We start from the raw sequence: 56893 nt of genomic DNA, 5'->3' as shown, positions 1-56893 counted from the left end.
CGGCAGTCTGGGCAGGGAAGGGGTGCGGTTTGCGTATGAGGAAATGACCCAGCCGAAGGTGGTTTGTTTGAATACGTTGGGGTGAAAGGGACGGGTGTTTATTGGGGCGTGGGGATCCAGGTGCGGGTGACGTTGTCTTGCGTGCTTGCGTAGAGAAGTGTTGCTTACCTGTCATGTCGCTAAAAAGCCATTTTGGCGACACGTTCCATTCTCATGTCGTCGTCAGCGACATGAGAATGGAACGTGTCGAAAAAATTGAAAAACAGCGACACGTTATCCCCTCGTGTTTACACTGACGACATGAGAGGGTGCCTGACTGAACGCCCTTGCCCTTTAATCTAAAGGACCAGGATCGCCCCCATGACTGCAGCCCCTCACATCTGGCAGGCCGATAAGCCGTATAACCAATTACCGCCTCTGCCTCCCGCAGCCGAACTGGAAACCCGTGCAGTACTCAAGCGCTGTATCGAGGCACGCACGGCCTTGGCTGAGTTGAAGCAGGCAGCCGAACTGATCCCCAACCAAACGATGCTGATCAACACCATCCCCCTGCTGGAAGCCAAGGACAGTTCTGAAATCGAAAGCATCGTCACCACCACGGACTTGCTCTTTCAGCATGCCCAGGAGAGTGACGGTCATGCCGATCCGGCGACCAAGGAAGCCCTGCGCTATCGCAAAGCCCTGCACTACGGCTTCCTGTCGCTGACCGAGCGTCCATTGTCCACGGGCACGGCAGTCGAGATCTGCCGCACGCTCAAGGGCGTGAACATGGACATTCGACGCGTACCGGGCACCCAGTTGGCCAACGACCGTACCGGCGAGATCATCTACACCCCACCGGACGGCGAAGATCATCTGCGTAATTTGCTCGCCAATTGGGAGCGTTTCCTGCACAACGAGACGGACCTGGACCCGCTGGTGCGTATGGCCGTCGGGCATTACCAGTTCGAGGCGATTCACCCGTTCACCGATGGCAATGGCCGTACCGGGCGGGTGCTTAATACGCTGTACCTGATTCAGGAGGGGCTGCTGAATCTACCGATCCTCTACCTCAGCCGGTACATCATTGCTCACCGAGCCGACTACTACCGTCTCCTGCTCGACGTCACTCGTGAACAGGCATGGGAGCCTTGGCTGCTCTACATGCTCAGCGCCGTGGAAGAAACCGCCCGCTGGACCTGCGCCAAAATCGCCGCCATCCGCAGCCTGTCTGAACACACTACCCAATTCGTTCGTGAACGACTGCCGAAAATCTATTCCCGTGAATTGGTGGATGTGATCTTCGAACAACCGTACTGCCGCATCCATAACGTCGTCGAAAAACAAATTGCCGGGCGCCAGACTGCTTCTCGCTACCTCAAAGACCTCGTCGATATAGGGGTTCTGCAAGAGGCGCAGGTCGGCAAGGAAAAACTCTTTATCCATCCAAAGCTTATGCAGTTGCTGGCTCGCGATAACAATGAGTTCAAGCCTTACGGCTGACTTCTCAGCGGATATTGTTGAGGTGAGGTAATGAGGGCACGCACTTGCCCCAGGTATAAAAAAGGTCTTGCCCAGCAAGGCCTTTTTTTGTGCCCGAGCATTCGGAATCAGCCCCATCAAACCAACTGACCCACCGCCATAGCAGACACTTCACACCCCCACTGTGGGAGCGAGCTTGCTCGCGATAGCGATACACCCGTCACCCTCAGAACCGCTGACTCCCCGCCTTGTTGAGCTTTGCGCACGACGCCCAAGCTCAGTCGAGCAATCCCTCTATGCATTACTTCCACCTGTTGCCAGTTACGCAAGCTTTCCACTGAGTAGTGGCTAGAGCACCGAGCGTGCCGGCAACGTCGTCGATCTTCCCGTGAACGAACTTCTGCAAACGCTCAAGGCTGAAACGTATCAGCTTCAAGAAAAAACCAAATTATGCACAAATGCATTTTTTTGCTTGACCCGCATGCATGAGTCTCTATAAGGTGGCTTCACTGTATGCGCATCCAGTATTTCTAAAGCATCATTTATTTGAATCCATTCATGGACGAGGTATTACCTTATGAAAACCACCACTGAAAAATTCGGTGTAACCCCCCATCAACCCAGCCTCTGGACCCGCGCTGATGCGCTGAAAGTCCGGGCGGACGATCCCACCACCACGCAGCCGCTGGTCAGCGCGGATTTCCCGGTACTGAACAACGACGTGTTTATCTGGGACACCATGCCCCTGCGCGACTTGGACGGTAACGTGACGTCCGTCGATGGCTGGTCGGTGATCTTCACCCTGACGGCCGATCGTCATCCAAACGACCCGGCGTACCTCGATGAGGACGGCAACTACGACATCCTCCGCGATTGGAACGATCGTCACGGTCGAGCAAAGATGTACTACTGGTTTTCTCGTACCGGCAAGAACTGGGAATTCGGTGGCCGCGTGATGGCCGAAGGCGTTTCGCCGACCGCTCGCGAATGGGCCGGCACGCCGATTCTGTTGAACGACCGAGGTGAAGTGGACCTGTATTACACCGCCGTCACCCCAGGCGCGACCATCGTCAAGGTGCGCGGTCGGGTCGTGACCACTGAACACGGTGTCAGCATGGTCGGCTTCGAGAAGGTCAAGCCGCTGTTCGAGGCCGACGGCAAGATGTACCAGACCGAAGCCCAAAACGCCTTCTGGGGTTTCCGCGACCCATGGCCTTTCCGCGACCCGAACGATGGCAAGCTGTACATGCTGTTCGAGGGCAACGTGGCCGGTGAGCGCGGCTCGCACAAAGTGGGCGAGGCCGAAATCGGCGACGTGCCACCGGGTTATGAAGATGTCGGCAACTCCCGCTACCAGACCGCCTGTGTCGGCATCGCCGTGGCCCGCGACGCGGACGGCGACGACTGGGAAATGTTGCCGCCACTGCTGACCGCCGTGGGCGTCAACGACCAGACCGAACGTCCGCACTTCGTGTTCCAGGATGGCAAGTACTACCTGTTCACGATCAGCCACACCTTCACCTACGCCGATGGCGTGACCGGGCCGGATGGCGTGTACGGTTTCGTCGCGGACTCGCTGTTCGGCCCCTACGTGCCGCTCAACGGTTCCGGCCTGGTGCTGGGCAACCCGTCCTCCCAGCCATTCCAGACCTACTCGCACTACGTGATGCCAAACGGCCTGGTGACCTCCTTTATCGACAGCGTACCGACCGACGAAACCGGCACGCAGATTCGTGTGGGGGGCACCGAGGCGCCAACGGTGGGTATGAAAATAAAAGGGCAGCAGACGTTCGTGGTGGCTGAGTACGACTATGGGTACATTCCGCCGATGCTCGACGTTACGCTCAAGTAATAGCGACGCTGGGGTTTCAGGCAGCGGGTTTGAGGTCGATGACAAAACCGCTGTGGATATGATCGAGATATCCCGCCTGATTTATTGCGATGTTGGTCGCGAGTCCCGTTGAACAACGAGGAGTAACACTGCTTCGCGACTGGCTGCAAGGATGCAGCCAGTCGCGAATGCATTTCCCTGCGACGTATGTACACAAGCGCCTCTGTGGGAGCGAGCTTGCTCGCGATAGCGGTGCATCAGCAACATTCTGGCCAGTTGTTTATCGTGACTCCACGAGACTAGCCAAGACCGACATCGCCTTGCGCCATTGCCTACAACTACGCCAGAATCCGCCGGCTTGTGCGTCTTGGGTCACGTCGGTAGTTTGGGTCCTGTCACTGCCCATCAGTGATCGGGTTTAGTCGCCCAGGGTGAAACAGGTTGTGCAAGGCGTCATCCAGTCAGGATTCCCATCCTGCACTTGATGGTGGCTGTGCGCAGGGCGTCCTCGGACGCGCCGGTTTCTTGTTTCCCCGGTCGACTAACCTGCGTACAGCTGCCTCCCATCGTTTAGTCGCGAGCGGGTGATGGCTCCAACTACAGGAAGCAAGACAATGGCAAAAGATACTCCGAACCCCCCTGATACGAACGAGCACGTCTCCCGTGCTCAGTCTGCCCGCAACAAGAAAATCGACGACGCTGCCACGCGAGCGTTGGATTACTACCTGAAGCCTAAGCCTAAGAGCGAAACGTCTGACAAGTCGGACTCCATTTTACGGATTGACCCTGGGGTTGATTCTGAGTGTTTGCTTGCGAATCTCAGTGAAAACCTGGCTTCGGCCAATGCCATGATCAATGATTTGGCGTTTGGTCTTGAGGGATCACGAAGGCATTTTGCGTTGGGGATTTTGCAGGTGATTGAGGTGAGTGAGCTGTTGGCGAATCGGGCTTTGGATATTGTTGAGGTAAGGTAGAGCGGAGCGTTAACTGCCTTCTGGCGTAAAAAAGGTCTTGCTTGGCAAGACCTTTTTTACGGGGGGCTTGAAATAGCGGCGACATGTAAATGTATGCACTTTAAAGATTAGTCCATCCTATTCTCAGTTATAGGGATTCAATAGTGATCCCTTCCTTGTAATTCGTTTTTTCGCGGTAAGCGATGACGTAGCCCGGAAGAGCTGTGATTTGCCAGTTGGGGCCGAGCGCTGTCTTGACCCTCCGAAGAATGTTCAAAACAGTGTCCGAGTCGTTGGGTAGATGCACCTGTGCGGCGACTAGGTCAGGATGTGGGCTTTTTGATTTAGCAGTTTCGCCTTCAAATCTAATATTGTAAGCAAGCTGCTCCTTTAGCTGGCTTAGCACTTCTGCTGCTGAGGCCATTCCATTTTTTGTGCCCAGATCAACTACCAAATCGAGATCAATGGGGTAGCTCTTATCGAAATGACCAGCTTTAAGTACTGTATGGTCACGGTTTCGGCCCGGGTCATTAGAGCCGAAGCCGCTAAGATTCCAGATTGGTGGGGTAAGCCCATTCTTGTAGTGTTTGATCAGCAGCTCTTCGAGATCCATTGCTGTGAATACAAAGACCCGCACAGCCTTGAATCCGATGGTGTCATGAGAAAGGTTGCGTCGTGATTGAATCTTATTTGCGTGACGTAGCAATCGCGCACGAAGCCCTGCTTGAGCATCGGTTTTCCCGATGTATACCAGCGATCCATTAAAAAAAAGCTGATATACGCCTTGGGCGTCATCAATACTTTGGACAGTGGCTGCATCTAGGGGCCCTTCGGGCATGTCGTCGAATAGCTTCACTAGCTGGCTAAGTAGCGCAGATGGCAGGTCGAATTCCAATTCTTCGAAGCATTGACGAGTAGGCATAAGCTCTCCATGTTTCGAGAGATTATGCCTATTTCTTTTGTGTATCGAAAGGTTGCTAGCCTTGTCCTGCTAATGCCGCAGCTACAGATGAAGCTACGACCTCAGCTAACCGAACCGGTACGGCATTTCCTAGTTGCTTCATCGTGTCGGACCACGATCCGTGGAAAACATAGTCGTCCGGGAATGTCTGGATCCTTGCTGCCTCCCGAACGGTGAAGTAGCGTACGCTGCCATCGGTACGAACTAGCATGTTTTCGCCGCCAGGGACGCCATGATTACCCGCCTTTAGGGTTTTGGCTGGCTCATCTAAAGGGCTGCCAGTATGACCTGGATATGACCTGGCGCCAGGGTTGAATGTGTGGTTTGGCACCGGCAGCAGAGTTGGTTGCTCCGGGTCCGGAAGGCCTGCGATTGCGTCTCGCACCGTCGTCCATCGACGCAGCCTAGCCCGAGTTTCCAAAGACGCTGCTAGTAGAGATATGCGCTTGGCAAGTTTCTCTGGAGGGCGAGGCCTACCGCGTGACCGTATTCTGTGCTCTTCCCAATATGTACCTGTGACCCATTTTGAGATGAGCAGCTCATCTTCGGAGTGCGTAGGCTCAGGAAAGGACCATTGAATCCCTAAGTCAGCCCTGAACCCTACGAGGAATACCCGTTCTCGCTTTTGAGGAACACCGTAGTCGGCAGCGTTCAGAAGTCGAAACACCACGTGATAGGTGGGTTTCACTTTTCCTGATGTGTGCAGCCCTTCCAGGCGCGAAAGATGTTCGGTCCAAGTTTCGCCATGTCGTCTAGCAATTTCTGGGTAGCTGAGCTGAAGGTAAACGTATTCAAAGTAGCTAGCGAAGCTCTGACGTAAGAGTCCTTTTACATTTTCGAAAATGAAAGCGCGTGGCTTGGTCTCACGAACTGCCTGAACTGCTGTGGGGAACATGTCCCTTTCATCCAGGTTGCCTGCGTGTTTTCCACCAAGAGAGAAAGGCTGGCAAGGTGGGCCGCCGGAGATTACCTCTACGCCACCGGCGTATGGTGTGAAATCGAATGTCCGCGCATCCCCTTCATAAAGAAGGAAATCCTGACCCGCCTCGACGTAGTGAGCCTGGTTGTCGCGAATGGTTTGGCAGGCATCGTCATTCCATTCAATAACGGCCGAATGCTGGAAACCCGCCCGGGTCATGCCCATGGCAAGCCCGCCTGCGCCAGCAAATAATTCGATGCTACTCATTCGGGTCCTCGATGGTCTGGCTGAAGGCAAGAGGGGCCTGAGGGCTTCCGCCAAATTTGCCTTCTACCCCAGCGCCCCGTGGCTTCTTGGGCGCGATATCAATGCGCGAAAGCGCTTTTTTGAAGTCCAATTGGTATTCCGCCATCTCTGCCATCAAGGCTGCTATGACTGCTAGATGAGATGGGACTCCACCGCGTATAGAGCAGTTTGTGATCGAGTTAGGGTTCATTCCCAGTAACCCGGCAAACTCTTTTACGCTGATAGCGGCCTTCCCTAGCTGGCGTTGAAATTCTTCATAGGTCATGGCGGCGTAGGATACAGGTAATCAGCAGGAATCACACATTTATATTCTTGTAGCACATTAATATGTGTGTTGCGTGTTCTGTCAGTTTTCCGGCTGATCGGGTGCCTTACTTAAGCTCGGCGGCAGCGCTTGTGTCTGTAGGAAATGAGGCGCTGCCTTCGAAAACAAAATGCCCTTTGGCGTGGCCAGCGTCATAAGCAACCTCCGCCCCGGATAGGTAGATCACAAGTGGTCTGGTCTAGGCGGGGCGAAGGTGACAAGCGCTGCTATTGCTGAGACCCGAAATGCGTTCTTCCATGAAAGCGCTATCCTTTGCGAACAGCTTTGTTTTGATGGCAACATACCATTTAACTATGTCCCACCACGGAAAGAGGGTATGTATGAGTCTTTATCCACGTCTCAGGGATCGCAGGGGAGATGATGAGCTTTTACAGCAGTGCGTCGAGCGTTGTTGATCAGCTAGACACCGCTGATGATCCAAATCGACCAGGCATGCTTCTGGGGAAAATCCAATCCGGTAAAACACGTGCGTTCCTTGGCGTCATTGCAAGGGCTTTTGACCGTGGGTATGACGATTGCCATCGTCCTGACGAAGGGTACTAAAACTCTTGCAAAGCAAACGGTTAAACGGATTGGTCTGGATTTTAAAGAGTTCATAGAACAGGATGAAATTTTTCTGTTTGATATTATGTCCGCGCCAGATCGGCTGACTAACTCTGAGCTGCGCAGGAAGATCGTTATTGTCGCAAAGAAACAGTCGCAAAATCTCGCTAGAATTGAAGATTTATTTAATGCCTATCCCTCGTTGAAGCAGAGAAGGGTGTTGTTGGTTGATGATGAGGCGGATATGGCTAGCGTTAGGTTTTCCAAGAAAAAAGGAAGCCGTGAAGTCGCTCAAGGAACAATAGCTAGCCAAATGGATGCACTTCGTGCGGGCTTGTCTCGAATTTCTTTCCTTCAAGTTACAGCTACGCCGTATGCTCTTTATCTTCAGCCTGAAAGTTATGAGCAGGTTAATGAATCGCAAGAAGTCTTTTACCCTAAAAGGCCAATGTTTACTGAGGTTTTGCCTATTCATGGGGCATATATAGGAGGTGATGCCTATTTTGGCGGGCATGGGCCTGAAGATCCGAGGCACTATTTATTTATTGAGGTTGATGAGAAAGAGCATGATGCGCTAAGGTCAAGTGATGGGCGGGTGATCAGAAGTGACCGACTTTGGATAAGTGAAAATATTAAAACATTAAGGCTGAGTCTGATTACATTTATATTGGCGGTGGCCATACGTCGTGAGCAACAACAAGAATTGGACCTTCCGCTGTTGAAATATGCAATGATTATTCATAATGATACACAGCGGGCTGCGCATAGTTGGCAGTGGGATACAGTTCTAAAGTTAATAACGGTGTTTGAAGACGCTGCAGTGAGCGCTGACGAAAGGCTGAAAGCATTATTTGACGAGGCTTATGCGGACTTGAAAAGATCTGTGCATGCAAATCGAGGGCATTTACCTACTTCTCGAAAAGCCTTTAAAGCAGTATGCGAGCTTATTTCTGACGGGGAAGTGAACGTACAAAAAGTTAACTCCGATGTTGAACTTGAGTCTTTGCTAAATCAGGAGACTGCTGAGTTGCAGCTTCGGACAAAGGTTAATATCTTTATTGGGGGGAGTATCCTGGATCGTGGTATAACAGTGCCTAATCTCTTGGCATTTTATTACGGTAGAAATCCCAAGCGAATGCAAGCAGATACGGTGCTTCAGCACTCCCGTATGTATGGGGCTAGGCCAATCGCTGATTTGGCAGTAACTCGATTCTATACTTCACAAGGGGTCTACGCTCGCTTAGGTGTTATCCATGATTTGGAGACTGCTCTTCGGCAGGCCTTTGAGGGTGGCGCTCATGATAGGGGGGTTGTATTCATTCAGCGTAACGCGCAAGGCGGAGTTATTCCGTGTTCTCCAAGCAAAGTCTCATTAAGTGATCTAGTCGCGATTCGGCCGAACGTGATGCACCTTCCCATTAATTTTGACACAGTTGCTCAGTCAAAGCTGAATGTGGTCATGAAAAAAATTGAGGCATTAATACCTTTAGGTTGTGTAGGGACCAAAGTTTTTGTGAAGGTTCCTTTGGTGCAAGCACTTGAGCTAATTGATCTTATATCTAAAACTCTTGTGTCGGATGGCCGTAGCCCTTTTGATTGGGAGGCTATGAAGGGGTTGCTTGAATATTATGTAAGCAAGGCTGATGAAAAAGATCAGTATGTGCTGATAATGGCTGAAAAAGGTAGGCGTCTATCGAAGGATAAGTCGGGAGATCGCTCGGGCCTTTCTATTCTAGGTACTGATGAGTTTCGGAAAATAGCGCTGGCTCCGACTCGAAGGGCTCCAGCTATTATTCTTCTTAAACAGGAGGGTACTCCTGCGCTGGGTTGGAAGGCTGGGCCGTTTTGGTGGCCAATGCTTGCGAGTCCTCCGCAGGCTAAGGCTTGTGTTTTTGCAACAAAATACCCCGTTAGTCAGGCGTAAGTGAGGTGCGGAGTTTTTTGAGACTCCGCATTATTTAGTCTAGGGGGGGAAGTCACTCGGGCAGTATTCCAAGATTGGTTGTTTGGGTTGGAGCCTTATTGGTGATTGGCTATTGGTAGATGTTTATGATTGATACTGTGAGCTCGGCGAAGCGAAGCCACATAATGTCGCTCGTGAAAGGAAAAAATACGCGTCCAGAGATGACTGTGCGTCGTGTTTTGCATGCGGCAGGGTTTCGTTATCGGTTGCACGACAATAGTTTGCCGGGAAAGCCAGACATAGTTTTCGCCAAGAAGCGAAAGGTGATTTTTGTGCATGGCTGTTTTTGGCATAGGCATGTCGGATGTCATCTATGCAGGATGCCAAAAACAAATCAGCTGTTTTGGAGTGAAAAATTTGAAGCGAACGTTATTAGAGATAGTTTAAATAATGATCTCTTGATAGCGAGTGGATGGAGCGTACTTACAGTTTGGGAGTGCGAAATATCCGATTTAGAGCATCTCGAAAAACGTCTTCGTGATTTTTTGAGTTGATTTGGTTTTTGTAGGCGCCAAGTCATGTTTGCGAAATGTTTGCGACAGTTTGCCTGTATTTTTCCGCCCTCTGGGTTCCAGACTTGATTCTCCGCTGGACTCTAGAAATGGCGGATGGAAAAAGAAGGCTAAACCCTGATCTAGTGAGGCTCTAACGGATTTCAGTAGATGAGAGTTTGTTTCAAAAAGACATTAAAAAGCCGGCTTATGGCCGGCTTCTCGTTGACTAACTCAGTTCGTTTTTGACAAACCTCACCAGCCTTCAAAACGTACATCCGGCTCTTGCGGCCGGCTGTGGGACTTGGTCAGAAAGTGATCTGCCTTGTCGGTGCGAGGCGTGGGCTCGCAAATGTGGGGCGGAGGATACGCGGGTTTTTGGCAGAAGCCCAGTGGTAAGTGGTGTGGAATCATTGGGTTATCGCTGATCCAGGGGGAAAAGCGGGGGCTGCTTCAGCCCAGCGGGGATAAATCCCCTCGCCACAGATGTGCTCACCATTGAGGCTTCTAACCACTGAAGCCCAACCACTGGGGCTTCAGTGGTTGTCTGTCCGTTCGGGTGGGTTAGTCGCACACCGGCGGTCTCTGTTTGTTGAGGGTGGACCACCAGAACACCCAGCCGATCACCCGTATGTTCTGCGCGTCGATCTGTTCGGCGCTGAAGACTTCGTCTGGGTAAGCCGCGCTGTTGTGGCTGCGCAGGCGCAGGCGGTTTCCGGGGATGCGGTGCAGGTATTTGATGCGGAGCATGCCGTCGTGTTCGAGGGCGTAGATTTGGCCGTCGACGATTTGGGTCAGGCCGCGGTCGATGGCGAGGGTGGAGCCGTCGGCGATGCGTTCGGCCATGCTGTCGCCGACCATGGTGGTGCAGATGGCGTCACTGGGGTTTATTTCCAGGGATTCGAGGTGGCTGCGGGGTAGGCGGATGGATTGGTCGGGGATTTCGGTGATGTGGGTTTTGGTTTCGCCGGGGGCGATGGGGACTTCCTTGTAGAAGGGCAGTTCAATGTCCGTGGGTTCCACCACGCTGTAGACGCCTTGGACTTCGGCGGCGTCGTAGGTGGTGCCGGGGCCCAGGCCCAAAGGGGTTTGCGGGCCTTCGCCGTGGGCGAGCCATTCTGGGCTGACGGTCAGCAGGCTGGCGATGCTGTGGATGCGCCGGGGTGGGATGCCACGGTTGAACCAGTTGTTTACGTGCTGGGATTTCACGCCGTATAACTTCGCGAAGTCGGCGGAACGGATATGGGCTTCTTTTAGAAGGGCTCTGAAGCGGTCGCCACTGGAGATCTTTTTCATAAACGGAAAGTTTAGGGGCGACGATGTTTTCGGCAATAAACAAGTCGTGCAAATATATAAGACGATCTTTCCGTTTGCAGGATTTGAAAGGCGCGGGCTAAACGCAGTTAAACAGTGTTAATACGATTTTGTATTAAGAACCATTAAGACATAAAAAAACCCCGGGGCAAACCGGGGTTCTTTATCAAGTTTGTTTCAGCCTTTGTAGGCGGCAACCGACTTGGTGATCGCTTCGCGGGCGGCGTCTGCACCGGCCCAGCCTTCGATCTTGACCCACTTGCCTTTTTCGAGATCTTTGTAGTTCGCGAAGAAGTGCTCGATCTGCTGGATCAGCAGCGGTGGCAGGTCGGTGTATTCCTTCACGTCGACGTACAGTTGCGACAGTTTGTCGTGTGGCACTGCGATGACTTTGGCATCGCCGCCGCCGTCGTCGGTCATGTTCAGGATGCCGACTGGACGGGCGCGGATGACCGAGCCTGGGGCCACTGGGTATGGGGTCACGACCAGCACGTCGAGGGGGTCGCCGTCGTCGGCCAGGGTGTTGGGGATGTAACCGTAGTTGGCCGGGTAGAACATGGGGGTGGCCATGAAACGGTCAACGAACAGGCAGTCGCTGTCTTTGTCGATTTCGTATTTGATCGGGGCGTGGTTGGCCGGGATTTCGATCGCGACGTAGATGTCGTTCGGCAGGTCTTTGCCAGCCGGAATCTTGCTGTAGCTCATTGGGCGGTGCCCCCGTTAGTTGACCAAATGACTGGTCGGATTGACCAAAAAGTGGCGGCGATTATAGGCATATTCGGCCGCTGATGCCACGTTACCAGGGTCGTAGAGACCTTAGTATGACGCCTGATAGACCGGATCTTCGGCCTGAAGTTGCCGCAGCCTGGCCAAAGGATCCTGGCGGTAGAAGGCCTTGAGCTGTTCATAGACCTTTGGATAGGCCTGGTGCAGCAGGTCTGGGGCGCTGAAGAAGTATTCGCTGGTGACGGCGAAGAACTCCGCCGGGTTTTCCGCGGCGTAGGGGTCGATGAGGGTTTCTGCGTCCGGATGCTGGTCCAGTTGGCGGTCGAGGTCGTCGAAGGCCTGTTGCATGGCGTCGGCCCAGTCGCTGACGCGCATGTCGGGGTGCAGGGGCGGCAGGCCGTTGGCGTCGCCGTTGAGCATGTCGAGTTTGTGCGCCAGTTCGTGGATTACCAGGTTGTAGCCGTCCCAGCCGCCGCTGACCATCACGCCGTCCCAGGCCAGGATGATCGGGCCCTGGGGCCAGGCTTCGCCGCTGTGTTCGCCGTCCCATTCGTGCTCGATGCCGCTGGCGTCGCGGTAGCGCTGGGGGCTGAGGAAATCGTCGGGGTAGAGGACGATTTCGTGGAAGCCCTGGTACCAGTTCAAGTCGCCGAGGTGCATCAGCGGCAATTGGGCCTGGGCGGCGAGCAGCAGGCGTTGTTCCTGGTGCAGTTCGACGCCGGGCAGGGCGGTGAGGTGTTTATCGTGCAGGAACAGTACGCAGGCCTCGCGCAGCCATTGGTCCTCGGCGGCGCTGATGCCGTCGAGGAAGCTCAATTGTTGGCGCACCCGTTGCCAGGTTTCCTCGGGGACGGGGTGTTTGGCGAGGGTGCGCTGGCGGCGCCAGTTGCTCAGGGACCACATGGGCGATCAGGCTTTCGAAGCGCGCTGGCTCAGTTTGCTGCGCACCAGGCTGATGATCATCGGCAGCAGTGACACCAGGATGATGCCCACCACCAGCAGCGACAGGTTTTGCTTGATGAAGGGTACGTTGCCGAAGAAGTAACCGAGGGTCACCAGGCCGCCGACCCAGAGGACGGTGCCGAGGACGCTGAAGCCAAAGAAGCGCAGGTAATTCATCTTGCCGACGCCGGCGACGAAGGGGGCGAAGGTGCGGATGATTGGCAGGAAGCGCGCCAGGGTCACGGTTTTGCCGCCGTGTTTGTCGTAGAAGTCGTGGGTTTGCTGCAGGTAGTCGCGGCGGAAGATTTTCGAGTTGGGGTTGCTGAACAGTTTTTCACCGGCGGTGCGGCCGATGAGGTAGTTGGTGCTGTCGCCGAGGATCGCCGCGAGCATCAGCAGGCCGCCCAGCAGCAGCGGGTCCATGGCGCCACCGGCGGCGACGGCGCCGGCGATGAACAGCAGGGAGTCGCCGGGCAGGAAGGGTGTGACCACCAGGCCGGTTTCACAGAAGATCACCAGGAACAGGATGGCGTAGACCCAGGTTCCGTAGTTGGTCACCAGCATGTCGAGATAGACGTCGAGGTGCAGGATGAGGTCGAGGGGATTGAAATCCATGCATAACACCTGTGGTGGTGGCCTGGCTCGGCAGGCTTTGGGTCGGGCTTGGAGTGGCTACAGAGTGTGTAGCTTTTTCTTACAAGCCGGGAAGAGCGGCATTATACGGGGTGAAGGGCGGGGAGCGTGGTGAGTTTGTAGCTGGGGATTTCGGTGGTGTTGTGGTTGGAGGGCAGGGATGTTGGTGTGCGGGTTTTCTGTGGTGAGGGATTAGGATGGTTTTGTGGCTGGTTGAAGGCTCTTGTGGCGAGGGAGCTTGCTCCCGCTGGGGCGCGAAGCGGCCCTAAAGCAGGCGACGCGGTCAGTCTGATACACCGCATGCACAGGTTTTGGGGCTGCTGCGCAGCCCAGCGGGGATGAATCCCCTCGCCACAGAGAGTTTGGGGGTGTGTCAGGGGGATGGGGGGGGGGGGGTTGTGGTGAGGGGATTTATCCCCGTTGGGGCGCGGAGCGGTCCTGAATCAGCCTGCTCGGTCAATCTGATGCTCCGCGTGCTCAGGGTTTGGGGCTGCTTCGCAGCCCAGCGGGGATGAATCCCCTCGCCACAGAGGGTTTGGGGGTGTGTCAGGGGGATGGGTGTGCGCTGGTTTTGTGGTGAGGGGATTTATCCCCGTTGGGGCGCGGAGCGGTCCTGAGGCAGGCGACTCGGTCAGTCTGATGCACCGCGTGCTTAGGTTTTGGGGCTGCTGTGCAGCCCAGCGGGAGCAAGCTCCCTCTCCACAGGGTTGGGGGTGTGTCAGGGGGATGGGTGTGCACTGGTTTTTGTGGTGAGGGGATTTATCCCCGTTGGGGCGCGGAGCGGCCCTGAAGCAGGCGACTCGGTTAATTTGATGCTCCGCGTGCTTAGGTTTTGGGGCTGCTTCGCAGCCCAGCGGGGATGAATCCCCTCGCCACAGAAGGTTTGGTGTTGTGACAGGGGGACTCAGCCACAGGGGTCAGATGCTTTCGCTGATCGGCAATACGTAGTTCTTGAACTCGGTGTCTTCCTTGAAGCCGATCGATTCGTAGGTTTTCTGCGCCACTTCGTTGTTGCTGCTGGTGGAGACGCGCATGCGCACGGCGTTGGTTTCCTTGGCCATTTTTTTCGCGGTGCGGATCAGGTTGTCGGCCACCAGTTGGCGGCGGGCGTCTTCGGCGACGTAGATGTCGTTGAGGATCCACACGCGCTTGAGCGACAGCGACGAGAAGCTCGGGTAGAGCTGGCAAAAGCCCAGCAGCTTGTTGTCGTCGTCATCGGGCAAGGCCAGGTAGATCACCGATTCCTTGCGGCGCAGGCGCTTTTCAAGGAAGGCTCGGGACGAGTCCGGGTAGGGCAGTGAGCCGTAGAATTCCCGGTATTTGACGAACAATGGGGTCAGCAGGTCCAGGTGTTCCAGGGTCGCTTGGATAATCCGCATGGTAGGTCTCGTCTGCAAAGGTCGACAGAATTCAGACAACAACTTCGCGCTGCCGTGCTTTTGATGCTGCCTGAAAGCGGATCAAAAACGCAATCGGATAAACGGATCAGCTTCGGGGCGGCATGAGTAGGAAATTACCTTTCATATCGGCAGCGTTTTCCGACTCTAGAGTGTGAAGCTGGGCTTCATCCTTCAGATTGACCCCCGAAAGCTGGCGGCGGCAGGCCTCGCGCATCAGGTAGATCAGGCGGTGGGCGGCCATGCCGTAGCTCAAGCCTTCGAGGCGGACGTTGGAGATGCAGTTGCGATAGGCATCAGTCAGGCCGACCTTGGGGGCGTAGGTGAAATACAGCCCCAGGCTGTCGGGGGAACTGAGGCCGGGGCGTTCGCCGATGAGGATCACCGACATTTTCGCGCCGAGCCGCTGTGCCACTTCATCGGCCACGGCGACGCGGCCCTGTTCCACCAGGATCACGGGCGACGTCGACCAGCCTTCTGCGCTGATCTGTTCTTCCAGCCGCGCCAGGAACGGCAAGGTATGGCGATGCACCGCCAGCGCCGACAGGCCGTCAGCCACGACAATGGCCAGGTCCACGCCGTCGGGATGGGCCGTGGCGTAATCCTGCAATTGTTGCGCGGAGGCGTCGTCGAGCCGTCGGCCCAGGTCCGGACGCTGTAGATAGCTGTGTCGGTCGGCCGCCGCGCTGTGGAGCAACAGGCTCTCACGGCCGCGCTCGCTCAGTTGCGCGCGAATGCCCTGATGATCGAACGCCAGGTGCACGGCATCGCGGGCCTGGGCGTGGGCGTATTGGAAGTCCAATTGCGCCTGGGTCGGCAGGCTGGTGCCGGTGCGGCCCAGGGCGATGCGTGCCGGGGTGAGGTTGCGCAGGTTCAGCCAAGGGTTTTGTGGGTCGACAGGTTTTTTATCCATGGGCAGCTCACTTATCCCAGATGCGCCAAGGCGTGACGGAACGCCGGTGGCAGGTTGTCGCCGAACCGCACCCGGCCATCGGCCTGGGTGAAGATGCCCATGTTTGCCAGCCAAGTTTCGAATTCCGGCGCAGGCTTCAGGCCCAGGGTCTGGCGGGCGTAGAGGGCGTCGTGGAACGAGGTGGTCTGGTAGTTGAGCATGATGTCGTCGGAGCCAGGGATGCCCATGATGAAGTTGATCCCGGCCACGCCGAGCAGGGTCAGCAGGGTGTCCATGTCGTCCTGGTCGGCTTCGGCGTGGTTGGTGTAGCAGATGTCGCAACCCATCGGCACGCCCAGCAGCTTGCCGCAGAAGTGGTCTTCGAGGCCGGCGCGGATGATCTGTTTACCGTTGTACAGGTATTCCGGGCCGATGAAGCCTACAACCGTGTTTACCAAAAATGGCTTGAAATGCCGTGCCACGGCGTAGGCTCGCGTCTCGCATGTCTGTTGATCGACGCCGTGGTGGGCGTTGGCCGACAGCGCGCTGCCCTGGCCGGTTTCGAAATACATCAGGTTGTTGCCGAGGGTGCCGCGATTCAGGCTGAGCCCGGCGTCGTAGCCTTCTTGCAACACGTTGAGGTTGATGCCGAAACTGGCGTTGGCCGCTTCGGTGCCGGCGATGGACTGGAACACCAGGTCCAGGGGCACGCCACGGTTCGCCGCTTCGATGGAGGTGGTGACGTGGGTCAGCACGCAGCCCTGGGTGGGGATGTCGTAGCGCTGGATGATGGCGTCGAGCATTTCCAGCATGGCGCAGATCGAGGCGGTGCTGTCGGTGGCCGGGTTGATGCCGATCATGGCGTCGCCGTTGCCGAAGAGCAGGCCGTCGAGGATGCTCGCGGCGATCCCGGCCGGTTCATCGGTAGGATGGTTGGGTTGCAGACGCGTGGACAAGCGCCCGCGCAGGCCGAGGGTGCCGCGGAACTTGGTCACCACGCGGATTTTTTGCGCCACCAATACCAGGTCTTGCACGCGCATGATCTTCGACACGGCGGCGACCATTTCCGGGGTCAGGCCGGGGGCCAGTGCCCGCAGGCTGTCTTCATCGGCGGCATCGCTGAGCAGCCAATCGCGAAAGCCGCCAACCGTGAGGTGGCTGACGGCGGCGAAGGCCTGTTTATCGTGAGTGTCGACGATCAGCCGGGTGACTTCGTCGACCTCGTAAGGAATCAGCATTTCTTGCAGGAAATGGCTGAGGGGCAAATCGGCCAGGGCCATTTGCGCGGCCACCCGCTCGCCATCGTTGAGCGCGGCGACCTCGGCCAGGAAATCCCCGGAACGCGCCGGGCTGGCCTTGGCCATCAGGTCCTTGAGGCTGTCGAAGCGATAGGTCTGGGCGCCGACGGAATGGGCGAATGCGGCCATGGGCGGTGTCCTCCTGATTCTCTAAAAAACTTTAATACACACCCCATAACCCTGTGGGAGCTTGCTCTCACAGGGGGTTGGTGTGCACTTTTAAATGGCAAGCACCGGACCCTCGGCCCGGCGCCGGTGCAACTTTCAGATACCTGTGAGCATAGCGTCCGCCGGTGCACCGGAGCGTTGCTTGGCGGTCAGTTGGAAATACAGGTAGCCGACAACCATGAACGCCAGGAACACCAGGCCAATCACCATGTTGAACCACGCCATCGCCACCAGGCACACCACCGCCAGGAACAGCGCAATGCCCGGCACGATCGGGTAGCCCGGGGCGCGGAAGGTGCGTTCCAGGTTCGGTTCGGTCTTACGCAGCCTGAACAGGCTGAGCATGCTGATGATGTACATCACGATGGCGCCGAACACCGACATGGTGATCATCGCCGCCGTCAGCGTCATGCCTTGCAGGTTGACCAGGCCATCGCTGTAGATCGCCGCGATGCCGATCACGCCGCCGGCCAGGATCGCCCGGTGCGGGGTCTGGAAACGCGACAGTTTCGCCAGGCCACGGGGCAGGTAGCCGGCCCGGGCCAGGGCGAAGAACTGTCGCGAGTAGCCGAGGATGATCCCGTGGAAGCTCGCCACCAGGCCGAACAGGCCGATCCACACCAGCATGTGCATCCACGTTGAATTGTTGCCGACCACGGCCTTCATGGCCTGGGGCAGCGGGTCGTTGATATTCGACAGGGTGCGCCAGTCACCCACGCCGCCGGCCATGATCATCACACCGATGGCCAGGAACACCAGGGTCAGGATGCCGCTGACGTAAGCGCGGGGAATCGTGCGCTTCGGGTCCTTGGCTTCTTCGGCGGCCATGGCCGCGCCTTCGATGGCGAGGAAGAACCAGATGGCGAAGGGGATCGCCGCGAAAATGCCCGGGATCGAGGCGAGGGTGAACTCGTTGGAGCCGGCCCAGCCATTGAGTACGAAGTTGCTGAAGCTGAAGCCCGGCGCGACCACGCCCATGAACACCAGCAACTCGGCGACCGCCAGCACGGTGACCACCAGCTCGAACGCGGCGGCGATGCTGACGCCGAGGATGTTCAGGGTCATGAACACGATGTACGCGCCGACCGCCGCGAGCTTGGGGTCCAGTTCCGGAAATTGCACGTTGAGGTAGGCGCCAATCGCCATGGCGATGGCCGGGGGCGCAAAGACGAATTCGATCAGGGTGGCGATCCCGGCGATCAACCCGCCTTTCTCGCCAAAGGCCCGTCGGCTGTAGGCAAACGGCCCGCCGGCGTGAGGAATCGCGGTGGTCAGTTCGGTGAAACTGAAGATGAAGCAGGTGTACATCAGCGCCACCATGAGGGCGGTGACGAGAAAGCCCAGGGTTCCGGCGGTGCCCCAGCCGTAGCTCCAGCCGAAGTATTCACCGGAAATCACCAGGCCGACGGCGATGCCCCATAAATGCAGGGTGCCGAGTGTGGGTTTAAGTTGGGTGGTAGAAGTCATAAGTCCTCTCTGTCTTTTTTATTGTTTGATCTGTTGGACTTTCGGGTTTGCTGTGGAGCGGGCACGCAAGGCTCATGCCAGAGCGGTAGGCATTGATTCTGTGTGTGAGAGCGCCCTCGCGAGCAAGGGGTTGTGCCAGTCGATCGTTCCCGCGCTCTGCGTGGGAATGCAGCCCGGGACGCTCTGCGTCCCAAAAAGCCGAACGCGGAGCGTCCGTTGAGGCATTCCCACGCAGAGCGTGGGAACGATCCCCTCAACGATCTTTCCGTAGGGTTAGAAGAACCCCAATGGATTGATGTCGTAGCTCACCAGCAGGTTTTTGGTCTGCTGGTAGTGGTCGAGCATCATCTTGTGGGTCTCACGACCCACGCCGGACTTCTTGTAGCCACCGAACGCGGCGTGCGCCGGGTACAGGTGGTAGCAGTTGGTCCACACGCGACCGGCCTTGATCGCCCGGCCCATGCGGTAGGCGCGGTTGATGTCGCGGGTCCACAGGCCGGCACCGAGGCCGAACTCGGTGTCGTTGGCGATCGCCAGGGCTTCGGCTTCGTCCTTGAAGGTGGTGATGCTCACCACTGGGCCGAAGATTTCTTCCTGGAACACGCGCATCTTGTTGGTGCCCTTGAGCAGGGTCGGCTGGATGTAATACCCGGTCGCCAGGTTGCCCTCGAGTTTTTCCACTTTGCCGCCGGTCAGCAGTTCGGCGCCTTCGCCCTTGGCGATTTCCAGGTACGAAAGAATCTTGTCGAATTGCTGCTCGGACGCCTGGGCGCCGACCATGGTGTCGGTGTCCAGCGGGTCGCCGCGTTTGATCTGCAGGACTTTCTTCATCACCACTTGCATGAATTCGTCGTAGATCGATTCCTGCACCAGGGCGCGGGATGGGCAGGTGCAGACTTCGCCCTGGTTGAAGAACGCCAGCACCAGGCCTTCGGCGGCCTTCTCGATGAAGCTCGGCTCGGCCTGCATGATGTCTTCGAAGAAGATGTTCGGCGACTTGCCGCCCAGTTCCACGGTGGACGGGATGATGTTTTCGGCGGCGCATTTCATGATGTGCGAGCCCACCGGGGTGGAACCGGTGAAGGCGATCTTGGCGATGCGCTTGCTGGTGGCGAGGGCTTCACCGGCTTCTTTGCCGAAGCCTTGCACCACGTTCAGCACGCCGGGCGGCAGCAGGTCGCCGATCAGCTCCATGAGCACGCAGATGCCCAGTGGGGTTTGTTCGGCAGGCTTGAGCACCACGCAGTTACCGGCGGCCAGGGCCGGGGCGAGTTTCCAGGCGGCCATCAGCAGCGGGAAGTTCCACGGGATGATCTGCCCGACCACGCCCAAGGGTTCATGGATGTGGTAGGCCACGGTGTTGCCGTCGATCTCGGCGGCCGCGCCTTCCTGGGCCCGCAGGCAACCGGCGAAGTAGCGGAAGTGGTCGGCGGCCAGGGGGATGTCGGCGTTGAGGGTTTCACGCACGGCCTTGCCGTTGTCCCAGGATTCGGTGATCGCCAGCACTTCGAGGTTCTGCTCGATGCGGTCGGCGATTTTCAGCAGGACCAACGAGCGGGCCTGGGCCGAAGTGGCGCCCCAGGCATCGGCGGCGGCGTGGGCGGCGTCCAGGGCTTTTTCGATGTCTTCAGCCGTGGAGCGCGGGAATTCGGCAATGGGCTGGCCATTGACCGGGGAAGTATTGGTGAAGTACTGACCTTTGACAGGCGCGACGAACTCGCCGCCGATGTAGTTACCGTATTTGCTCTTGAACGAAACGATAGCGCCTTCAGTACCGGGGTGAGCGTAACGCATGATGAGTTCTCCTTGGCTTTTGTGCTTATACGGGAGGGCCGCGCAAAATTGAGCGCCGGTAATTAAGCCTAGAGCAAAGGTTGGGCCATTGCCTTGCAGGGCCCGTAATTCAAGACTTTAGGAGGAGTTGGTCGGACAAACGGATGGGTTGCGTGACGTTTGCGATACAGCGGGTGTGACAGTTTGTGCCAGATGCGAGACAGTCTGTGACTGACAGGTCGCGCCAGCATTGCATTGCCGGTTGGGCTGGAGGATGCTGGGGTATTCGCCAGTTGGCCTGCCGAATACCGTTGTGGCAGATGATTTATGTGTGGTGAGGGGATTTATCTGTGGCGAGGGGATTTATCCCCGCTGGGCTGCGAAGCAGCCCCCCACCAGTCAACTCGATCAACCTGACACTCCGCAGGTTCAGGTTTTGGGGCTGCTTCGCAGCCCAACGGGGATAAATCCCCTCGCCACAGGTTAAGTGTCAGGCATCGGTTAGGTGTCATACACAGGGTTAGGTGTCCGACCGTTACTCCAACAAGGCCGCAACCTTCGGGGAGAATAATAAGAAATGCACAGCAACCACTTGAGTCGCCATGCCCAGCAAGTCCTGACGGTCACCCAGGGCAAGACCCATTTGCAGGGCCCTGGCAGCGATCCGTCGATTGCCCGTTCCTGGCTGCGCTGCCTCGAGGATTATCACCTCGACCCGGCGCAGAACCTTGCGCCGACCGTGCTCGAACATGGCCGGGTGCTGGAAAGCCGCGAACGCCTGCAACAGGTGCTGCACATCGCCGGCACCGAAATGACCAGCCTGCACCAGCAACTCTCCGGCGCTGGCCACGCGGTGCTGCTGACCGACGCTCGCGGCGTGATCCTCAACTGCGTCACCGCCCCCAGCGAACGGAAGATTTTCGAGCGAGCCGGCCTCTGGCTCGGCGCCGACTGGAGCGAAGCCTGCGAAGGCACCAACGGCATCGGCACCTGCCTGGTGGAACGCCAGGCCCTGACCATCCACCAGGAAGAACATTTTCGTGGCCGCCACACCGGCCTGACCTGCTCGGCCAGCCCAGTCTTCGACCCCCAGGGCGAACTGCTGGCGGTGCTCGACGTGTCTTCGGCCCGGCCGGACGTGTCGCGCCAGAGCCAGTTCCACACCATGGCCCTGGTCAATCTCTCGGCGAAGATGATCGAGAGCTGCTATTTCCTGCGTTGCTTCGACAATCAATGGCTGCTGCGCTTCCACCTGCAGGCCGAGTCCGTGGGGCTGTTCAGCGAAGGGCTGCTGGCGTTCGACGGCGAAGGCCGGATCAGCGCCGTCAACCAGAGTGCGCTGAACCTGTTGGGGCATATTCGCGACAGCTTGCTGGGCCAGCGGGTGGAGGATTTTTTCGACTGTTCATTGGACGAGTTACTCGGTCGCGCAAGTGTAAATGCCAGCGCCAGTTGGCCGATGCGCACCCGTGACGGCCGGCATTTGTTCGCGGTGCTGCGCGGGCAGCCGCGCAGTGTGCCGGTGCCGGTTGCGCCAGCGCTCAAGATTATTGAGCCCGCCCGCCTGCCAGGCATCTGCCTGGGAGATGCGGCGTTACAGGAGCATTTTCGCAAGGCGCTGCGGGTGTTCGAGCGCGATGTGCCGCTGCTGATTCAGGGCGAAACCGGCTCCGGCAAGGAAGCGTTCGCCAAGGCTGTGCACCACGCCAGCCAGCGCGCCGGCAAACATTTCGTCGCCCTCAACTGCGCGGCCATCCCGGAAAGCCTGATCGAGAGCGAGCTGTTCGGTTATCGCGGTGGCAGCTTCACCGGCGCGCGCAAGGAAGGCATGCGCGGCAAGCTGCAGCAGGCCGACGGCGGCACGCTGTTCCTCGATGAAATCGGCGACATGCCCCTGGCCTTGCAGACCCGTTTGCTGCGGGTGCTGGAAGATCGCCAGGTGGTGCCCATCGGCGGCGAACCCGAGGCGGTGAACGTGCGCATCATCAGCGCCACTCACCGGCAGTTGCTGGATCGGGTGCAGGACGGCAGTTTTCGTGAGGACTTGTACTACCGCCTCAACGGCCTGGAAATCCCGCTGCCGGCATTGCGCGAGCGCAGTGACAAGTCGCAGTTGCTGGATTTTCTGTTGGCTGAAGAGAGTGGGGCCGAGACGGTGTCCATCGACGAGCCGGCGCGCCAGGCGTTGCTGGCGTTCGACTGGCCGGGCAACGTGCGGCAGCTGCGTAATGTGCTGCGCACCCTGGCCGCGCTGTGCGACGGTGGGCGGATCGGCCTGGAAGACTTGCCGGCGATGATCCGCCAGCGCCCGGCCACGGTGGTGGTCGAAGCGGTGGCCGAGCGGCCGCTTGACGATGCCGAGCGGTTGGCCTTGATCGAAGCACTGGAGCGCCAGCGCTGGCACATGACCCACACCGCCGAACAACTGGGCATCAGCCGTAACACCCTCTACCGGAAGCTGCGCAAACACGCCATTGCCCGATAAAGCACTGACTGCTAACTGCTGACCGCTGTTGTGGCGAGGGGATTTATCCCCGCTGGGCTGCGCAGCAGCCCCAAAGCAGTGAACTCAATCTTACTGGCACGCCGAGTTACCTGGTTTAGGGGCCGCTTCGCAGCCCAACGGGGATAAATCCCCTCGCCACAAAAGCCGGGTTGTACATTCAACTGTGGGAGTGAGCTTGCTCGCGATGACGGCGGCACATTCAACATCACCGCAAGCTAACCCACCGCTATCGCGAGCAAGCTCCCACAGGTGATTTGCGGTGCTTCAGCGGCGTGAAGTCGAAACACAAGGTGCGATTTCCCCCTCCCTACGCTAACCTGCGGCCATGTTTATGAGGTCGACTATGCACATCCATATTCTCGGTATTTGCGGCACTTTCATGGGTTCGATGGCGGTCCTGGCCAAGGAGCTGGGCCATCACGTTACCGGGTCCGACGCCAATGTTTATCCGCCGATGAGCACGCAGCTGCAAGCCCAGGGCATCGAGCTGACCCAAGGCTACGACCCAGCGCAGCTGGACCCGGCGCCAGACCTGGTGGTCATCGGCAACGCCATGTCCCGGGGTAACCCAGCGGTGGAGTACGTGCTCAACAAAGGCCTGCCGTACGTGTCCGGGCCGCAATGGCTGGCCGATCACGTGCTGCAGGGCCGTTGGGTCCTGGCCGTGGCCGGCACCCATGGCAAGACCACCACCAGCAGCATGCTCGCCTGGGTGCTGGAGCACGCGGGCATGAGCCCGGGCTTCCTGATCGGCGGCGTGCCGCAGAATTTCTCGGTGTCGGCGCGCCTGGGCGGCACGCCGTTCTTCGTGATCGAGGCCGATGAGTACGACAGCGCGTTTTTCGATAAACGCTCGAAATTCGTCCACTACCGTCCACGCACAGCGATCCTCAATAACCTTGAGTACGATCACGCAGACATCTTTCCCGATCTGCCGGCCATTGAGCGGCAGTTCCACCACCTGGTGCGCACCATTCCCAGTGAAGGCCTGGTGATTCACCCGACCACCGAACCGGCCTTGCAGCGCGTGATCGAGATGGGCTGCTGGACCCCGGTGCAAACCACCGGCGCGGGTGGGCAATGGCAGGTGAAGTTGCTCAAGGACGACGGTTCGCAGTTCGAGGTGATGTTCGAAGGCGTGTCCCAAGGCGTGGTCGAGTGGGACATGACCGGCCAGCATAACGTCGCCAACGCCCTGGCGACCCTGGCGGCGGCCCGGCATGTCGGCGTGGTGCCGTCCATGGGCATTGCTGCGTTGAGCGCGTTCAAGAGCGTGAAGCGGCGGATGGAGAAAGTCGCCGAGGTCAATGGCATCACTATTTATGACGACTTCGCCCACCACCCAACGGCCATCGCCACCACCCTCGACGGTTTGCGCAAGCGCGTCGGCGATGCACCACTGATTGCGATCATCGAGCCGCGTTCCAACTCCATGAAGCTCGGCGCGCACCGTGATGGCCTGCCGGAAAGCGTGGTCGATGCCGATCAGGTGATCTGGTACGCACCGGCCAACCTCGGCTGGGACCTCGGCGCCACCGCCGCGCTGTGTACGGTGCCGTCGATTGTCAGTGATTCCCTGGAAGGCATCATCGAGCGCGTGAAGAGCCAGGCCCAGCCCGGCACCCACGTGGTGATCATGAGCAATGGCGGCTTTGGCGGCCTGCACGGCAAACTGGCCGAGGCCCTGAAATGAACACTCACTTGGAGGGCAGTGGCCCGGAACGCATTACCCTGGCGATGACCGGCGCTTCCGGTGTCCAGTACGGCTTGCGCCTGCTCGATTGCCTGGTGCGGGAAGACCGCGAGGTGCACTTCCTCATCTCCAAGGCCGCGCAACTGGTGGTGGCCACCGAGACCGACGTGACCCTGCCGGCCAAGACCCAGATGATGCAAGCCTTCCTCACTGAATACACCGGTGCGGCGGCGGGACAGATTCGCGTGTATGGCAAGGAAGACTGGATGTCGCCGGTGGCCTCGGGCTCCGGGGCGCCGGCGGCCATGGTGGTGGTGCCGTGTTCCACCGGGACGCTGTCGGCGATTGCCACTGGCGCCTGCAACAACCTGATCGAGCGGGCCGCGGACGTCACGCTCAAGGAGCGCCGCCAGTTGATCCTGGTGCCGCGGGAAGCGCCGTATTCGAGCATTCACCTGGAGCACATGCTCAAGTTGTCGAACATGGGCGTGACCATCCTGCCGGCGTCGCCGGGTTTCTATCACCAACCGCAGACCATCGATGACCTGATCGATTTTGTGGTGGCGCGGATTCTCAATCTGCTGAACATCCCCCAGGACATGTTGCCGCGCTGGGGCGAGCATCATTTGAGCAGCGATGAATAAGCTGTTGATCGTGCTGCTGGCGCTGCAATTGACCGGCTGCGCCACCGCCCGCACCCTCGACGCCGCCAAGCCTGGCGCACCGGTGGTATATGCGGGCACGCGCCTGGATCTTTACGCGCTCAACGGCGGCTGCTGCGCCAAGGACCGCTTTGGCGCCGAGGCGCCGAGTTACCCAGGTCTCGACCTGCCGGGCAGTGCGCTGCTCGATACCTTGTTGTTGCCGTTGTCGTTGTTCACCGCAATAGGCGTGGGGTTCCGGGCGACCGGCGGGATGTAGGGTTGAGAAGAGGTAGCTGTCTGGAGGAGATTCCTGTGGCGAGGGGATTTATCCCCGCTGGGCCGCGAAGCGGCCCCAAGGCAGCTAACTCGATTAGTCTGATACACCACGTGCTCCGGTTTTGGGACTGCTTCGCAGTCCAGCGGGGATAAATCCCCTCGCCACAATCCCTTCGCACCACAATAAGCGCTCGGCTTTGGATCGGTGGAGCACCACCGGGCTATTTACCCAGCTTACGCAACTCATCCGACTCCACCACCCGCACCCCGTCCTGCTCTTCCAGCGCCAGACGCCACATGGCCCGGGCCAGTTGGCAGGCTTCGATGCCGTGGTACTTGCCTGGAATCAGCTTCGACAAGGGCCCGGCCAGTTGCTCGGCCAGGCGCGGTTCAACCCGGTCGCCCAGCAACAGGGAAGGCCGGCAAATGGTCAGTTGCGGCCAGCCCTGGGCCTTGAGTGCTGCCTCCATTTCGCCTTTGACCCGGTTGTAGAAGATCGATGACTTGGCGTCGGCCCCCAGTGCGCTGATCACCACCAGATGCCGTGCGCCCAACTCCCGGGCGCGCTTGGCAAACGCCACGACCAGGTCCAGGTCTATCGCGCGGAAGGCGGCTTCAGAGCCGGCTTTCTTGATGGTTGTGCCGAGGCAGCAGAAGGCGATGTCGACCTGGCCACTGAGTTGTGGCAGCACCTGGGCCGGCTCCCCAACCGGGTTTTCCAAGTGTGGATGTTCAGCCAGTGGCCGGCGTGAAGGCGCCAATACGCGAGTGATGGTCGGCTCATTGAGCAGCCGGTCCAACAGGTGTTCCCCGGTCAGCCCGGTAGCACCGGCGAGCAAAACATGCTGAGGCGTCAAGTACATAGTGTTTCCCCCTTGATACGATTCAGCTTAGTTGCTCTTTGTGGCCTCGTCGTTCAATGCAGCACTTTGCAATGCTTTACGTGCCTGCTGTTTGCGCAGCAGTTGCCAGTGGGAAAGGACCGTCCTCGGCGCCCACATCTGCGGTTCGGACGCTTCGAAGTTGTCGGCCTGTTCGCGTTCGGCAACGGTGGCCTTGGCTCGCTTGAAGGCCTGCTCCAGGTCGTCGGTCTGGTTCAATGCCTGGGCGAACAGCGCATCGCCAAAATAGGTGAAGTTGGCTTCCTCGGAGCAGCCGAAGGACACCCGGTCGGCCCGGGAGGCGGTCATGATCAATGTGCGTTCATCCTTGAGTGCCGGGATGAAGCCGCCGGAATAACAGGCCGAGATCACCACGATCTTGTCGCGGTTCTTCAGTGGCGCCAGGACCACGGCCAGTTCATCGGCGGGCAGGTCGGCCAGTTCCATGCGCGGCTGGTCGAGCACCAGTTCATGTTCGCTGGTGCCGTGGCTGGTCAGGTAGATGAAGATAAGGTCTTCCGGACCACTGCGTTCGGCCAGGGTGGCAGCGGCGCGGCGCAGGCTTTCGCGGCTGGCCATGGGCCGGTCGCCGAGGTGATCGCGGTGGTTGACCAGGCGGATCTGCCCGAACGCGCCGAAACGGCTGGCGAGCATGTTGGCGACATAGTCGGACTCGCGCAGGAACACGCTTTGCTTGCCGTCGCCGCCCAGGGTCAGGCTGTACAGCTCCACCGCCGGGGTCGAGGCCGGGATGTTGGCGAGGGCATCGTCCAGCAGGCGGCCTTGGGCCAGCAAGCCGAGTTCGAGCACATCCGGCAGCAGCCTGCCATCCGCGTCGCGCACCCGTTGGCCGTTGGCCCAGGTGCCGCTTTGCACGGTGCCGTCGGTCAGTACCAGGGTGCCGCGCCCGTGGTAGCTGTCGCTTTCGAACTGGCCGACGTAAAAACTGCCGTCGGGCAGGTTCAGGCGGCCCTCGCCGGTAAAGCGCCAATCATTGAATTGTCCGAGATAGTGGCTGCCGTCGGCGCCGATCAGTTCGCCCTTGCCGGTCAGCGCGCCGTCCTTGAACCGGCCGATCCAGACATCGCCGTCGGCATTTTCGTAGCGCCCGCGACCGTTGAGCTGGTTGTTCTTGAAGCCACCGATGTAGACATCGCCATCGGCACTGTTGAAGGTGCCCTTGCCCTGCAGTTGGCCATCGACAAAATGCCCGGTGAACTGGTTGCCGCTGGCGTCGAAGCGCTGGCCTTCACCGTTGGGCTTGCCGTTGGCGAAGGGGCCTTGGTACTGGCTGCCGTCGTCGAGTTCCAGGCGTCCGAGGCCGGAATAGCGGTCGGCCTTGAACTCGCCCCGGTAGGTCATGCCGTTTTCCTTGAGCGTCCCTTCACCGTCCCGCCGCCCGAGCTTGAAGCCGCCGGTGTAGCTGCTGGTCGGTGTGGTCAGGCTGCCCTGGCCGTGGAACAGGCCCTGCTGGAACTGGCCGCGATAGACCTCGCCATTGCTGCCATGCCATTCCCCGGTGCCGTGCCACTGGCCTTTGTCGAACTGCCCGGCGTACCAGCTGCCATTGGGGTAATCGATGCGCCCCTGGCCTTGCAGCAAGCCGTCCACCAGGTCGCCGCGATAGCGTCCGCCGTCGGGCAGGCGCGCGTCGGGAGGCAGCGGCGATTCGCCGTTGCCACAGGCGGTGAGCAACAAGATCAGGGTCAGGGGAACAAGTAAGCGCATAACGGGATCCAGGTCATCAGGCCACGAGTATGCCGCAGCTATGCGCGTTGAACATAGAGAAGCGATGCGAAACTGCACGAGCGGTTTCGCGACCGCATAGGTTTACACGAAGCAGAGCGACAACGGCTCGGCGATGTAGGCCGGTTTTTCCGAACCTTCGATCTCCAGCGTGGCGGTGGCCTTGAGCAACCATTGGCCAGGTTTTTTCTCGGTGACTTCTACCAGATCGACCTTGAGCCGGACCTTGGAATCGACCTTCACCGGTTGGATGAAGCGCACGCTGTCCAGCCCGTAGTTGACGACCATCTTCACGCCTTCGGGCAGGATCAGGATGTCTTCCATTAGCTTGGGCATCAGCGACAGCGACAGGAAACCGTGGGCAATGGTGCTGCCGAACGGGGTCTGCGCGGCCTTGACCGGATCGACGTGGATGAACTGAAAGTCGCCAGTGGCTTCGGCGAACAGGTTGATGCGGTCCTGGTCGATGGTGAGCCATTCGGAACGTCCAAGTTCCTTGCCGACATAATCTTTGAGCGCTGCAACGGGGACGTAGGGCATTGAGACTCTCCTTGGGTTCATCTGTTTTACTTTTTCTGGAGCGGGGATCGGCATCCCCGGAGAACCACTGTAGATCAACATGGCGCGCAAGTAAGGTCACCGAACATGCTTTTTACGAATGCCGACCCATAGCGCGGGCATGCTTATAATGCCGGCGCGTGTGCGTTTGATTCCGTGGCGAGGGAGCTTGCTCCCGTTGGGCTGCGCAGCGGCCCCATTTTTTTATGAGCGCTGCGCACTCGAGCGGGAGCAAGCTCCCTCGCCACACCGTCACGCCGTGAACCGAATTGGCGCGTTCATTGGATCTGTTGCAGGGGAGAGAGCGGATGTTGCTACGGGGCCTGACCTGGCTGGTGCTGTTTCAATTGCTGGGCACTGCGATCAATCATTTGTTCCTGCCCGTGTTGCCGGGGCCGATCATTGGCCTGCTGTTGCTGCTGGGTTATCTGGTGATGCGCGGTGAAGTCAGCGAACCGTTGAACCTGGCCGCCAGTAGCCTGCTGCGTTACCTGCCATTGCTGCTGGTGCCGCCTGCGGTGGGGGTGATGGTCTATGCCCGGGCCATTGCCGCCGATTTCTGGGCCATCGTCGGTGCGTTGACGTTGTCCCTGGTGCTGTCCGTGGCGTTGACGGGGGGGCTGATGCAGCGCCTGGCCCGGCGTCACATCGCCGCCCCGGAGGACAGTCAATGATGCTCGACTGGCAAGGTGCCTGGAACTCGGTGATCCACCATCCGCTGTTTGGCATCGGCATTACCCTGGGCGCCTATCAGCTGGTGCTGGCGGCGTTCGAAAAGACTCGCTGGGTGTTCCTGCAACCGGTGCTGATGTCGATGGTGCTGTTGATCGTCGTGCTGGTCGGTTGCGGCATCGACTATGCCGAATACCGCAAGAGCACCGAGATCCTCAGCATCCTGCTGGGGCCGGCCACGGTCGCCCTGGCGGTGCCGTTGTATTTGAACTTGCGACGGATCCGGCAGTTGTTCTGGCCGATTTTTACTACGCTGGTGATAGCCGGGGTGTTTGCCACGGGCTCTGCTGTGGTGTTGGGCTGGGCTTTCGGTGCCGAGCACATGATTCTGATGACCATGGCGCCCAAGTCCGTGACCTCGCCGATCGCCATGCTGGTGGCCGAGCAGATCGGCGGTGTGGCGGCGATGGCGGCGGTGTTTGTGTTGATCACCGGTGTGCTCGGGGCGATCCTCGGTCCGGGCATTCTGACGAAGCTGGGTGTCCACAGCCCTGAGGCCCGGGGCATGGCCCTGGGGCTGGCGGCCCACGCGGTGGGTACGTCGGTGGCATTGCAGGAAAGCGAGGAGACAGGCGCCTTCGCGGCGCTGGCGATGAGTCTGATGGGCGTGGCCACGGCGGTGTTGCTGCCGTTGGTGGTGTCGATGACGGTTTAAGGAACTGGTTATGAGCTTGCCGCTTTTCCCGTTGAACACCGTGCTGTTCCCCGGTTGCATCCTCGATTTGCAGATTTTCGAGGCGCGCTACCTCGACATGATCGGGCGCTGCATGAAAAAGGGCGAAGGCTTCGGCGTGGTGTGCATCCTCGATGGCGAGGAAGTCGGCATCGCGCCTGAAGGCTACGCGCGGGTCGGTTGTGAGGCGCGTATCACTGATTTTTCCCAGCAGGACAATGGTCTGCTGGGTATTCGCGTGCAGGGCGGGCGGCGCTTTATCGTCCATGGCAGCAGCGTCCAGGCGGATCAACTGACGGTCGCTGAAGTCGAGTGGCTGGAAGAGGAACCGGAGCAACCGCTGCAAGAGGAAGACGCCGACCTGGTGGCGCTGCTCAAGGCCCTGGCCGAGCATCCGATGGTCGAGGCGTTGAACATGGGCACCGAAGCGACCGGTCAGCAGTCGCTGGCCAATCAACTGGCTTACCTGCTGCCGTTCAACGAATTGGACAAGATCGACCTGCTGCAACTCGATGACCCGCAACAGCGCCTGGATGCGATCCAGGCGTTGCTCGATGAACTGCAGGGCGAACTATTCGCCTGATAGCACTGATCCCCTGTGGGGGCGAGCTTGCTCGCGATTGCCTAATAGGCATACCGCAACATCGCATGCGGCAAGTGCCGCAGCGCGAAGAAGCTGAACACCGCCACCAGCGCCGGTAGGATCAGCCACCAGACTTTCGGCGACATGGCCGGTAGCGGGGTCTGGCGCTGGCTCAACCACAGGGCGGCCGCACAGATGCTGGCGGCGAGCATCGCCCCGGCGACGATGTCGCTCGGCCAGTGCGCTCCCAGGTAAACCCGCGACAGGGCGATGGCCAGCGCCGGCAGGCAGCCCAGCAGCAGCCAGGTCAGGCGCAGCCGTGGCGGTTGGCCGCGGCCGGCCAGGACGGCGAGGGTCAGGAACAGCGCGAATGCCCCGGAGGAGTGGCCGCTGGGCATGCTGTAGCTGGTCAGCGGGTCGGTGAGGATCTCCGGGCGCACCCGGGCAAAGAAGTGTTTGCTGCCGGTATTGGCCAAGGAGGTGACCAGCATCGTGCCCCCGGCAAAGATTGCCTGGCGCCATTGCCTTGCCAACAGCAGCAACCCGGTCAGCAGGCTGCAGACAATCAACATGTAGCGGAATTCGCCGATCAGCGTGAAGGTCACGGCGATTTCATCCAGCGTCGGGCTGCGATGCTCCTGGACCAGGGCCATCAAGCCCTGGTCGAACGCCGTCAGGTAACGAAAGCCGATGAACAGGCCGATCAGGATCACCAGGCCGATGCCAGCGATCAGCGCCGTGGCATGGCGATGACGACGCAGGCTGCTGTTGACGCTCAGCCCGATCATCACCGCGATGCTGCCGATGACCACGCCGGCCTGTGGCCAGAAGCCTTCAGGCAGCGGCAGGCGAAACGCCGCCCCGGTGGCCCAGCCCGGCAGCAGGTACGCCACGGTCCAGCCCGCCGCGGCCAACACGCTGACGGCGGCGAAGCGTGGGAACGGCATGTCGCACATCCCGGCCACCATCGGCAACATGGGCCGTAGCGGGCCGATAAAACGCCCCACCAGCAGGCTGGCGATGCCGTAGCGCTGGAAATAGTTTTCCGCCGCGCTCATCCATTCCGGGTGATGCCGCAGCCCGGGCAGGCGCCGGATGTTCTGGTGGAAATGCCGGCCGAGGAAGTACGACACCAGGTCCCCGAGCAGCCCGCCAAGCAGGCCCAGCAGCAACGTCTCGCCCAAGGACAACGCGCCGCTGCCGGCCAGCACGGCGATGGCAAACAACAGCACGGTACCCGGCACGATCAGGCCGGCGATGGCCAGGCACTCCACGCAGGCGACGATGAACACCGCCACCGCCAGCCATTGCGGGTTGACGGTCAACCAGCCGGTGATGCTATCGAGCCATGGGCCCATAAATACAACTCCATTGAATATTAAGCAGCATGCTTTTTTTACTGTGGGAGCGGTGTGTTCATCCAAGCAAGAAATAATCGCGACCTTCGACCTGTCCCCGTCGCAGCGGGTTCCGGGTGCACCAGGGTGCGTAGGCGGCATCGACGAAGCGGTAGGGTAAATGCTCGTCCCGGCCCAAGGGAATGCCCAGGCGGGTGGTCTGGATCACGTTGACGGTCGGCACGCCCACGTCTTCCACCAGCAAGCGCTCGGGGTCGAAGCGTTTGGCGTCCCAGTCCGGCACTTTCAGCCCCAGGGCCTTGCACAGCAAGGTCTGGCCGGCACAGAGCTTTTGCGGCGTGCGCGGCCGACCTTGGGCGTCGGGGTTGTTGAGCAGCATTTGCGCCAGGCTCGCCGGCCCGGAAAGGGCATCGACCCACGGGTAGGCCGATTTGATCAACACCGCATTGCCCGGGCCCTGGGCGCTGAAGTTCAGCGAATCGCCGCCCCGGGCGTAGTACATATAGATGTGGCCGCCATCCAGAAACAAAGCCTTACGTTTTTCCGTGTAGCCCAGCGAGGCGTGGCTGCCTTTTTCGGCGAAGTAATACGCCTCGGTCTCGATGATCCGCGCGCTGAGCCACAGGTCACCGACCTTGTGACGGATGACTTTGCCCAGCAGGTCCTTGGCAAGCACCTGGGCGTCTCGATCGAAAAAGGCGTGGGGCAGGGCGTTGGGCGATGGCAAATCGGTCATGGCGATAAACAAAGGGAGGCCAAAGGAAGCGCGATGATAGCAACGGAAAGCTTAATCACCGCTGAACAGTCGCTTCAACCGGCTGTTTACGCCTGTTTTGCTGCTCCGCCGGTCACCACCGTGAGTCCATGCTGTTAGTCGAGGGTTACGACAGCTATAATCTGCCGCTTTCCTCATCGCCAAGACCACACAGACCATGACTGAGTCCGTTCTTGACTACATGACCCGCCTGGGTCGCGCCGCTCGCCAGGCGTCGCGCATCATCGGCCGGGCCAGCACCGCGCAGAAAAACCGCGCCCTGCAGGCCGCCGCCAATGCGCTGGACGCTGCGCGTGCCGAGTTGTCCGCTGCCAACGAACTGGACCTGGCCGCCGGCCGGGCCAATGGTCTGGAACCGGCCATGCTCGAACGCCTGGCGCTGACCCCTGCACGCATCGACGGCATGATCGTCGGCCTGCGCCAGGTCGCGGCCCTGCCGGACCCGGTCGGGGCGATCCGCGACATGAGCTACCGGCCGTCGGGCATCCAGGTCGGCAAGATGCGCGTGCCCCTGGGTGTGGTCGGGATCATCTACGAGTCGCGGCCGAACGTGACCATCGACGCCGCCAGCCTGTGCCTGAAGTCGGGTAACGCGACCATCCTGCGTGGCGGCTCCGAGGCGATCCATTCCAACCGTGCCATTGCCGCCTGCATCCAGCGCGGCCTGGCCGAGGCCGATCTGCCGGCGGCCGTGGTGCAAGTGGTGGAGACCACTGACCGTGCCGCAGTCGGCGCATTGATCACCATGCCCGAGTTCGTCGATGTCATCGTGCCACGTGGCGGCAAGGGCCTGATCGAGCGGGTCAGCCGTGATGCCCGCGTGCCGGTGATCAAGCACCTGGACGGCATCTGCCACGTCTACGTCAGCGCCCACGCCGAGCTGCCGAAAGCCCAGCGCATCGCCTTCAACGCCAAGACCTACCGCTACGGTATCTGCGGCGCGATGGAAACCCTGTTGGTGGATCAGGCCGTGGCCAAGGACTTCCTGCCGTCGATGGCTGCCCAGTTCCGCGAAAAAGGCGTCGAGCTGCGTGGTTGCGAGCGCACCCGGGCGATCATCGAGGCCGTTGCGGCCACGCAAGAAGACTGGGACACCGAATACCTGGCGCCGATCCTGTCGATCCGTGTGGTCGACGGGCTGGACGAGGCCATCGAGCACATCAACCGCCACGGCTCGCACCACACCGACTCCATTGTCAGTGAGCACCTGGGTGAAACCCGGCGCTTCGTGGCCGAAGTGGATTCGGCGTCGGTGATGATCAACACCCCGACCTGCTTCGCCGATGGCTTTGAATACGGATTGGGTGCCGAGATCGGCATTTCTACTGATAAGCTGCACGCCCGCGGCCCGGTGGGCCTCGAAGGCCTGACCTGCGAGAAGTACATCGTGGTCGGTGACGGCCAGTTGCGCGGACAGGAGCCAGTCTGACTTGGGCGATCTCGACCCGTCAGCCGCTGTGACGACGACAACTGCGCCCCGGCGCATTGGCATCCTGGGCGGCACGTTCGACCCGGTGCACATCGGCCATTTGCGCGGTGCGCTGGAAGTCGCCGACGCCCTGGCCCTCGATGAGCTACGCCTGACGCCCAGCGCCCGGCCGCCTCACCGGGATACGCCCCAGGTGTCGGCGCAGGACCGCCTGGCGATGGTCGAGTGCGCGGTGGCCGGTGTGGCGCCGTTGGTGGTGGACGCCCGCGAATTGCAGCGGGACAAACCGTCCTACACCATTGATACCCTGGAGCTGATGCGCGCCGAACTGGCCGCTGATGCCCAGGTTTTTCTGCTTCTGGGCTGGGACGCATTTTGCGGCCTGCCCACTTGGCATCGCTGGGAAGAGTTGCTCCAGCATTGCCACATCCTGGTGCTGCAACGCCCGGATGCCGACAGCGAGCCGCCGGATGCCTTGCGCAACCTGCTGGCGGCCCGCTCGGTGAGCGACCCGCTGGCCCTGAAAGGGCCGAGCGGACAGATTGCATTCGTCTGGCAGACGCCGCTCGCGGTATCCGCCACCCAGATCCGTCAACTGCTGGCCAGCGGTAAGTCGGTACGTTTCCTGGTGCCCGACGCGGTCCTGGCCTACATCGATGCGCACGGACTTTACCGTGCGTCGAACTGAAAAAGGTGTGCTTCAAGGCACGTGAATGCGTGTAGCGAAGCGCCCGAACATACGAGCAAAACGAGTTTTATATGACTGACAAAGACGTAAACAAAGTAAAGCGCAAAGGCACGTTCAAAAGCGCCCCGCTGCCGGTAGAGGCCCACACCGGCGTCGTACTGGCCGGTGAAGAACTGGTCAAGGTCGCCGTTGCGGCCCTGGAAGACGTCAAGGCCCAGGACATCCAGGTGATCGACGTTCGTGAAAAGCAGAGCATCACGGACTACATGATCATCGCCACCGGTACCTCCAACCGCCAGATCGGCGCGATGCTGGACAAGGTCCGCGAAGCGGTCAAGGCCCAGGGCGTCAAGCCGCTGGGTGAAGAAGGCAAGGGCGACAGCGACTGGGTACTGCTGGATATGGACGACGTCATCGTGCACATGATGACGGCCTCGGCTCGCCAGTTCTATGACCTGGAGCGCCTGTGGGCCGGTGCCGAGCAGAGCCGTTCGGCCAGCGCCGCGCACCACAGCCCGGAAAACCCCCATGAGCACTTCACCAAGCTCAACAAAGACCAGCAATAAGGGACCGCTGTGCGACTGCGCCTGATCGCCGTCGGTTCTCGCATGCCCAAGTGGGTGGAAGAAGGCTGGCATGAATATGCCAAGCGTCTTCCGTCCGAGCTGGCCCTGGAACTGGTGGAAATTCCGCTCAATACCCGTGGCAAGAACGCCGACGTGGCGCGCTTCATCCGCCAGGAAGGCGAAGCCATGCTGGCCAAGGTCGGGCCGAACGAGCGCATTGTCACCCTCGAAGTCCATGGCAAGCCCTGGAGCACCGAGCAACTGGCGGTGGAGCTCGATCGCTGGCGGTTGGACGCGCGCACGGTCAATTTCATGGTCGGTGGCCCGGAAGGGCTGGCGCCGGAAGTCTGTGCCCGGGCCGATCAGCGCTGGTCATTGTCGCCGTTGACGTTGCCACACCCGCTGGTGCGGATCCTGATCGGCGAACAGCTGTATCGTGCCTGGACAGTTCTGTCCGGGCACCCTTACCACAAGTAATCCAGCCCCATGCCCCAGCCGATCCGCATCAAGGACCACGAAAAAGACGCCCGTCTGGTGCGGGGCCGCGTCGTGTTCGGCGCTATTACGGTGGTGACGCTGATCTGTGTGCTGATTGCGCGCTTGTATTTCCTCCAGGTGATCCAGTACGAGTACCACTCGACCCTGTCGGAAAACAACCGGGTACATGTGCAGCCGATTCCGCCGACCCGCGGGTTGATCTTCGACCGCAATGGCGTGGTGGTGGCGGATAACCGTCCCAGTTTCAGCCTGAGCATGACCCGCGAGCGCTCCGGCGACTGGCAGCACGTGCTCGACGTGATCGTCGAAGTGCTGCAACTGACGCCCGAGGACCGGGCGATCTTCGAGAAGCGCATGCGCCAGGGCCGACGTCCGTTCGAGCCGGTGCCGATCCTGTTCGAGCTGACCGAAGAACAGATCGCCCTGATCGCCGTGAACCAGTTCCGCCTGCCCGGCGTCGAGGTGGTGGCGCAGTTGGTGCGGCATTATCCCCAGGGGCCGCACTTTGCCCACTCGGTCGGCTACATGGGACGGATCAACGAGAAAGAGCTCAAGACCCTCGATCCGGTCAATTACAGCGGCACCCACCATATCGGCAAGACCGGCATCGAGCGTTTCTACGAGCCTGAGCTGCATGGCCAGGTGGGTTACGAGGAAGTCGAAACCAACGCCCGCGGCCGCGTATTGCGAGTGCTCAAGCGCACCGACCCGATTCCCGGCAAGGACATCGTCCTGAGCCTGGACATCAAACTGCAAGAGGCCGCCGAAGCGGCGCTGGGCGGTCGGCGTGGTGCCGTGGTGGCGCTGGACCCGAACACCGGCGAGGTGTTGGCAATGGTCAGCCAGCCGAGTTTCGACCCGAACCTGTTCGTCACCGGCATCAGCTTCAAGGCCTACGCCGAGTTGCGCGATTCCATCGATCGGCCACTGTTCAACCGTGTGCTGCGCGGCCTCTATCCGCCGGGGTCGACCATCAAGCCGGCCGTGGCGATTGCCGGGCTGGACTCCGGCGTGGTGACCGCGTCGAGCCGGGTCTATGACCCCGGCTATTACATGCTGCCCAACTACGACCACAAGTACCGCAACTGGAACCGCACCGGCGACGGTTATGTGGACCTGGAAACGGCGATCATGCGTTCCAACGACACCTACTTCTATGACTTGGCCCACAAGCTGGGGATCGATCGGTTGTCGTCCTACATGAACAAGTTCGGTCTCGGTCAGAAAGTCTCCCTGGATATGTTCGAGGAATCCCCCGGCCTGATGCCTTCGCGCGAATGGAAGCGGGCGACCCGGCGCCAGGCCTGGTTCCCCGGCGAAACCCTGATCCTGGGGATCGGCCAGGGCTACATGCAGGCCACGCCACTGCAACTGGCCCAGGCCACGGCGCTGGTGGCGAGCAAGGGCAAGTGGTATCGCCCGCACCTGGCCAAGACCATCGAAGGCCAGAAACCGGTGGACCCGGACCCGATGCCAGACATCATCCTGCGCAACCCGTCGGACTGGCAGAAGGTCAACAACGGCATGCAGCAGGTGATGCACGGCGCCCGCGGCACCGCCCGCAAGGCGTCCATCGGTGCGCAATACCGGATTGCCGGCAAGAGCGGTACGGCCCAGGTCGTCGCCATCAAGCAGGGCGAGAAGTACGACCGCTCCAAGGTCCAGGAACGCCATCGCGACCACGCCTTGTTCGTCGGCTTCGCGCCGGCCGACAACCCGAAGATCGTCGTATCGGTGATGGTCGAGAACGGTGAGTCGGGTTCCGGCGTCGCCGCGCCGGTGGTGCGCCAGATCATGGACGCCTGGCTGCTGGACGAGCACGGCCAGCTCAAGCCGGAATACGCAAGCCCCATCACTGCGGAGGCTACGGCCCGTGAAGAATAATTTCGACCGGATCCTCTCCAGCGAAGATGTGATGCGCCGCCGTGCCACCTTGCTGCAGCGCATGCACATCGATGGTCCGTTGCTGATCCTGCTGCTGACCCTGGCCGCAGGCAGCCTGTTCGTGCTGTATTCGGCCAGTGGCAAGAACTGGGACCTGCTGGGCAAGCAGGCCACCTCGTTCGGCATCGGCCTGGTGTCGATGGTCGTCATTGCCCAGCTCGAGCCGCGTTTCATGGCCCGCTGGGTGCCGCTGGCCTATGTGGTGGGCGTGAGCCTGCTGGTGGTGGTGGACGTGATGGGCCACAACGCCATGGGCGCCACTCGCTGGATCAACATTCCCGGGGTGATCCGCTTCCAGCCTTCGGAATTCCTCAAGATCATCATGCCGGCGACCATCGCCTGGTACCTGGCCAAGCGCACCCTGCCGCCGCAGCTCAAGCACGTGTGCATCAGCCTGTTGCTGATCGGCATCCCGTTCATCCTGATCGTGCGCCAGCCGGACCTTGGCACTTCGCTGCTGATCCTGGCCGGTGGCGCCTTCGTGCTGTTCATGGGCGGTTTGCGCTGGCGCTGGATCCTCAGCGTCGTCGCCATCGCGGTGCCGGTCTCGGTGGCCATGTGGTACTTCGTGATGCACGACTACCAGAAGCAACGAATCCTGACCTTCCTCGACCCGGAGAGCGATCCGTTGGGCACTGGCTGGAACATCATCCAGTCCAAGGCCGCCATCGGCTCCGGCGGGGTGTTCGGCAAGGGCTGGCTGATGGGCACCCAGTCGCACCTGGACTTTTTGCCGGAAAGCCACACCGACTTCATCATCGCCGTACTGGGCGAGGAGTTCGGCCTGGTAGGCATCTGCGTGTTGCTGTTGATCTACCTGCTGCTGATCGGTCGCGGCTTGGTGATCACCGCCCAGGCCCAGACATTGTTCGGCAAGTTGCTCGCGGGCAGCCTGACCATGACGTTTTTTGTTTATGTTTTCGTCAACATCGGTATGGTCAGTGGCCTGTTGCCGGTCGTGGGGGTGCCGTTGCCATTCATTAGCTACGGAGGAACTTCGCTGGTGACACTACTGTCAGCGTTTGGGGTCTTGATGTCGATTCATACGCATCGCAAGTGGATCGCGCAGGTTTGAATAAGGTGAAGAGTTCAATGCAAGCAATGCGTGGCTGGTCGACGCGATATGCGCCGTGGATCGGCCTGGTCGGCTTCCTGGGCGGTGCGCCGCATGCCCAGGCAGGCGAATACGAAGGTTCGCCACAGGTGGCCGAATTCGTCGGTGAGATGACCCGCGACTACGGTTTTGCCGGTGAGCAGCTGATGGGGGTATTTCGCGAGGCCGAGCGCAAGCAGTCGATCCTTGACGCCATCTCCCGGCCCGCCGAGCGGGTCAAGCAGTGGAGCGAGTACCGGCCGATGTTCATCACCGAGGCGCGTATCGCCCGGGGCGTGGACTTCTGGCGCCAGCACGAGGCGGCCCTGGCCCGTGCCGAGCAGGAATACGGCGTACCGGCCCAGTTCATTGTGGCTATCATTGGCGTCGAGACGTTCTTTGGCCGTAACACCGGGAATTTCAGGGTGATCGACGCGCTGTCGACCCTGGGCTTCGATTACCCGCCGCGCGCCGAATTCTTTCGCAAGGAGCTGCGCGAGTTCTTGCTGCTGGCCCGCGAAGAGCAGGTTGATCCGCTGACCCTCAAGGGTTCTTATGCCGGAGCCATGGGGCTGCCGCAATTCATGCCCAGCAGTTTTCGTGCTTACGCGGTGGACTTCGACGACGACGGTCACATCAATATCTGGACCAACCCGACCGATGCCATCGGCAGTGTTGCCAGCTATTTCAAGCGCCACGGCTGGGAAGCCGGCCAGCCGGTGGTCAGCCGTGCCGACGTGCGTGGCGAGCAGGTGGACGAGGGCCTGACCGAGGGCATCGAGCCGACGAAAACCGTCGGGGAGTTGCGGGCGTTGGGCTGGTCGAGTCATGATGCGCTGCGTGACGACATGCCGGTCACCGCGATACGCCTGGAAGGCGAACAAGGCCCCGAATACTGGATGGGTCTGAAGAATTTCTACGCGATTACGCGTTATAACCGCAGCGTGATGTACGCCATGGCCGTATATCAACTGTCTGAAGAGCTGGTCAAAGCACGGGGCGTCAAATAATGCGGGCATTGCCTACCTATCTACCCCTGAAAGCCAAACCCCTCAAGCTCGTGGCGTTGGCCGCGCTGTCGCTGTTGGTCGTCAGTTGTTCGACCAGCCGCGCGCCGGCCCAGAAGAACTCCACCGCCGTGCGCGCGACGCCCGGCCTGGACATCAACCGGGCCCACAAGGACGGCGCGCCGTGGTGGGATGTGGATGTCTCGCGCATTCCCGATGCCACGCCGACCCTGCACACGGGCCCCTACAAGGCCAACCCCTACACGGTGTTGGGCAAGACCTATTTCCCGCTGTCCGACTCCAAGCGCTACGTGGCCTCGGGCACGGCGTCCTGGTATGGCACCAAGTTCCACGGCCAGAACACCGCCAACGGCGAGGTGTATGACCTGTATGGCATGAGCGCGGCCCACAAGACCTTGCCGCTGCCCAGCTATGTGCGGGTGACCAACCTGGACAACAACAAGAGCGTGATCCTGCGGGTCAATGACCGTGGGCCGTTCTATTCCGACCGCATCATCGACTTGTCGTATGCGGCGGCGAAAAAACTCGGTTACGCTGAAATCGGCACCGCCCGGGTCAAGGTTGAAGGTATCGACCCGCAGGAATGGTGGGCCCAACGCGGCCGTCCGGCGCCTTTGATGCTCAACGAGCCGAAAGTGGCGCAAAATGCCGCGCCGACCGTGACGGCGTCCACCGGCACGGTCGAGCAGTGGACGCCACCGCCGCAGCAGCACGCGGCGGCCGTAGTGCCCGTTCAGCTCGACGCAAAAAAAAACGCTTCTGCAACAGCGTCTGGCCAGTTTCTGCAAGTGGGCGCGTTCGCCAACCCGGACGCTGCCGAGCTGCTGAGGTCGAAGCTCAGCTCGATGGTGAGCGCCCCGGTGTTCATCAGTTCGATCGTGCGCAACCAGCAGACACTGCATCGGGTGCGCCTGGGGCCGATCGGTTCTCCGGGTGAAGTCCAGCAAGTGCAGAACAGTGTGCGCCTGGCCAATCTCGGTTCGCCGAGCCTGGTCACCGCCGAGTAATTGATTGAGGCCCGCTTGCGGTTGGAGCGGGCCAGGTTGTTGGCTCCATGAATAACAAAAGCCCGGCAAGGGTTGTGAGTGAGCAACTTAAATACGCGGCGACCCGTTAGAAGGTTGCCTGTTTCAGTTTTGCCTTCGGGCAGTCCCATTAGCGATTTCGAGAGACGGATGAACATCACCACCTTTGCCAAACGCCTTTGCCTGCTAGTCCCGCTGCTTCTCTCCCCAGCCGCGTTCGCGGTGGAGATGATGCCTGCGCCTCCTCAATTGGCCGCCAAATCCTTTGTGCTCATGGATGCCAGCAGCGGCGAGGTCCTGGTAGAGAACAACGGTGACCAGCGCCTGCCACCGGCCAGCCTGACCAAGCTGATGACCGCCTACATCGCCACCCTGGAAATCCGTCGTGGCCAGATCGGTGAAAACGATCCGGTGACCGTCAGCGAAAACGCCTGGCGTACCGGCGGTTCGCGGATGTTCATCAAGGTCGGTTCGCAAGTGACCGTCAGCGACCTGCTGCACGGCATCATCATCCAGTCCGGCAACGACGCCAGCGTCGCCCTGGCCGAGCACATCGCCGGCAGCGAAGATGCGTTCGCCGACATGATGAACAAGACCGTGGCCGACCTGGGCATGACCAACAGCCACTTCATGAATCCTACCGGCCTGCCGAACCCTGAGCACTACTCGTCGGCTCACGACATGGCGATCCTGGCGCGGGCGATCATTCATGAAGACCCGGCGCACTACGCCATCTACTCCCAGAAGGAATTCTTCTGGAACGGCATCAAGCAGCCTAACCGCAACCTGCTGCTGTGGCGCGACAAGACCGTCGATGGCCTGAAGACCGGCCACACCGACGAAGCTGGCTACTGCATGGTGTCTTCGGCTGTGCGTGACGGCATGCGCCTGATCGCCGTCGTCTTCGGCACCAGCAGCGAAGTGGCCCGTGCCGCTGAAACCCAGAAGCTGCTGACCTACGGTTTCCGCTTCTTCGAAACCCAGACCTTCTACCAGAAGGGCACCGAACTGGCCCAGGCCCAGGTCTGGAAAGGCACCACCCATCAGGTGAAGGCCGGCCTGGCCCAAGACCTGACCATGACCTTGCCTAAAGGCCAGCTCAAGAAGCTCGCTGCCAGCATGACCATGAACCCGCAACTGACCGCTCCCATCGCCAAGGGCGACGTGATCGGTAAAGTCGAAGTCAAACTGGACGACAAAGTGGTGCACAGCGCCGACCTGATCGCTCTGGACGCGGTCGAGGAAGGTGGTATCTTCCGCCGCATGTGGGATAGCATCCGTCTATTCTTCTACGGCTTGTTCAACTGATTGAAGTGTTGACCTGCATGGCCTCGTTCCCATTCGGAGCGGGGCCATGTGCGTTACCACGGCTTACGAGGCCGTTACCCCATGACAGACTCTGAAGTAAAAGCGCCGAAGATCGAATTCCCCTGCGCGGATTATCCGATCAAGGTCATCGGCGACACCGGCGTGGGTTTCAAGGACCGGATCATTGCGATCCTTGAAAAACATGCCACCGTTGACCACAAGACCCTGGCCGAGCGCCAGAGTACCAACGGCAAGTACACGACGATCCAGTTGCACATCATTGCCACCGGCCAGGAACAGCTCTACGACATCAACAGCGAGCTGCGTGCGACCGGTTTCGTGCACATGGTGTTGTGATGCCGGGCACGCTGGGCTTTCGCGAGCTGGGCACGATGGCTTACGAGCCGGTCTGGCATGCCATGCAACGCTTCACGAACGAACGCGGCACTACCGTCGACGATGAAGTCTGGCTGGTGGAACACCCGCCGGTGTTCACCCAGGGCCAGGCCGGCAAGGCCGAGCACCTGCTGCTGCCGGGGGATATCCCGGTGGTGAAGGTCGACCGGGGCGGGCAGGTGACCTACCATGGTCCTGGCCAATTGGTCGCCTACCTGTTATTGGATGTGCGCAAGCTGGGGTTTGGCGTGCGCGAGCTGGTCACCCGCATGGAGACATGCCTGATCGAGCTGCTGGCCAGCTACGGTGTGACGGCGGCGGCCAAGCCGGATGCGCCGGGTGTCTATGTCGACGGGGCGAAGATCGCCTCCTTGGGATTGCGAATCCGCCATGGCTGTTCGTTTCATGGCCTGGCGCTGAACGTGGACATGGACCTTGCGCCATTTCGACGGATTAATCCCTGTGGCTACGCGGGACTGGCGATGACCCAGTTGAGCGAGCATGCAGGATCGATTGAATTTGCCGAGGTAAGTGCCCGGCTGCGCGCGCAGCTCGTCAAACACCTCGACTATGCTGAGCAGACGACCCTCACGGGCGGAATCGACTGATATGACTACTGATGCAGTGCAAACCATTATCCCGACGCAGGACGTCACCGAGCGTCCGGCCCCACGTGCCAAGGTAGAGGCCGGCGTCAAGCTGCGCGGCGCCGAGAAGGTTGCACGCATCCCGGTCAAGATCATTCCGACCACCGAATTGCCGAAGAAGCCTGACTGGATTCGCGTGCGCATCCCGGTGTCCCCGGAAGTCGACCGTATCAAGGCCCTGCTGCGCAAGCACAAGCTGCACAGCGTCTGCGAAGAAGCCTCCTGCCCGAACCTGGGCGAGTGCTTCTCCGGCGGCACCGCCACGTTCATGATCATGGGCGATATCTGCACCCGTCGCTGCCCATTCTGTGACGTTGGCCACGGCCGTCCGAAGCCATTGGACACCAACGAGCCGGAAAGCCTGGCCATCGCCATCGCCGACCTGAAGCTCAAGTACGTGGTCATCACCTCGGTGGACCGTGACGACCTGCGTGACGGCGGTGCCCAGCACTTCGCCGACTGCATCCGCGAGATCCGCAAACTGTCGCCGAATGTCCAGCTGGAAACCCTGGTGCCCGATTACCGTGGCCGCATGGACATCGCCCTGGAAATCACCGCCGCCGAGCCACCGGATGTGTTCAACCACAACCTGGAAACCGTACCGCGCCTGTACAAGGCCGCGCGTCCGGGTTCGGATTACCAGTGGTCGTTGACCTTGCTGCAACGCTTCAAGCAGATGATGCCGCACATTCCGACCAAGTCCGGCTTGATGCTGGGCCTGGGTGAGACTGATGAGGAAGTCATCGAGGTCATGAAGCGCATGCGTGAGCATGACATCGATATGTTGACCTTGGGGCAGTACTTGCAGCCTTCGCGTAGTCACCTGCCGGTGCAGCGTTTTGTGCATCCGGATACCTTTGCCTGGTTTGCTGAGGAAGGGTACAAGATGGGCTTCAAGAACGTGGCTTCGGGGCCGTTGGTGCGGTCTTCGTATCATGCGGATGAGCAGGCTAAGTTGGTCAAGGCTGAGCTGCTCGGATCCTGATTTTTTAGCGTTGGTTTTTGGGGTGGTGTGCATATCCGTTTTTGCGTAACGGCGGCTTATGGTTCCGCTCTTACAGCGGGTCACTTTTGAAGAGCGCAAAAGTAACCAAAACGCTCTTGCCCCACCACTCGGCACCTCGCTTAGGCTCGGTGTGCCCTCACTCCGGCATTGCTCCGTGGGCCGCCGCGAAGGGCCATCCATGGCCCAGCGCGGCTACCTCGGCATCCATGCCGAGGTGCCCACTGCGCAATACCTGCGTTCGGCCATCGTGGTTAACGGGGCGCCCCAGATCAAAAGCTGCGCGAGGCGGCCTTATAGCCGGCCTGGCTTAGAGTGAACGCGTTTCTTCTGTGGGAGCGGGCTTGCTCGGGAAAGCGGAGGATAGGTTTGTGGTGATGTTGGCTGTGCCGATGCATCGCGAGCAAGGTTTTGTGTCGTGTGCAGATGCTGTGATCACCCGCTCCCACAGGTTTTTGCACCTACCCAGATATTGCGAACACCGCAAAGCCCTGTGGGAGCGAGCTTGCTCGCGATAGCGGTGCTTCAGTTACACAGATGCTGGATGTGCCGCGCTTTGCTTTGCTTTGCTTTGCTTTGCTTTGCTTTGCTTTGCTTTGCTTTGCTTTGGATCTTGATCTTGATCTTGATCTTGATCTTGGCGCCCCGTTAAACCACGCTGGCCGAACGCAGGCATTGCGTAGTGGGCATCCCGGCATGGATGCCGGGTTAGCCGCGCTGGGCCATGGATGGCCCTTCGCGGCGGCCCACGGAGCAATGCCGGAGTGAGGGCATGCCGAGCCTAGGCGAGGCACCGAGTGGTGGGGCAAAGCGTTTTTGGTTACTTTTGGCGCTTTTCCAAAAGTGACCCGCTGTAAGAGCGGAACCATAAGTAGCCGTTACACAAGAAACGGATATACACACAAGCCGACAAAGCGGGAAACGCATGGACCTAACCCCACATCACCCCGTCCCAGCTCTCCCATCCGAAGGCCTGATCGCCGTGATCGCCCCCGCCGGTCCCGCCCCCCTGGACACGGAAAAAGCCATCCAATGGATGCGCGCCCGAGGTCATGAACTGCGAATCCTCCCAGGCGTCTACGAAAAGAACGGCTACCTCGCCGGCAGCGACGAAATACGCCTCAACGACCTGCACACCGCCTTCGCCGACCCAGAAGTCACCGCGATCATCTGCCTACGGGGCGGCTACGGCACACCACGCCTGCTGGACCGCATCGACTTCGACCTCCTGCGACGCAACCCCAAGCCATTCGTAGGCTACAGCGACATCACCGCCCTGCACCTGGCCATCAGCCGCTACGCAGGCTTCGTCACCTTCCACGGCCCGCTGCTCAACGCCGATCTGCTGGGCGACAAGGAACCCCCAACCGTCACCTCGTTTTTCAGCCTGCTGCGTGGCCAGTTGAAGGCCGGCAGCGTGCTAAGCCATCCGGCAACGTATCCATTGACCACCGTTGAACCGGGCATCGCCCACGGTCGTCTGCTGGGGGGCAATCTGTCGATGATTGCCGCGACCATGGGCACGCCTTATCAGATCGAGGCCGACGGGGTAATCCTGTTCATCGAAGACATCAACGAGCCGCTGTATCGCATCGACCGGTTGCTGACTCAGCTTCGATTGGCCGGCACGTTGCACAAACTACGCGGTGTGTTGGTAGGGGATGTGGCCGGGGTCGATGTCGAGACGTTGAATAGGTTGCTCAAGCAGACCTTCGAGCCATTGCGTATCCCGGTGCTGTCCGGCTGGCGCAGCGGGCACTGCGATCCGAACCTGACCTTGCCCATGGGGGCGTTGGTGAGATTGGATGCGGGGGAGAAGAAGTTGGTGCTGGAGCAGGATGTGGTGGTCAGTCGCTAGTCATGTAGCGCTTGGGAGTCAGCCATCGCGAGCAAAGCTTGCTCGCGATAGCGGTAGCCGCCATACGGCAATTCAGCGGTTACGCAATGCCTCCAGCAACTGCTGCGTCGGATACCCATCCGCCGGCCAGCCGAACGACTGCTGGGCGCTGCGGATGGCCTTGCGGGTGTTGGCGCCGATGATGCCGTCGGGGTTGCCCGCGTCGTAGTTGTGCTTGCCCAGCAGGGTTTGCAGCTCGATGCGTTCGCTGCGGCTCAGGGGCAGATCCTCCTTGGGCCACTGGCCATAGACCAGTCCGCCGTCGGTAAAGCGCTTTGATAACAACCCGACCGCCAAGGCATAGGACGACGAGTTGTTGTACTTGAGGATGGCGCGGAAGTTATCGAAGATCAGGAACGCCGGGCCGCGATGGCCGGCCGGCAGGAGCAGAGACGCCGAGAGCTGTTTGTCATCCGGGGTTATTGGCAGGCCGCCATATTCTGAAACCCCCAGTCGCTCCCATTCAGCAACAGGCTTGCGGATCGTGCCATCGGCCAGTGTGTAGTCGAAGCCCTCTGGGAGATCGACCTCGAACCCCCATGGCTGGCCACGCTGCCAGCCGGAGCTTTGCAGGTAATGGGCGGTCGAGGCCAGGGCGTCGGTGGAGCTGCCCCAGATGTCGCGGCGACCGTCGCCGTCGAAATCCACTGCATGGGTGTTGTACGTGGTGGGAATGAACTGGGTCTGGCCCATGGCGCCGGCCCAGGAACCGAGCATTTTTTCCGGTGTGATATCGCCCTGTTGCAGGATTTGCAGCGCGGCGATCAGTTGCGCATGGGCAAAACCCGGGCGCCGTCCTTCGTAGGCCAAGGTCGCCAGGGAATTGATCACCGACTTGCTACCCTGGAACTGGCCAAAGTTGCTCTCCATGCCCCACACCGCCACCAGCGCCTCGCGATCGACGCCATAACGCTGCTCGATGCTTTGCAGGACCTGGGCGTTCTGCTGGATCAGGCTCTTGCCTTTGTTGACCCGCAGAGGCGATAGCGCGCCATCGAGGTATTCCCACACGGGACGGGTGAATTCCGGCTGGCTGCGATCGGCCTTGATCACGCTCATGTCCGGGCTGACGCCGACAAACGCACGATCGAACAGGTCGCCACGGATCCCGGCGGCCAGTGCCTCCTTGCGAAACCCTGCCTGCCATTGCGCGAAGGTCTGGGTGGGCGCAATGGCCAGGTCTTCACCGGTCGGCACCAGCGGCGGGACGATGGCCGGAGCGGTCACGGCGGGGGCTGTCTGGAGCGGTTGGGCGTCGGCGGCAGTAGGTTTTTCGGCGCAGGCGACAAGCAGGGCAACGCTGGCGGCAACAATCATCTGGCGCAGTGGCCAACGATGGGAAAGACAGAAGGGCATGCACGGGTCCAGAAATACAAATCAGGTGCTGACCTTATCACGCGAAAGGGGTGTAGGGCTTGTCCGGGTGTTTCAAGCTGCCACAAAGCAAGAAGCCTCCCAGTTGTCAGACTGGAAGGCTTCGCGGCGGTAGCTGCCTTTGCCCTTGGCGGGTCGTTCCTGGCGGCTGCGGAACAGGGGCTGGGCGATGATGGATTTGGCCTTGTTGGGGCCATGCCTGGATGGCTTTTTGCTCATGATGGTGTCTCTCGTGGGGTGGGTTTTGCGGGGCAAATCATGGGGCAGAGTTAGCGGGCTGTCCAGTCCCTGCATTGTGCAGGAAGTGTCGTTCGGACGGACACACATCGTGTAGTGAGAGATTATCTGTGGCGAGGGGATTTATCCCCGCTGGGGCGCGAAGCGTCCCCCTTCATACTGCCTGACACTGCGCAGTGCCGGGTTTTAGGGCTGCTTCGCAGCCCAGCGGGGATAAATCCCCTCGCCACAGATATGCAGCGTGCTCTTGCTGTGTGTTTACTCGGCAGGCAGGGGCAATCGTTGACCGGCCATCAACAGCGACAAGCGACTGAGGCTCATCCACGGTGAGCCGGCGGCCTGGCCCTTGATCTGCGCGTCGATGCGCTGGGCTTCGAGGAGCAATTGCGCCCAGCGTGGTGCCGAGTAGCGTTGCAGGGCCTTGCTCATCAGCGGTTTGCGTTTGTCCCACACCGGTGGGCGGGCCTGGCTGAAGGCTTTGTCCAGTGGGACGCCCTGGCTGTATTGCAGGGACAGGTTGGCCAGCAGGCGTAATTCCCGGGCCAGGGCCCAGAGGATCACCGGCGGCTCGACGCCTTCGCCCCGCAGGCCTTCGAGCATGCGCAGGGCATGGGCGGCCTCACCGTTGAGGATCGCATCGGTCAGCCCGAAGACATCGAAGCGCGCACTGTCGGCCACGGCGGCTTGCACCGTTTCCACGGTGATCTGTCCGCCCTCGGCCATCAGCTTGAGCTTTTCGATTTCCTGGGCAGCGGCCAGCAGGTTGCCTTCGACCCGGGCGGCAATCAGCTCCACTGCGTCCTGGCTGGCCGAGAGGCCGGCCTGGGACAGGCGCTGGCGGATCCAGCTCGGCAACTGGCTGACATCCACCGGCCAGATTTGCACGAACTGGGTCTGCGGGCCTTCGACCAGAGCCTTGCCCCATTTGGTCTTTTGCGCGCTGCCGTCGAGTTTCGGCAAGCTGATGAGCAGCACGGTGTCCTCGGCCGGGCGAGAGCAATATTCGATCAGCGCAGCGGCGCCTTTGTCACCGGGTTTGCCAGACGGCAAACGCAGCTCCAGTAGGCGTTTTTCGGCGAACAACGACATGCTCGCCCCGGCCTGCAGCAGCGTGCCCCAGTCGAAACTGGCGTCGGCGGCAAATACCTGGCGCTCGTCGAAACCTTGCTGGCGTGCAGCGGCGCGGATGGCGTCGGCGGCTTCCTGGCACAACAGTGGGTCATCGCCACTGATGATGTAGACCGGCGCGAGGGCGCCTTGCAGGTGTTTACCGAGTTGGGCGGGAGCGAGCTTCATAAGAGAAGGCGAGCGGGGCGCCGGAGCGCCCCGCAAGGCTTATTCAGCCGGGATCTGCATCGGCGACTGTTGCGGGGTTTCCGCTTCAGCCTTGCGTGCCGCTTCCAGCGCATCGGCTTCGGCCTTGGCGCGGGCGTTGGCGGTCTGTTGCAGTTGCTCCAGCTGGGCCGGGCTCAGCTGTTGCAGGCGCAGCATCATGCGTTGTACGAGGTCACGACGCATTTCATCGCGCACTTCGCTCGACTCCTGGTCGGAACCAGTGATGTTGTTGCCATCATGCAGGTAGACCTTCTGCACTTGCAGCTTGTCGTCCAGCAGTACCAGGTCGTTCTGGCCGCGGATCTCATAGCTCAGCACGTTGTTCAGTTCGTACTCGGCGGAACGACCGGCACCGGCATAGCTCAGGCTGCGCTGGCTCTGCTGTTCACGGGCCAGTACCAGCTTGTACGGGGCCCCGCTGTAGACTTTCACGCCACTGTTTTCCAGGGTGTCGCGCAGCAGTTTCACGGTGTCGCCATAGGCGTCCCGTGCGCTGAGGTCCAGTTCCGTGATGGCCAGCTCGGTGGTGCCGGTGCCGCGCAGTTGGAAGCCGCAGGCGCTCAACAGGACCGCCAGGCCCACTACCAGCAGATTACGTTTGATCATCTTGTTGCTCCCCTTGAACCCTATGGGGGTCGACCATGCGACCCCGCAGGTTGTATTCGGCGCCAGGCTTGAGCCTCGCGCCCGATCCAATTAGCTTGCGACGATGTTGACCAGCTTGCCGGGCACGACGATCACTTTGCGAATGGTCAGGCCATCGACGAAGCGCAGCACGTTTTCATTGGCCCGCGCGGCGGCTTCAACTTCTTCGCGCGTTGCCGCAGCCGGCATTTCGATCTGGCCGCGCAGCTTGCCGTTGACCTGGATAACCAGGGTCAGGCTGTCCTGCACCAGCGCGGTTTCGTCCACCACCGGCCAGCGCGCATCAATCACCGGGTCGGCGTGACCCAGTCGATTCCACAGCTCGTGGCTGATGTGTGGGGTGATCGGCGCCAGCAGCAACGTCACGGCTTCCAGGCCTTCGTGAACCAGTGCGCGATCCTGCTCGGTGCCTTGCGCGGCTTTTTCCAGCACGTTCATCAGCGTCATCACCTGGGCGATGGCGGTGTTGAATTTGTGGTTCTGGCCGACGTCATGGCTGGCCTGCTTGATGGCCAGGTGAATCGAGCGACGGACGGCTTTCTGCTCGTCGTTCAGGCTGGCGACGTCCAGCCTGCCCGGCAGGCCCTGGGTGACGTGGGCTTGGGCCAGGCGCCAGACGCGCTTGAGGAAACGGTGCGAACCCTCGACGCCCGAATCGGACCACTCTGCGCTCATGTCAGGTGGCGAGGCGAACATCATGAACAGGCGGCAGGTGTCCGCGCCGAACTGGTCGATCATCGACTGTGGGTCGACGCCGTTGTTCTTCGACTTGGCCATTTTCTCGGTGCCGCCGATTTCCACCGGCAGGCCGTCGGCGATCAGCTTGGCGCTGATGACCTTGGCTTTGCTGTCGCGTTCGAGTTCGACGTCGCTCGGGTTGAACCAGGTGTAGGCACCGTTGGCTTCGCGACGATAGTAAGTCTCGGCGATCACCATGCCTTGGGTCAGCAGGTTCTTGAACGGCTCGTTGGAGCTCACCAGGCCTTCGTCACGCATCAGCTTGTGGAAGAAGCGTGCGTAGAGCAGGTGGAGAATGGCGTGTTCGATGCCGCCGATGTACTGGTCCACTGGCAACCAGTGGTCAGCCGCGGATTTTTCCACCAGGCCGCCTTGATAGTGCGGCGAGGCGTAGCGCGCGTAGTACCAGGAAGACTCGACGAAGGTGTCCATGGTGTCGGTTTCACGCTTGGCCGGTGCACCGCATTTCGGGCAGTTGCACTCATAGAACTCGGGCATGCGCGCCAGGGGCGAACCGGCGCCGTCGGGTACGACGTCTTCCGGCAGGACCACGGGCAGTTGATCTTCCGGCACCGGTACGTCGCCGCAGGTGTCGCAGTGCACGATCGGGATCGGGCAGCCCCAGTAGCGCTGGCGGCTGATGCCCCAGTCCCGCAGGCGGAATTGGGTGCGCGAGGCGCCGAGGTTCTTCTTGATCAGGGCGACTTCGATGGCATCGAATGCACCCGCGAAGTCCAGGCCGTCGAACTCACCGGAGTTGATCAGCTCGCCGTGTTCGCCATAGGCGTCCTGCCAAGGTGCCGGGGTCTGGTCGCCGGTGCTGGTGCGCACCACGGTCTTGACCGGCAGGTTGTACTTGTGGGCGAATTCGAAATCGCGCTCGTCGTGGGCCGGCACCGCCATGACAGCGCCGTCGCCATAGTGCATCAGTACGTAGTTGGCAACCCATACCGGCAGTTTCTCGCCGGTGAGCGGGTGCTCGACGAACAGCGAGGTTGGCAGGCCTTTCTTCTCTTGGGTGGCGACGTCGGCTTCGGCGACGCTGCCACCCTTGCATTCGGCGATGAACGCCTGCAGCTCAGGGTTGTTCCGGGCCGCCAGGGTGGCCAGCGGATGTTCGGCGGCCACGGCCACATAGGTGGCGCCCATCAGGGTGTCCGGGCGGGTGGTGAAGACTTTCAGGGTGCCGGCTTCGCCAATGGAGGCGACGTCGTAGGGGAACTGCACTTCCATGCCCCGGGACTTGCCGATCCAGTTGCGCTGCATGGTCTTGACCTGCTCGGGCCAGCCGGTCAGCTCGTCGAGACTCTCCAGGAGCTCATCCGCGTAGGCGGTGATCTTGAAGTAGTACATCGGGATTTCGCGCTTTTCGATCAGCGCGCCGGAGCGCCAGCCGCGACCGTCGATCACTTGTTCGTTGGCCAACACGGTCTGGTCCACCGGGTCCCAGTTCACGGTGCCGTTCTTGCGGTAGATCACGCCTTTTTCGAACAGGCGGGTGAACAGCCATTGCTCCCAGCGGTAGTAGTCGGGCTTGCAGGTGGTGACCTCGCGGGACCAATCCACCGCCAGGCCCAGGCTGCGCAGCTGGGTCTTCATGTAGGCGATGTTTTCGTAGGTCCACTTGGCGGGGGCTACGTTGTTCTTCATCGCGGCGTTTTCCGCCGGCATGCCGAAGGCGTCCCAACCCATGGGTTGCAGGACGTTCTTGCCTTGCATGCGCTGGTAGCGGGAGATCACGTCGCCGATGGTGTAGTTGCGCACGTGCCCCATGTGTAGCTTGCCGCTGGGGTAAGGGAACATCGACAGGCAGTAGTAAGTCTCCTTGCCTGGCTGTTCACTGACTTCAAAGGACTTTTGCTCGTCCCAGAACGACTGGGCGGCGGCTTCGATTTCACGGGGCTGGTAGTGTTCGTGCATGGCTACTTTTGTACTGAATGGGGTGGCCCAATCCTCTTCGCTGCCATGCTGGACGCAGACGACGCCGAATGCGGCGTTTTCGATGCCCAGCCAAGCTGGAAGTGGAGTTACAGGAAGCGCCGTAGCATACATGACCGCACTCTGCCGAGGGAAACCCTGATTGCTGCCGAACCACCGCCGAGGCATTGCCGATCATCGGCGATGACCCGTGTTCAGGGCCGTTGGTCGCGGCGCACTGCCGGTTTGCCCAGCGAAGCTAAGCTTCTCAATGGGGAGTGAGTCTTATCTTCAATGAGGTGAGGGATGGTTGAATCACAACGAAAAGTCGCTACACCTGAGTTGTACGAAAAACTGATCGATCGTCTCGGGGTGGCCCTGGACGCTGCAAGAACCGCCGGTCGCTTGCGTGATGAGCGCCCGGTAGAGCTGGAACTGCGAGGCTTGAGCCCCGCAGAGTTCGAACTGGTCAAGGCTTACCTTGAACAGGCCGGACATAACCCCCCCACCAGTGGGGCCCAGGTACTCAAGCGTCTCGAAGCGCCCCGTTCGGCCAAGGTTGTGTGGCTCAAGGACCGGACGCCTGATAAGGATGCAGTAAAGATCCGGTCGCTGCAGTTCAAGTAAAGCCGGATTCACGCGTGTCGCTTTTTTTGGTTCAAGGCTTTTTCGAATCTGTTGTCGCTTTGCGTCAACCCCCTTAGGCTTCGGGCATCTATGGAGATGCCCGATGCCCTTTCGCTATTTCATCAAACAACTTCTATTGCCGCCCGGCATTCTTCTGCTGCTGTTGGCGCTCGCCTGGTGGTGGCGCCATTCTCGGCCGCGCCTGGCCCGCCTGTGTTTCGCCGTGGGCCTGGGCGGTTTCTGGTTGATGAGCCTGCCGGTGGTGGTGCAGTGGAGCGCCAAGGCATTGGAGCGTGAGCCGCCGCTGCTGCGCAGTGAATGGGCGACCCTGGCCCAGCGTGCCGACGCCATCGTGGTGCTGGGTTCCGGTCGCGAGCGCGGTGACCTGGCCTGGGGTTCCGACCAGCCCACCGGTGTCGGCCTCGAACGCCAGCGTTATGCGGCGCGACTGGCCAAGGCGTCGGGCTTGCCCGTGCTGACCACTGGCGGCTTGCACTACGGCACCCCACCCAGCGAGGCCAAGTTGATGGCCGACTCGATGCTGGAGGATTTTGGCGTCAACGTGCGTTGGCAGGAAGGACGTAGCCGCACCACCTGGGAAAACGCCCAGATGAGCGCCGAGATCCTGTTGCCGGAAGGCATCAAGCGGGTTGTGGTGGTGACCCAGGCGTGGCACATGCCGCGGTCGGTCTGGAGTTTCGAGCGGTCGGGATTTGAAGTGGTGCCGGCGCCTGTCGGCTTCCTGGGCCCGGACAATGCCCGGCCACTGGGTGGCTGGATGCCGGAGTTCAAGTCGATCTGGCAGTCCGGGCAGTTGATGAATGAGGCGATGGGGTTGTTGGGGTATTGGTTGTTCTATCGCTGAACGGCTTTGTGGTGAATTGTTATTTGTGGCGAGGGGATTTATCCCCGCTGGGCTGCGAAGCAGCCCCAGAATAGAACTGACACTGTGGTGTGCCAGACAGTTTGAATGGGGGGCGCTTCGCGCCCCAGCGGGGATAAATCCCCTCGCCACAGGGGGGGCAGAGGCCTTAAACGGTCTTGGCCATCCGGCTTGCCATCAACGCCCAGCCCAACAGCGACAGGCACAAAATGATCAGCGGCCATGAGCGCCATTGCAGGTACGGCGTCAGGTCGTGCATCGGCACCACTTCGCCGTACAGGATGCCACGCTCGAATTGCGGGATCTGTGCGGTGATCTGGCCGAAGGGGTTGATCAGCCCGGTGACGCCGTTGTTGGTGGCGCGGATCATCCAGCGACCGGCTTCCAGGGCGCGCATCTGGGCCATTTGCAGGTGTTGCAACGGGCCGATCGAGGTGCCGAACCAGGTGTCGTTGCTGATGGTCAGCAACAGGTCGCTGCGCGCTGACAAGCTGGCGGCAAATTCCGGATAGACCACTTCATAGCAGATGAACGGCGCGATCTGGTAACCCTTGGCTTGCAGCAGTGGCTGGTCGGCCGGGCCCCGGGCGAAGTCCGACATGGGCAGGTCGAAGAAGGCGATCAGGCCGCGCAGGATGTCCTGTAGTGGCACGTATTCGCCAAACGGCACGAGCTTTTGCTTCAAGTAAGTACCGTCGCCTTCGCCGGTCACGGTGATGCCGTTGAAATAGCGCTTCTCGTGGCGCACCAGTTGGCGAATCGGCACACCGGTAATCAACGCCGAATGCCGCTCGGCGGCGAAGCTGCCCATCATGTCCAGATAACCCTGGGCAGATTCCTTGAGCACCGGTACTGCGGTTTCCGGCCAGATCAACAGGTCGACGCGCTTGGACGCAAAGCTCATGTCGCGGTACAGCGCCAACTGCGCGTTGAGCTGCTCGGGGTCCCACTTCATGCTTTGTTCGATGTTGCCCTGGATCGCCGCGACGCTCAGCGGGTCGCCCGAAGGACTGGTCCAGGCATGGCCCTTGAGGGCCAGGCCGGCCACCCATGGGCCGATCAGCAGCATCACGCCCGCGGCGATAAAGCCCTTGCGTCCGGTGCGGATCAACCGGGGCGCGTTGTACTGCAGCGCGGCGGTCAAGGCCAGGGTGAAGGAGATCAGCCACATCCCGCCCAGCGGCGCGAGGCCGGCCAGCGGGCCGTTGAGCTGGCTGTAGCCGGAGTACAGCCAGGGGAACCCGGTGAGGAACCAGCCGCGGAAAGCTTCCTGGCCCAACCACAGCGCGGCGAACGCCAGGGCATCGGCCAGCGGCGCCTCGTTGCGGCGCAACCAGCGTGCCCACAGCCAGGCGGGCAGGGCGAAGAACCAGGCGATGGCGGCGATGAACAGCAACATCAACAACCCGGCGAGCAGCACCGAGGCGCCGCCGAAGTTGTGGATGCTGACGTAGATCCAACTGGTACCGGCACCAAACAGGCCAAAACCGAAACACCAGCCTCGGCCCAGGGCCTGGCGTGGCGAGAGCTCGCGCAGCCCGGCGTAGAACAAGCCGACCGCCAGCAATGCCAGCGGCCAGAGGTCGAACGGCGCCAAGGCCAGGGTAGTGATCGCACCGGCCGCCATGGCCAGCAGGTTACCGGGCCAGCCGGGGCGGGTTATCCAGCGCATTTTTGTCCTTAGCGGGTCTCGCAGGGGTTATCGGCCAATGGGCGACAGGCGCAGCAAGTGAATCCGACGGCTGTCGGCATTCAGGATGCGGAAGCGCCAGGAGCCGATTTCCGTGGTTTCGTTGCGCTTGGGCAGATGCCCGAACGCACTCATCACCAGGCCGCCGACGGTGTCGAACTCATCGTCGGAGAATTGGCTGTCGAAGAATTCGTTGAAGTTCTCGATCGGCGTCAGAGCCTTGATCAGGAAGTCGCCGCTGGGCAGGGGCTTGATGTAGCTGTCTTCCTCGACGTCGTGCTCGTCCTCGATGTCGCCGACGATCTGCTCGAGGACGTCTTCGATGGTGACCAGGCCGGCCACGCCGCCGTATTCGTCGATGACGATGGCCATGTGGTTGTGGTTGGCGCGAAATTCACGCAGCAGCACGTTCAGGCGCTTGGACTCGGGCACGAAGGTGGCCGGGCGCAACAGGTCCTTGATGTTGAAGCTGTCGCCGTTTTCCTGAAGGATCAGCGGCAGCAGGTCCTTGGCCAGCAGCACGCCCATGACGTCGTCATGGCTCTCGCCGACGACTGGGTAGCGCGAGTGAGCGGAGTCGACCACGGCGGGCAAAAATTCGCGAGGGGTCTGGGTCGCCTTGATGCTGACCATCTGCGAGCGCGGGACCATGATGTCCCGGACTTGCAGGTCAGCGACCTGGATGGCGCCTTCGACGATGGCCAGCGCTTCGCTGTCCAGCAGTTTGTTCTGGTGTGCGTCGCGCAGCAGCTCCAGCAGCTCCTGGCGGTTTTTCGGCTCATGGGCAAAAGCCTGGGTGAGCTTGCCCAGCCATGACTTCTGCCCGTTGCTCGATCGATCTTCGCTCATAGCGATTACTCTGAATCCTTTGTCGTTACAGGTTGATGTATCAGTGTTCGTCGCCGGCGTAGGGGTCGGGATGACCCAGCTCTGCAAGCAACGTTCGTTCCAGTGCTTCCATTTCTTCGGCTTCGTCATCTTCTATGTGGTCGTAACCCAGCAGATGCAAGCAGCCGTGAATGACCAGGTGGGCCCAGTGGGCCTCGGGGGTCTTGTCTTGTTCGGCTGCTTCACGCTCCACCACCGGGACGCAGATCACCAGATCGCCCAGCAGTGGGATGTCGAGCAGTTCGTCGG

Annotated in this window: 53 protein-coding genes (2 of these 53 only partly in view); 28 read left to right on the top strand and 25 right to left on the bottom strand. The window is 60.5% G+C overall.

Annotation, left to right across the window (positions count from 1 at the left end; translation table 11 throughout):
• The 4 genes from BT116_RS16020 to BT116_RS16005 form a co-directional block, all read left to right on the top strand.
• Window positions 1-85, top strand: partial view of an aldehyde dehydrogenase family protein gene (locus tag BT116_RS16020; protein WP_072345463.1) — the 3' portion only. The gene continues 1328 nt to the left of window position 1, outside the view; 85 of the gene's 1413 nt are visible here — the last part of the coding sequence; its start codon lies beyond the left edge, outside the window; it ends in the stop codon at window positions 83-85.
• Window positions 86-360: 275 nt separating this feature from the next.
• On the top strand, window positions 361-1482 hold the full coding sequence (gene fic / locus BT116_RS16015; RefSeq protein WP_072345461.1) for a protein adenylyltransferase Fic: 1122 nt from the start codon (window positions 361-363) through the stop codon (window positions 1480-1482).
• Window positions 1483-2038: 556 nt separating this feature from the next.
• Entirely contained in the window at window positions 2039-3313 is a 1275-nt protein-coding gene (locus BT116_RS16010; RefSeq protein ID WP_072345459.1) for a glycoside hydrolase family 68 protein, read from the top strand.
• A 593-nt stretch (window positions 3314-3906) separates the two neighbouring features.
• The gene (locus BT116_RS16005) at window positions 3907-4266 is read left to right on the top strand and encodes a DUF6124 family protein (RefSeq protein WP_072345457.1); all 360 of its coding nucleotides are present in this window, start codon (window positions 3907-3909) and stop codon (window positions 4264-4266) included.
• Between the two features lie 127 nt (window positions 4267-4393).
• Here BT116_RS16005 and BT116_RS16000 read toward each other — a convergent pair whose 3' ends face one another.
• From BT116_RS16000 to BT116_RS15990, 3 genes are read right to left on the bottom strand one after another with little or no spacing between them, the layout of a single operon-like run.
• Window positions 4394-5167: a GIY-YIG nuclease family protein gene (locus BT116_RS16000; protein WP_063324205.1), complete on the bottom strand. Its 774-nt coding sequence runs from the start codon at window positions 5165-5167 to the stop codon at window positions 4394-4396.
• Between the two features lie 55 nt (window positions 5168-5222).
• The gene (locus BT116_RS15995; RefSeq protein WP_072345454.1) at window positions 5223-6392 is read right to left on the bottom strand and encodes a DNA cytosine methyltransferase; all 1170 of its coding nucleotides are present in this window, start codon (window positions 6390-6392) and stop codon (window positions 5223-5225) included.
• Complete coding sequence (locus BT116_RS15990) at window positions 6385-6696, bottom strand: hypothetical protein (RefSeq protein WP_063324206.1); 312 nt, start codon at window positions 6694-6696, stop codon at window positions 6385-6387. The genes BT116_RS15995 and BT116_RS15990 overlap by 8 nt, the downstream gene beginning before the upstream one ends.
• Before the next feature lie 472 nt (window positions 6697-7168).
• Here BT116_RS15990 and BT116_RS15985 point away from each other — a divergent pair, with 472 nt between their 5' ends.
• Both BT116_RS15985 and BT116_RS15980 read left to right on the top strand, forming a co-directional pair.
• Entirely contained in the window at window positions 7169-9223 is a 2055-nt protein-coding gene (locus BT116_RS15985; protein ID WP_072345452.1) for a Z1 domain-containing protein, read from the top strand.
• 119 nt (window positions 9224-9342) lie between these two features.
• Window positions 9343-9756: a very short patch repair endonuclease gene (locus BT116_RS15980; RefSeq protein ID WP_371914354.1), complete on the top strand. Its 414-nt coding sequence runs from the start codon at window positions 9343-9345 to the stop codon at window positions 9754-9756.
• A gap of 561 nt (window positions 9757-10317) precedes the next feature.
• Here the strand turns inward: BT116_RS15980 and BT116_RS15975 are convergent.
• The 9 genes from BT116_RS15975 to BT116_RS15935 form a co-directional block, all read right to left on the bottom strand.
• Window positions 10318-11049, bottom strand: coding sequence for a LexA family transcriptional regulator (locus BT116_RS15975; protein ID WP_072345450.1), 732 nt, complete (start codon window positions 11047-11049; stop codon window positions 10318-10320).
• A 195-nt stretch (window positions 11050-11244) separates the two neighbouring features.
• Window positions 11245-11772, bottom strand: a complete 528-nt coding sequence (gene ppa, locus BT116_RS15970) for an inorganic diphosphatase (protein WP_003205933.1) — start codon at window positions 11770-11772, stop codon at window positions 11245-11247.
• A gap of 111 nt (window positions 11773-11883) precedes the next feature.
• Entirely contained in the window at window positions 11884-12696 is an 813-nt protein-coding gene (locus tag BT116_RS15965) for a M90 family metallopeptidase (protein ID WP_072345448.1), read from the bottom strand.
• A 6-nt stretch (window positions 12697-12702) separates the two neighbouring features.
• Entirely contained in the window at window positions 12703-13350 is a 648-nt protein-coding gene (locus BT116_RS15960) for a DedA family protein (RefSeq protein ID WP_063324210.1), read from the bottom strand.
• Window positions 13351-14285: 935 nt separating this feature from the next.
• Window positions 14286-14747, bottom strand: coding sequence for a GNAT family N-acetyltransferase (locus BT116_RS15955; protein ID WP_063324211.1), 462 nt, complete (start codon window positions 14745-14747; stop codon window positions 14286-14288).
• A gap of 106 nt (window positions 14748-14853) precedes the next feature.
• The gene (gene eutC, locus BT116_RS15950) at window positions 14854-15678 is read right to left on the bottom strand and encodes an ethanolamine ammonia-lyase subunit EutC (protein ID WP_072345446.1); all 825 of its coding nucleotides are present in this window, start codon (window positions 15676-15678) and stop codon (window positions 14854-14856) included.
• 11 nt (window positions 15679-15689) lie between these two features.
• Entirely contained in the window at window positions 15690-17084 is a 1395-nt protein-coding gene (locus tag BT116_RS15945) for an ethanolamine ammonia-lyase subunit EutB (protein WP_072345445.1), read from the bottom strand.
• A 135-nt stretch (window positions 17085-17219) separates the two neighbouring features.
• Window positions 17220-18590 (bottom strand): ethanolamine permease, encoded by a 1371-nt coding sequence (gene eat, locus BT116_RS15940; protein WP_072345443.1) that lies wholly within the window; start codon window positions 18588-18590, stop codon window positions 17220-17222.
• Between the two features lie 273 nt (window positions 18591-18863).
• Window positions 18864-20384 carry an acetaldehyde dehydrogenase ExaC gene (locus BT116_RS15935; RefSeq protein WP_072345441.1) on the bottom strand — a complete coding sequence of 507 codons (1521 nt, stop codon included), beginning with the start codon at window positions 20382-20384 and terminating at the stop codon, window positions 18864-18866.
• Between the two features lie 556 nt (window positions 20385-20940).
• Between BT116_RS15935 and BT116_RS15930 the strand changes: the two genes are divergently transcribed.
• The 4 genes from BT116_RS15930 to BT116_RS15915 all read left to right on the top strand — a co-directional run bounded on the left by BT116_RS15930 (window position 20941) and on the right by BT116_RS15915 (window position 25483).
• Window positions 20941-22848, top strand: coding sequence for a sigma-54-dependent Fis family transcriptional regulator (locus BT116_RS15930; RefSeq protein ID WP_072345439.1), 1908 nt, complete (start codon window positions 20941-20943; stop codon window positions 22846-22848).
• Between the two features lie 364 nt (window positions 22849-23212).
• Window positions 23213-24562: a UDP-N-acetylmuramate:L-alanyl-gamma-D-glutamyl-meso-diaminopimelate ligase gene (gene mpl / locus BT116_RS15925; protein ID WP_072345437.1), complete on the top strand. Its 1350-nt coding sequence runs from the start codon at window positions 23213-23215 to the stop codon at window positions 24560-24562.
• Complete coding sequence (ubiX, locus tag BT116_RS15920; protein ID WP_072345435.1) at window positions 24559-25206, top strand: flavin prenyltransferase UbiX; 648 nt, start codon at window positions 24559-24561, stop codon at window positions 25204-25206. The genes mpl and ubiX overlap by 4 nt, the downstream gene beginning before the upstream one ends.
• On the top strand, window positions 25199-25483 hold the full coding sequence (locus tag BT116_RS15915; protein ID WP_072345433.1) for a YceK/YidQ family lipoprotein: 285 nt from the start codon (window positions 25199-25201) through the stop codon (window positions 25481-25483). Before ubiX ends, BT116_RS15915 begins: the two co-directional genes overlap by 8 nt.
• 220 nt (window positions 25484-25703) lie before the next feature.
• Here BT116_RS15915 and BT116_RS15910 read toward each other — a convergent pair whose 3' ends face one another.
• The 3 genes from BT116_RS15910 to BT116_RS15900 form a co-directional block, all read right to left on the bottom strand.
• Complete coding sequence (locus BT116_RS15910) at window positions 25704-26345, bottom strand: oxidoreductase (protein ID WP_003205912.1); 642 nt, start codon at window positions 26343-26345, stop codon at window positions 25704-25706.
• A gap of 27 nt (window positions 26346-26372) precedes the next feature.
• Window positions 26373-28091: a C13 family peptidase gene (locus tag BT116_RS15905; protein WP_072345431.1), complete on the bottom strand. Its 1719-nt coding sequence runs from the start codon at window positions 28089-28091 to the stop codon at window positions 26373-26375.
• Between the two features lie 102 nt (window positions 28092-28193).
• Complete coding sequence (locus BT116_RS15900) at window positions 28194-28649, bottom strand: MaoC family dehydratase (RefSeq protein WP_003185804.1); 456 nt, start codon at window positions 28647-28649, stop codon at window positions 28194-28196.
• 326 nt (window positions 28650-28975) lie between these two features.
• Between BT116_RS15900 and BT116_RS15895 the strand changes: the two genes are divergently transcribed.
• From BT116_RS15895 to BT116_RS15885, 3 genes are read left to right on the top strand one after another with little or no spacing between them, the layout of a single operon-like run.
• Entirely contained in the window at window positions 28976-29341 is a 366-nt protein-coding gene (locus BT116_RS15895) for a CidA/LrgA family protein (RefSeq protein ID WP_072345429.1), read from the top strand.
• Window positions 29338-30054 carry an LrgB family protein gene (locus tag BT116_RS15890; RefSeq protein WP_072345427.1) on the top strand — a complete coding sequence of 239 codons (717 nt, stop codon included), beginning with the start codon at window positions 29338-29340 and terminating at the stop codon, window positions 30052-30054. Before BT116_RS15895 ends, BT116_RS15890 begins: the two co-directional genes overlap by 4 nt.
• Before the next feature lie 10 nt (window positions 30055-30064).
• Window positions 30065-30655, top strand: coding sequence for an LON peptidase substrate-binding domain-containing protein (locus BT116_RS15885; RefSeq protein ID WP_014340384.1), 591 nt, complete (start codon window positions 30065-30067; stop codon window positions 30653-30655).
• A gap of 41 nt (window positions 30656-30696) precedes the next feature.
• Here BT116_RS15885 and BT116_RS15880 read toward each other — a convergent pair whose 3' ends face one another.
• Both BT116_RS15880 and BT116_RS15875 read right to left on the bottom strand, forming a co-directional pair.
• Window positions 30697-32013 (bottom strand): bifunctional DedA family/phosphatase PAP2 family protein, encoded by a 1317-nt coding sequence (locus BT116_RS15880; protein WP_072345425.1) that lies wholly within the window; start codon window positions 32011-32013, stop codon window positions 30697-30699.
• A 58-nt stretch (window positions 32014-32071) separates the two neighbouring features.
• Window positions 32072-32749, bottom strand: a complete 678-nt coding sequence (locus BT116_RS15875) for a DNA-3-methyladenine glycosylase (protein WP_063324224.1) — start codon at window positions 32747-32749, stop codon at window positions 32072-32074.
• Window positions 32750-32945: 196 nt separating this feature from the next.
• Here BT116_RS15875 and BT116_RS15870 point away from each other — a divergent pair, with 196 nt between their 5' ends.
• The 13 genes from BT116_RS15870 to BT116_RS15805 all read left to right on the top strand — a co-directional run bounded on the left by BT116_RS15870 (window position 32946) and on the right by BT116_RS15805 (window position 46271).
• On the top strand, window positions 32946-34217 hold the full coding sequence (locus BT116_RS15870; protein WP_072345423.1) for a glutamate-5-semialdehyde dehydrogenase: 1272 nt from the start codon (window positions 32946-32948) through the stop codon (window positions 34215-34217).
• A 1-nt stretch (window position 34218) separates the two neighbouring features.
• Window positions 34219-34905 (top strand): nicotinate-nucleotide adenylyltransferase, encoded by a 687-nt coding sequence (nadD, locus tag BT116_RS15865; RefSeq protein WP_063324226.1) that lies wholly within the window; start codon window positions 34219-34221, stop codon window positions 34903-34905.
• Window positions 34906-34976: 71 nt separating this feature from the next.
• Window positions 34977-35471: a ribosome silencing factor gene (gene rsfS / locus BT116_RS15860; RefSeq protein WP_003205895.1), complete on the top strand. Its 495-nt coding sequence runs from the start codon at window positions 34977-34979 to the stop codon at window positions 35469-35471.
• A gap of 9 nt (window positions 35472-35480) precedes the next feature.
• Window positions 35481-35948: a 23S rRNA (pseudouridine(1915)-N(3))-methyltransferase RlmH gene (gene rlmH / locus BT116_RS15855; RefSeq protein WP_047229490.1), complete on the top strand. Its 468-nt coding sequence runs from the start codon at window positions 35481-35483 to the stop codon at window positions 35946-35948.
• Between the two features lie 9 nt (window positions 35949-35957).
• Window positions 35958-37853, top strand: a complete 1896-nt coding sequence (mrdA, locus tag BT116_RS15850; protein WP_072345422.1) for a penicillin-binding protein 2 — start codon at window positions 35958-35960, stop codon at window positions 37851-37853.
• 31 nt (window positions 37854-37884) lie between these two features.
• Window positions 37885-38988 (top strand): rod shape-determining protein RodA, encoded by a 1104-nt coding sequence (gene rodA, locus BT116_RS15845; RefSeq protein ID WP_063325216.1) that lies wholly within the window; start codon window positions 37885-37887, stop codon window positions 38986-38988.
• A 17-nt stretch (window positions 38989-39005) separates the two neighbouring features.
• Entirely contained in the window at window positions 39006-40016 is a 1011-nt protein-coding gene (gene mltB / locus BT116_RS15840; protein WP_063324228.1) for a lytic murein transglycosylase B, read from the top strand.
• A complete protein-coding gene (locus BT116_RS15835; RefSeq protein WP_063324229.1) occupies window positions 40016-41041 on the top strand; it encodes a septal ring lytic transglycosylase RlpA family protein in 1026 nt (341 codons plus the stop codon). The genes mltB and BT116_RS15835 overlap by 1 nt, the downstream gene beginning before the upstream one ends.
• 168 nt (window positions 41042-41209) lie before the next feature.
• Window positions 41210-42367 carry a D-alanyl-D-alanine carboxypeptidase family protein gene (locus tag BT116_RS15830; protein ID WP_072345418.1) on the top strand — a complete coding sequence of 386 codons (1158 nt, stop codon included), beginning with the start codon at window positions 41210-41212 and terminating at the stop codon, window positions 42365-42367.
• A gap of 81 nt (window positions 42368-42448) precedes the next feature.
• The gene (locus BT116_RS15825) at window positions 42449-42724 is read left to right on the top strand and encodes a DUF493 domain-containing protein (RefSeq protein WP_003185772.1); all 276 of its coding nucleotides are present in this window, start codon (window positions 42449-42451) and stop codon (window positions 42722-42724) included.
• Window positions 42724-43371, top strand: a complete 648-nt coding sequence (gene lipB / locus BT116_RS15820) for a lipoyl(octanoyl) transferase LipB (protein ID WP_072345416.1) — start codon at window positions 42724-42726, stop codon at window positions 43369-43371. The genes BT116_RS15825 and lipB overlap by 1 nt, the downstream gene beginning before the upstream one ends.
• A 1-nt stretch (window position 43372) precedes the next feature.
• The gene (lipA, locus tag BT116_RS15815; protein WP_003205886.1) at window positions 43373-44395 is read left to right on the top strand and encodes a lipoyl synthase; all 1023 of its coding nucleotides are present in this window, start codon (window positions 43373-43375) and stop codon (window positions 44393-44395) included.
• A gap of 943 nt (window positions 44396-45338) precedes the next feature.
• Entirely contained in the window at window positions 45339-46271 is a 933-nt protein-coding gene (locus BT116_RS15805; protein WP_072345414.1) for a S66 peptidase family protein, read from the top strand.
• Window positions 46272-46343: 72 nt separating this feature from the next.
• Here BT116_RS15805 and BT116_RS15800 read toward each other — a convergent pair whose 3' ends face one another.
• From BT116_RS15800 to leuS, 5 genes are all read right to left on the bottom strand, one after another.
• The gene (locus BT116_RS15800) at window positions 46344-47666 is read right to left on the bottom strand and encodes a lytic murein transglycosylase (RefSeq protein WP_072345413.1); all 1323 of its coding nucleotides are present in this window, start codon (window positions 47664-47666) and stop codon (window positions 46344-46346) included.
• Window positions 47667-47738: 72 nt separating this feature from the next.
• Complete coding sequence (arfA, locus tag BT116_RS15795) at window positions 47739-47903, bottom strand: alternative ribosome rescue factor ArfA (RefSeq protein ID WP_072345410.1); 165 nt, start codon at window positions 47901-47903, stop codon at window positions 47739-47741.
• Window positions 47904-48179: 276 nt separating this feature from the next.
• Window positions 48180-49217 carry a DNA polymerase III subunit delta gene (gene holA, locus BT116_RS15790; RefSeq protein WP_072345408.1) on the bottom strand — a complete coding sequence of 346 codons (1038 nt, stop codon included), beginning with the start codon at window positions 49215-49217 and terminating at the stop codon, window positions 48180-48182.
• Window positions 49218-49256: 39 nt separating this feature from the next.
• On the bottom strand, window positions 49257-49862 hold the full coding sequence (gene lptE / locus BT116_RS15785; protein ID WP_063324236.1) for an LPS-assembly lipoprotein LptE: 606 nt from the start codon (window positions 49860-49862) through the stop codon (window positions 49257-49259).
• A gap of 90 nt (window positions 49863-49952) precedes the next feature.
• A complete protein-coding gene (gene leuS / locus BT116_RS15780; RefSeq protein ID WP_072345406.1) occupies window positions 49953-52559 on the bottom strand; it encodes a leucine--tRNA ligase in 2607 nt (868 codons plus the stop codon).
• A gap of 303 nt (window positions 52560-52862) precedes the next feature.
• Here leuS and BT116_RS15775 point away from each other — a divergent pair, with 303 nt between their 5' ends.
• Window positions 52863-53183 carry a hypothetical protein gene (locus tag BT116_RS15775; RefSeq protein ID WP_063324238.1) on the top strand — a complete coding sequence of 107 codons (321 nt, stop codon included), beginning with the start codon at window positions 52863-52865 and terminating at the stop codon, window positions 53181-53183.
• Between the two features lie 103 nt (window positions 53184-53286).
• Complete coding sequence (locus tag BT116_RS15770; protein ID WP_063324239.1) at window positions 53287-54048, top strand: YdcF family protein; 762 nt, start codon at window positions 53287-53289, stop codon at window positions 54046-54048.
• 166 nt (window positions 54049-54214) lie between these two features.
• Here BT116_RS15770 and lnt read toward each other — a convergent pair whose 3' ends face one another.
• The 3 genes in view from lnt to ybeY are tightly spaced (at most 40 nt apart) and all read right to left on the bottom strand, a layout consistent with a single transcriptional unit that may run on beyond the window.
• Window positions 54215-55738, bottom strand: a complete 1524-nt coding sequence (gene lnt, locus BT116_RS15765) for an apolipoprotein N-acyltransferase (protein ID WP_072345404.1) — start codon at window positions 55736-55738, stop codon at window positions 54215-54217.
• A gap of 27 nt (window positions 55739-55765) precedes the next feature.
• Window positions 55766-56605: an HlyC/CorC family transporter gene (locus tag BT116_RS15760; protein WP_003205870.1), complete on the bottom strand. Its 840-nt coding sequence runs from the start codon at window positions 56603-56605 to the stop codon at window positions 55766-55768.
• A 40-nt stretch (window positions 56606-56645) separates the two neighbouring features.
• A protein-coding gene (gene ybeY, locus BT116_RS15755) for an rRNA maturation RNase YbeY (RefSeq protein WP_072345401.1) crosses the window boundary here: on the bottom strand, window positions 56646-56893 show its 3' portion. Its footprint extends 211 nt past the window's final position; only the last 248 of its 459 coding nucleotides appear in the window; its start codon lies off the right edge, out of view; its stop codon occupies window positions 56646-56648.

This window comes from Pseudomonas sp. NFACC16-2, from assembly GCF_900119205.1.
GTDB lineage: Bacteria > Pseudomonadota > Gammaproteobacteria > Pseudomonadales > Pseudomonadaceae > Aquipseudomonas > Aquipseudomonas fluorescens_Q.
This window is presented reverse-complemented; position numbering and strand designations above follow the sequence as displayed.

Excerpts from the sequence above, each read along its gene's own strand:
- BT116_RS15965 (WP_072345448.1), bottom strand. The coding sequence starts at position 12,696 with ATGTGGTCCCTGAGCAACTGGCGCCGCCAGCGCACCCTCGCCAAACAC.
- holA (WP_072345408.1), bottom strand. The coding sequence starts at position 49,217 with ATGAAGCTCGCTCCCGCCCAACTCGGTAAACACCTGCAAGGCGCCCTC.
- lptE (WP_063324236.1), bottom strand. The coding sequence starts at position 49,862 with ATGATCAAACGTAATCTGCTGGTAGTGGGCCTGGCGGTCCTGTTGAGC.
- BT116_RS15835 (WP_063324229.1), top strand. The coding sequence starts at position 40,016 with ATGCGGGCATTGCCTACCTATCTACCCCTGAAAGCCAAACCCCTCAAG.
- BT116_RS15890 (WP_072345427.1), top strand. The coding sequence starts at position 29,338 with ATGATGCTCGACTGGCAAGGTGCCTGGAACTCGGTGATCCACCATCCG.
- BT116_RS15805 (WP_072345414.1), top strand. The coding sequence starts at position 45,339 with ATGGACCTAACCCCACATCACCCCGTCCCAGCTCTCCCATCCGAAGGC.
- BT116_RS15885 (WP_014340384.1), top strand. The coding sequence starts at position 30,065 with ATGAGCTTGCCGCTTTTCCCGTTGAACACCGTGCTGTTCCCCGGTTGC.
- BT116_RS15930 (WP_072345439.1), top strand. The coding sequence starts at position 20,941 with ATGCACAGCAACCACTTGAGTCGCCATGCCCAGCAAGTCCTGACGGTC.
- rsfS (WP_003205895.1), top strand. The coding sequence starts at position 34,977 with ATGACTGACAAAGACGTAAACAAAGTAAAGCGCAAAGGCACGTTCAAA.
- BT116_RS15995 (WP_072345454.1), bottom strand. The coding sequence starts at position 6,392 with ATGAGTAGCATCGAATTATTTGCTGGCGCAGGCGGGCTTGCCATGGGC.
- rodA (WP_063325216.1), top strand. The coding sequence starts at position 37,885 with ATGCGCCGCCGTGCCACCTTGCTGCAGCGCATGCACATCGATGGTCCG.
- BT116_RS15800 (WP_072345413.1), bottom strand. The coding sequence starts at position 47,666 with ATGCCCTTCTGTCTTTCCCATCGTTGGCCACTGCGCCAGATGATTGTT.
- arfA (WP_072345410.1), bottom strand. The coding sequence starts at position 47,903 with ATGAGCAAAAAGCCATCCAGGCATGGCCCCAACAAGGCCAAATCCATC.
- BT116_RS15880 (WP_072345425.1), bottom strand. The coding sequence starts at position 32,013 with ATGGGCCCATGGCTCGATAGCATCACCGGCTGGTTGACCGTCAACCCG.
- BT116_RS15770 (WP_063324239.1), top strand. The coding sequence starts at position 53,287 with ATGCCCTTTCGCTATTTCATCAAACAACTTCTATTGCCGCCCGGCATT.
- mrdA (WP_072345422.1), top strand. The coding sequence starts at position 35,958 with ATGCCCCAGCCGATCCGCATCAAGGACCACGAAAAAGACGCCCGTCTG.
- BT116_RS15825 (WP_003185772.1), top strand. The coding sequence starts at position 42,449 with ATGACAGACTCTGAAGTAAAAGCGCCGAAGATCGAATTCCCCTGCGCG.
- BT116_RS15935 (WP_072345441.1), bottom strand. The coding sequence starts at position 20,384 with ATGCGTTACGCTCACCCCGGTACTGAAGGCGCTATCGTTTCGTTCAAG.
- eutC (WP_072345446.1), bottom strand. The coding sequence starts at position 15,678 with ATGGATAAAAAACCTGTCGACCCACAAAACCCTTGGCTGAACCTGCGC.
- BT116_RS15990 (WP_063324206.1), bottom strand. The coding sequence starts at position 6,696 with ATGACCTATGAAGAATTTCAACGCCAGCTAGGGAAGGCCGCTATCAGC.
- BT116_RS16000 (WP_063324205.1), bottom strand. The coding sequence starts at position 5,167 with ATGCCTACTCGTCAATGCTTCGAAGAATTGGAATTCGACCTGCCATCT.
- ubiX (WP_072345435.1), top strand. The coding sequence starts at position 24,559 with ATGAACACTCACTTGGAGGGCAGTGGCCCGGAACGCATTACCCTGGCG.
- mltB (WP_063324228.1), top strand. The coding sequence starts at position 39,006 with ATGCAAGCAATGCGTGGCTGGTCGACGCGATATGCGCCGTGGATCGGC.
- eat (WP_072345443.1), bottom strand. The coding sequence starts at position 18,590 with ATGACTTCTACCACCCAACTTAAACCCACACTCGGCACCCTGCATTTA.
- BT116_RS15775 (WP_063324238.1), top strand. The coding sequence starts at position 52,863 with ATGGTTGAATCACAACGAAAAGTCGCTACACCTGAGTTGTACGAAAAA.
- BT116_RS15875 (WP_063324224.1), bottom strand. The coding sequence starts at position 32,749 with ATGACCGATTTGCCATCGCCCAACGCCCTGCCCCACGCCTTTTTCGAT.
- lnt (WP_072345404.1), bottom strand. The coding sequence starts at position 55,738 with ATGCGCTGGATAACCCGCCCCGGCTGGCCCGGTAACCTGCTGGCCATG.
- BT116_RS15960 (WP_063324210.1), bottom strand. The coding sequence starts at position 13,350 with ATGGATTTCAATCCCCTCGACCTCATCCTGCACCTCGACGTCTATCTC.
- BT116_RS15910 (WP_003205912.1), bottom strand. The coding sequence starts at position 26,345 with ATGTACTTGACGCCTCAGCATGTTTTGCTCGCCGGTGCTACCGGGCTG.
- mpl (WP_072345437.1), top strand. The coding sequence starts at position 23,213 with ATGCACATCCATATTCTCGGTATTTGCGGCACTTTCATGGGTTCGATG.
- BT116_RS15945 (WP_072345445.1), bottom strand. The coding sequence starts at position 17,084 with ATGGCCGCATTCGCCCATTCCGTCGGCGCCCAGACCTATCGCTTCGAC.
- ppa (WP_003205933.1), bottom strand. The coding sequence starts at position 11,772 with ATGAGCTACAGCAAGATTCCGGCTGGCAAAGACCTGCCGAACGACATC.
- BT116_RS15900 (WP_003185804.1), bottom strand. The coding sequence starts at position 28,649 with ATGCCCTACGTCCCCGTTGCAGCGCTCAAAGATTATGTCGGCAAGGAA.
- BT116_RS15830 (WP_072345418.1), top strand. The coding sequence starts at position 41,210 with ATGAACATCACCACCTTTGCCAAACGCCTTTGCCTGCTAGTCCCGCTG.
- lipB (WP_072345416.1), top strand. The coding sequence starts at position 42,724 with ATGCCGGGCACGCTGGGCTTTCGCGAGCTGGGCACGATGGCTTACGAG.
- BT116_RS15915 (WP_072345433.1), top strand. The coding sequence starts at position 25,199 with ATGAATAAGCTGTTGATCGTGCTGCTGGCGCTGCAATTGACCGGCTGC.
- leuS (WP_072345406.1), bottom strand. The coding sequence starts at position 52,559 with ATGCACGAACACTACCAGCCCCGTGAAATCGAAGCCGCCGCCCAGTCG.
- fic (WP_072345461.1), top strand. The coding sequence starts at position 361 with ATGACTGCAGCCCCTCACATCTGGCAGGCCGATAAGCCGTATAACCAA.
- lipA (WP_003205886.1), top strand. The coding sequence starts at position 43,373 with ATGACTACTGATGCAGTGCAAACCATTATCCCGACGCAGGACGTCACC.
- BT116_RS16005 (WP_072345457.1), top strand. The coding sequence starts at position 3,907 with ATGGCAAAAGATACTCCGAACCCCCCTGATACGAACGAGCACGTCTCC.
- BT116_RS15895 (WP_072345429.1), top strand. The coding sequence starts at position 28,976 with ATGTTGCTACGGGGCCTGACCTGGCTGGTGCTGTTTCAATTGCTGGGC.
- BT116_RS15955 (WP_063324211.1), bottom strand. The coding sequence starts at position 14,747 with ATGCGGATTATCCAAGCGACCCTGGAACACCTGGACCTGCTGACCCCA.
- BT116_RS15985 (WP_072345452.1), top strand. The coding sequence starts at position 7,169 with ATGATCCAAATCGACCAGGCATGCTTCTGGGGAAAATCCAATCCGGTA.
- BT116_RS15760 (WP_003205870.1), bottom strand. The coding sequence starts at position 56,605 with ATGAGCGAAGATCGATCGAGCAACGGGCAGAAGTCATGGCTGGGCAAG.
- BT116_RS15870 (WP_072345423.1), top strand. The coding sequence starts at position 32,946 with ATGACTGAGTCCGTTCTTGACTACATGACCCGCCTGGGTCGCGCCGCT.
- BT116_RS16010 (WP_072345459.1), top strand. The coding sequence starts at position 2,039 with ATGAAAACCACCACTGAAAAATTCGGTGTAACCCCCCATCAACCCAGC.
- BT116_RS15975 (WP_072345450.1), bottom strand. The coding sequence starts at position 11,049 with ATGAAAAAGATCTCCAGTGGCGACCGCTTCAGAGCCCTTCTAAAAGAA.
- BT116_RS15980 (WP_371914354.1), top strand. The coding sequence starts at position 9,343 with ATGTTTATGATTGATACTGTGAGCTCGGCGAAGCGAAGCCACATAATG.
- BT116_RS15905 (WP_072345431.1), bottom strand. The coding sequence starts at position 28,091 with ATGCGCTTACTTGTTCCCCTGACCCTGATCTTGTTGCTCACCGCCTGT.